Raw genomic sequence first — 56,140 nt, 5'->3', positions numbered from 1 at the left:
TGCGCGACCAGCCAGCCGGCATGATGGTTGAGCACCGTCCACAGCAGCGTGCCGCCGTGCTCGACGCTCAGCCCGTCGCGCAGCGGGCCGAGGGCGGCGACGGACTCGACGAGCCGGCGCAGGTCGGTGAGGCGCTGCTCCTCCAGCTCCTCCCACGACTCGTTGATCACCGCATCGGCCCCGGCGGCCTGCACGAAGGCCCGGCTGATCGGGGTCAGTGTCCGCGCCCGGTCGGCGATGGTGCGGGCGAACTCGCGGATCAGCTCCCGCTGGTCGTCGACGGCGAGCGCGGCGCGCACCTCGTCCCGGTCGTACAGGGCGATCGGCCGGTCGTCGCCGACCACCGCCTCCTCGTGGGCGCGGCGCAGCAGCTGCGCCTTGGAGCCGGCCTTGTAGACCGACTCGACGGCGACGCCGGCCTCGTCGGCGATCGCCTGCATCGTGGTGCCGGCGTAGCCGCGCTCGGCGAACAGCCGCCCGGCGGCGCGCACGATCGCGGCCCGGGTCGCCTCGGCCTGCGCCTGGCGCCGCGGTGAGCGGTACGCCCGGCTCTGTGTCGTGTCCACGATATTGACTCCATGCCTGCTGGCTCGAATACAGTGTGGCTGTACTGAATATAGCCGAGGAGTGAACACGATGACAGACCAGTCCGGATACCTGTTGATGCACGCCGCGATCCGGGTCGAGCTCGACCGGCTCGCCTCCTTCGCGCAGGACTTCGCCGCCGGCCGGCGACGGCCCGGCCCTCGCCAGCTCACCGCGCTGCGCGACCACATCGGCGACGTGATCGACATGATCCACCACCACCACGTCGGCGAGGACCGGTTCCTGTGGCCGATGCTGCACGACGCGGTGGGGCCGTCCGCGGAGCTGGACGCGCTCAGCGACGACCACGGCGACCTGGACCCCCTGATGGACACCATCCGCGCCGCCCTGCAGGAGGGCCCGGGCGGTGCCGCCGACCTCGCCGACGCCGCGGTGCGGCTGCGCGACCTGATGACCGCGCACCTCGCCGAGGAGGAGGCGGTCGTGGTGCCGATCGTCGCCGAGCACATCAGCCCGAAGCGGCACGCGGCGATGGAGAAGGCCATGCGCAAGGCGCTGCCGATCAAGATGGGCTTCGCCGTGCCGTGGGTGATGAGCGCGGACGCCGAGCTGGCCCGGACCGCGCTGCGCAGCGCCCCGCTGCGGCTGATCCTGCGGCTCACCCGCGGCCGGTACGACCGCCGCCTCCAGGACGCGTACGGCGACCTCGCCCCGGCGCACCCCGACATCGCGCTGTCGGCCCGCGCGGAGGTCGTCATCCCGGCCCGCCCCGAGGACGTGTACGCCGCGATCTCCGACGTCACGCGGATGGGCCGCTGGAGCCCGGAGTGCTACCGCAGCGAGTGGGACGACGCCGCGACCGGCCCCGCACTCGGCGCCCGCTTCCGCGGCTCCAGCCGCCACGGCATCGCCCGCTGGACCCGCGAGTGCGTGGTGACCACCGCGAAGCCCGGCGAGGAGTTCGCGTTCCGCACCCTGTGGCGCGCCCCCTTCTCCGACAGCACCACCTGGCGCTTCCAGCTCTCCCCCGTGCCCGGCGGCACGCGGCTCGTGCAGACGATGGCGCTCAGCGCCGGCCGCGGCATGCTCCTCTACGAGCGGGTCACCGGCCGGGACCGCTCGATGCCGAAGGCCATGGCCACGACGCTGGACCGCATCCGCGCCGACCTGTCCACGCACTCCCCTGCCGGCGTGTGACGCCCGCACCGCGCACCGGCGGCCAGGAGCCGAGAAACCGAAACATTCTCGCTTCCTGTTGACAGTGACGGCCGCCTATCGGACGCTGGTCTGACTTCACACCGGCCGCCGGAGCGCGCGCTCCGGCACGCATGAAGGGGCACCGCCGATATGTCCCTGTCGCTGCGCCACCCGACCGCCTTCCTCACCACGCTGCTCGTCTCCGTCGCGGCCGCCTCGATCGCGGCCGCACCGGCGGCCTCCGCCGCCGCGATCACCGTCAACGCCGACGCGCTCGACGGCGCCTGCGCCACGCTGCGGGTCTACAACGGCTCCAGCGCGACCGGCTATGTCGTGCGCAGCGGGGCCGGGTACGGCTTCACGTCCTCCGCCTCCGGTGCCACGCCGTTCCGGCTGGAGGCCACCCAGCTCGGCCGGTACGAGCTGTTCGGCTCCGACGGCAAGCCCGCGTACCAGAGCGTCGTCGGCTTCATCATGGCCGGCGACTCCTACGGCGACCGCGCCGACTTCACCGTGACCAAGGCCGGCGACCGGTACCGGTTCACCGCCACGGCCACCGGCCAGACCATGGGCTCGTTCCTGTGGAGTCTCGGCGCGGCCGGCACCTCGTACACCGTGGCCCTCGCCTCCGCGACGGGCTGCTTCACCCCGCCCGACATCGACCCGGGCGTCACCGGCACCGCCGCGCCGGGCGTCGACGGCAGCGGCAGGCTCGTCGGCACGATCGACGCGCACGCCCACGTCACGGCCGCCGCGGCGTTCGGCGGGCAGATGCACTGCGGCGAGGCGTGGGCGTCCGGCGGCGTGCAGGTCGCGCTCGCCGGCTGCGACACGCACCGCAGCCTCAACGTCGGCGCGCTCTTCGAGGCCATCGTCGGCGGTACTGACGCCGCGAACTCACCAGAGGACGGCTGGCCGACGTTCGGCGACTGGCCGCAGCACAACTCCCTGCTGCACGAGCAGTCGTACTACCGGGGCATCGAACGCTCCTGGCGGGCCGGCCAGCGGGTGCTCAACGCGCTGCTGGTCGCGAACCGGTCGATCTGCGAGCTGTTCCCGTTCCGCGACACCCCGTGCGACGAGATGGACCAGATCCGGGTCCAGTCCCGCTACCTGTACTCGATGCAGGACTACATCGACGCGCAGAACGGCGGCGCCGGCAAGGGCTGGTTCCGCATCGCGACCACGCCGGCCCAGGTCCGCGGCATCGCCGCGCAGGGCAAGCTGGCCGTGACGATCGGCGTGGAGAACTCCGAGATCTTCGGCTGCCGCGAGAGCAACGACGTCCCGCAGTGCACCACCGCCCAGATCGACGCCGGGCTCGACGAGCTGCAGTCGATCGGCGTCTCCGGCCTGTACCCGATCCACAAGTTCGACAATGCCTTCGGCGGCACCCGCTTCGACGCGGGCCTCACCGGGGCGTTCGTCAACGTCGGCAACCTGCTGTCCACCGGCCACTGGTGGACGGCCACCAGCTGCACCGGCCCGTCCGACAACGAGCAGCCCCTCGTGCAGGACGACCTCGTCCGGCTGCTGAGCTTCGGGGTCCTGAGCCTGCCGCCCGGCACCGTCCTGCCCGTGTACCCCAGCGGCAAGATCTGCAACACCCGCGGCCTGACCAGCCTCGGCCGCTACCTCATCCAGCGGATGATGGAGCGCGGCATGATCATCCACGTCGACCACATGGGCGTGAAGACCGCCCAGGCCGTGCTGGACATGGCCGCCGCGGCCCACTACCCGGGCGTCACCTCGGTGCACAGCTGGTCCGACCCGACGATGATCGACCGGATCCTCGCCCTCGGCGGGTTCGTGGCCAGCTACGCCAACTCGGTGCCGGAGTTCCTCAGCGAGTGGCGCGCCAACCGCGCCGCCCCGCACGGCAACGCCATCACCGGCTACGGCTACGGCACCGACGTCAACGGCCTCGGCGACCAGGCGAACCCCCGCCCCAACGCCGCCGCCAACCCGCTGGTCTACCCGTTCACCGCCCCCAACGGCACCACGGTGCAGAAGCAGGTCTTCGGCTCGCGCACCTTCGACGTCAACACCGACGGCGCCGCGCAGTACGGCCTCTTCGCCGACTGGACCACCGACCTCATCCAGCAGGCCGGCGCCGACAGCACCCTGCTGCGCCAGCAGCTCCTGGCCGGCGCCGAGTCCTACGTCCGCATGTGGGAGCAGGCGATCGCCTGGTAACCACCCCACCCCGGCCGATGGATGGACGGCCACCGAGGCCGTCCATCCATCATGGTCACTTCCGGTACCGCTGCGCCACCGCCGCGAAGGCTGCCTTGGGTTCCCATTCCATGTCAGGGTAGGTCTGCCCCCGACGCCCTTCGAGGAGCTTGACGATGCCCAGGCCGGCCCGGTCCAGGTCGTCCCTGGGGTCGCCGTCCGGGCGGTGCGGGTAGCCAGGCAAGGCGAACAAGAACACGAACGCGCTGTCCACGCCCTCGGTCTCGAAGATCTCCAGCAGTTCGCTCAGATATGCGGCCTGGCCGGCCTCGTCGCGCTCGTAGACGCCGTTCAGTCGCACAGGGGCCTTGGTCTGCGGGTCGTGCTCGACCACTTCCAGCACCCGCCCACCGCGGTCTCCCGCGCCGCGGTAGGCCGCGGTGCCGAACCCGGTGATGGCGAGTGGTTTCGGGTTTTGGGCCAGGGTGCGCACCGCGCCCCGGAACCGGTCGGCGACCTCGGCGGAGCGGATCAGCTCGAACGTCACAATGTCGAAGGGAGTCCAGTCGACCTGCTCGAACTGGATGGACGCGTACGTGAGCCTGCCCTGGAAGCGCTCGCGGACCGTGGCCGCGGCGTCGCGGAGGAACGCGTTGATGCGCACGCCGAGTTCGCGCACCGCTTCGGCCCGCCGCTCGGCTTGGCCCATCAGCTGCTCGACCCGTTCCTCAGGCGTTTCTCCGGGCAGGAACCCGCGGTTCATCACGCTCAGCTCGACCCCCGCGACGAAGACGACCGTGGCCCCCTGCTGCCGGAGCCGTTCCGCTCGCACGGCGCAGTCACGGAAGAGCGAGAGGATCTGCTCCGGATCAAGCTCCAGCGGATAGGGCGAGAACCAGACCTCCAGGCCGAGCTCGGCGGCGGCACCGGCGGCCAGCTCCAGCCGGTCCGGGTCGCCGCCGATGATCTGGACCGCGTTGCAGTGCAGGTCGTCGCGAATGATGGCGAGCTCGCGCCGGACCACCGCGGGGTCGAGGCGTTCGCGGGACAGCTGGCCGTGCACAACGAATCCCGTGTCGTAGGTCATTCCTCTTGCTCGCACGGTGCGTCCTCTCTGCCGGTCTCGGGCAGGTCGAGACTGACAGGAAAAGTGCGTGCACGCAAGTTTGCGTGCACGCAGACTTGCGTGGGACACTGACACCGTGACGACACCACCACCGGGGCTGCGGGAGCGGAAGAAGCAGGCCACACGCGAAGCGTTACGCGAGGCGGCCCTGCGCCTGGCCGTGCAGCGCGGACCGGACCAGGTGCGGGTCGAGGACATCGCCGAGGCCGCCGGGGTATCGCCGCGCACCTACAACAACTACTTCGCCAGCCGCGAACAGGCGATCGTCTCCGCCGTCACGGCGGACCGGGAGGCGCGGATCGCGGCGGCGGTCGCGGCCCGGCCCGCAGAAGTGCGCCTGGCCGACGCCGTCACCGAAGCAGTGGTCGAGCAGTACACGAACACCGGCGAGCACGAACACAAGGCGCTGCTGCTGATCACCACCCGGACCTCACTGCGCGACGCCTTCCTCGACACCACCGCCGACATCGAGCCCCCTCTCACGGCGGTGATCGCCGAACGCCTGAATGACACCGGAGCGCACACTGCCCGCGTGCTCGCGGCAAGCGTCGCCGCGGCGGTTCGCATCGCGCTGGAAGGCTGGCTCCAGCCAACCGGGCACACAGGGGCCGCCGGGAGCTTCGGCGCCGGAGGACTGGTCGTGCCCTCCGGCTCACTGCCCGACCAGCTCCGCGCGGCGCTGAGCCCGCTCGCGCCCGCATTCGACGCCGCCGAGCGACGTACCCAGCCGTGAAGACGACCCAACCGATCCGGAGCATGCCCGAGCGGTGAGATCGTGGCGGACTCGCGGCGGTGGCTGGAGTGGAGAAAGTTTCACGGGGCGTCAGTGGCCGGCGTTGCCGCTGAGGCCCGGGCGGACGGGGCGGCGAAAAGGTTTCGAGAGTTGTAGAGAACCTTAAATCTCCGCACATCTTGTCACATGGATTGACGCGGGGCGATGAGCACTGCGAGGGTGCCGAAAAGGATTTCGTCGATGCGCATCGGCTCCGCACCCACCCCTTGTGACAGGGAGTCCGAATCATGCCCCGAAAACGAACCATCCGCCTGGTCGTCGCGGCCGTCGCGGCGGTCGGCCTCGCGGTGACCGGTGCCTTCATGGGCACCGCGTCCGCGGGTGAGAACAGGGCCGGCGTGCCCAAGAACGACGTCGCCAAAGGGCTTGTCTACGACGGCCTGCAGCGCCGGGCCGCGGGGCCCTGCGGCGCCGGCCTGCTCGAGGTCAAGGGCACCAGCCCGGTCATGTGCACGCACGGCCCGGACGCCGCCCCGGCCGGGCTGTCGGTGAAGACGAGCGTGCCCGCCCTCGCCGGAAGCGCCACCACCGCCGCGGCCGTGCAGTCGCTCGCGGTCTGCGAGGGCGACGGCACCAGCGGCCGCCGGGTCGAGGTGCTGTACATCCACGGCTCGACCAGCCGGTACGCGCAGTACCTCGAGACGTTCCGCACCCTCGCCGAGGGCGTCGACACGATCTTCAACGAGAGCGCCAAGGAGACCGGCGGCGAGCGGCACGTCCGGTACGTCACCGAGACCGTCAACGGCGCGTGCCGGCCGGTCGTGCGTGACGTGAAGATCGCCGACTCGGCGCTGAACGCGAACGACTGGGCGCCGCTGCTCAACGCGGTCAAGGCGGCCGGCTACAACCGGACGGACCGCAAGTACCTGCAGTTCGTCGACGCCAACGTGTACTGCGGCATCGGCGGGCTGGCCGGCGACACGCGCAAGAGCGACGCGAACCGGTCCAACACCGGGCCCGAGTACGCGCGGGCGGACAACGGCTGCTGGTCGGCCGGCGTCGCCGCGCACGAGCTCGGTCACACGCTCGGCGCCGTCAACAACAACGCGCCGAACGCGTCCGGCTACGGGCACTGCACCGACGAGTGGGACGTCATGTGCTACAAGGACGGCGACGACGTCGTCGTCCGCACGGTGTGCACGAACCGGTCGCACGACGACCGGCTCGACTGCAACCACGACGACTACTACCACACCAACCCGCCGGCCGGTTCGTACCTGGCGCAGTACTACAACGTCGCCGACAACCTGTTCCTCATCAAGGGCGGCGGCAGCAACCCGCCCCCGCCGGACAGCAATCTGGCCCGGTCGGCGACGGCGTCCGCGTCGTACACCTCGGCGTGGGAGTCGGTCGCGGCGATCAACGACGGCATCGATCCGCCGTCGTCCAACGACACCGTGAACCCGCGCTGGGGCACGTGGCCCAACAGCGGGCAGCAGTGGGCGGAGCTCACCTGGGGCTCGAACCAGACGCTGAAGCGGGCGCAGGTCTACCTGTTCGACGACAACCAGGGCATCGACGTGCCGTCGAGCTGGAAGCTGCAGTACTGGACCGGCAGCGCGTACGCCGACGTGCCCGGCGCCAGCGGCTACCCGGTGACGGCCAACGCGTACATCACGGTGACGTTCACGCAGGTCAGCACCGCCCGGTTGCGGGTCGTGCTGCAGTCCAACGGCACCAGCTCGGTCGGCCTGCTCGAGGTCAAGGCGTTCGCGAGCTGACCACCGGCGTGGGCCCGTGCGCCGCGGCTGACGCGCGGGCCCACGCGACGACCGGCGGGACCAGGCTGCCGACGACCGCGAACGCCGCGCCCAGCAGCAGCCAGCCCGGCGCGCCCCAGCCGACGGCGAGCGTCGTCACGACGAAGGGCGCCAGCATCTGGCCCAGCTGCATGCCCATCGCGTAGGCGCCCTGGTACTGGCCGTGCGCGTCCGGCGGCGCGAGCCCGAACGAGATGCCCCACCCGGCGGCCGAGTGCCACAGCTCCGCGGCGACGTGCACCATCGACCCGAGGACCAGCAGCGCCACGGTCACCGGCATGCTCGCGCCGCCGCTCAGCGCGAACAGCCCGCACGCGGCGAACAGCGCCAGCCCCGCCCTGCGCGAGGCCCGGGCCGCGCCGGGTAGCTCCTCGGTGCCGCGGGCGGCCCGGACCTGGAAGAGGACGACGGCGGTCGTGTTGATGCCGAACAGCACCGCGATCAGCCAGCGCGGCGCGTCGGTGCGGTGCGCGATCCACAGCGGCAGCGCGACCTCGAACAGCCCGAAGTGCGTGGCCATCAGCCCGTCCAGCACCACGAACGCCAGGAACGGCCGGTCCCGCAGCGCGACCAGCCGCGGGCCCTCCTGCCGCTTCGGCGCGGCCGGCACCGGGGCGAGGCGGCGCAGCACGAGCGCGGCACCGGCGTACGTGACCGCGTCGATGGCGATCAGGGTGAGGTACGCCTGGCGGGTGTCCACGGCGAGCCCGACGCCGGCCACCGCGGCGCCGGCCGCGATGCCCGCGTTGGTGACGGAGCGCAGGTAGGCGCGCGTGTGCACGCGCCGGTCGGCGGGCACCGCGCCGGCGATGACCGCACCCTTGGCGGCCCGCTGCGCCGCGTCACCGATCGCCATCGGTACCCCGACCAGCAGGTACGTCCAGAAGTTCTGCACGGTCACCAGCGCCACCGACCCCGCGCACAGCACGAGGAGACCGGCGAGCAGGACGCCACGCGGTCCGCGGCGGTCGGCGACGTACCCCATCGGCGCGCTCGACACGAGGCACACCAGGGCGGTCACGGTCAGGGCGAGGCCGGTCTCCCGCACGCTCAGCCCGACGGAACGGGTCAGGAACAGCGCCACCGACGCCATCGACACGCCGTTGCCGAACGTGTTGATGAGGGTGGCGCCGGCGAGCAGGCGCACGGGTCCGGGTTCGGGAAGCACGCCCTCATTAAACAAGACGTACGTACGGTTTGCTACCCCTGGTCGAGGCGGCGCCGGGCCAGCTCGGCGAGCAGGACGGCGCCGTCGTACAGGACGCTGTCATCGAAGACCGCGCGCGGCGCGGGCGAGTGGTTGTTGGGCTTGACAGTCCTCCCCGCCCTAAAGGGCGGGGATTCCCTGGGTCACCCCAGGAGGTTCCTGCTTCACCGGCGACTGCCCCGTCCGAGAGGACTCTCGTTGAGGTCTTACACCGCCTCCACAGGCGATCACGGAGAGCCCCTCCGCGAGGATGTTGCGGGCCGCGTTGACGTCGCGGTCGTGGACGGTGCCGCACCGGCAGGTCCACGACCGCACGTGCAGCGGCATCCGCTCAGCGAGCGCACCACAGACGCTGCACAGTTTGGACGACGGGAACCAGCGGTCCACGGCGACCAGGGTGCGGCCGTGCCAGTCGGCCTTGTATTCGAGCATGGTGCGGAACTGTCGCCAGGCCGCGTCGGAGATGGCGCGGGCGAGGCGGTGGTTTCGGAGCATGTTGCGCACCGTCAAGTCCTCGATCACGATCGTTTGGTTTTCACGAACGAGTCGAGTGCTCAGCTTGTGCAGGTGGTCACGCCTGCGGTCGGTGATGCGGGCGTGGACGCGGGCGACCTTCAGCCGTGCCTTCGCCCGGTTCGCGGAGCCCTTCTCCTTGCGGGCCAGGTTGCGTTGGGCTCGGGCGAGCGCGGCCCGGTCCCGGCGCTCATGCCTGGGGTTGGTGATCTTCTCACCGGTGGACAGGCAGAGCAGGCTGTCCAGTCCGGCGTCGACACCGACCGCACCCGTTGCCGGGACCGGCTCGACCCGGTCGTCGCAGAGCAGGGACACGAACCAGCGGCCCGCGCTGTCCTGGGACACGGTCACCGTGGACGGCGATGCACTCTCAGGCAGCGGCCGGGACCACACGATGTCCAGGGGTTCGGTCATCTTCGCCAGGGTGAGCCGGCCGTCGCGGTATCGGAACGCGCTGGTGGTGTACTCCGCCGAGCGGCGCGACTTCTTCTTGCTCTTGAACGTCGGATACCTGGCACGCTTGGCCCAGAAGTTCGTGAACGCCACCTGCAGGTGGCGCAGCGTCTGCTGCAACGGCACGCAGGAGACCTCGTTGAGAAACGCCAGCTCCTCGGTCTTCTTCCACCCGGTCAGGAGCGCGCTGGTGGCGTTGTAGTTTACCCGTTCCCGGCGCAGTGTCCACGCCTCGGTCCGGGCCTGCAACGCCATGTTGTACACCAGTCGAACACACCCGAACGTCCGAGCAAGCTCGGCGGCCTGCCCTGGGGTCGGGTAGAAGCGGTACTTGAACGCCCGCTTCACAACCCTTGACACGGCCCACACGATAACAGCCAGCCTGGATGGTGAACGTCGCGGTGACCCACGGGCAAACGCCCATCCGCCTTGGCGGCGGATCGGCTTTCCCTGGCACCCGGCACGGCCGAGGCGAACGGCACGTCCGCGAGCTCCGTGACCGGCAGGGCGTCCATGTCGCCGCGCAGCAGCACCGCGGGGCCGCGCTCACCGCCGGGCCGGCCGCCGCCGCGCAGCACCGCCGTGACCGACGACAGCCCGGTGCCGATCGTCACCTCCAGCGGCAGCCCCTCGAAGGCGGCGAGCACCTTCCGCTGGGTCCGCGGCAGGTCGAGGCCGATCTCCGGGTGCCGGTGCAGATCCCGGCGCAGGTCGATGAGGTCGTCACGCAGTCCCATCCGCAGACGCTATCGCGTTCACCGATCCCCCGCCGCGGTGATCGGGCCGGGTGCGAGTGTCAGGGGCGCGGCTTGCCGGCGGCGTCGTAGGAGGCCCGCGCCGCGTCGACGGCCGGCAGGTGCCCGCCCGCCCAGTCGGCGAGCGCGTGGAACAGCGGGCCGAGGCTGCGCCCGAGGTCGCTGATCTCGTACTCGACCCGCGGCGGGATCTCCGGCGTGTACGTGCGGACGACGAGGCCGTCCCGCTCCAGCTGCCGCAGCCGCTGGGTGAGCACTTTCGCCGTGACGGTGCCGATGCGGCGCTCCAGCTCGCTGAACCGCTGCCGCCCGTGCTCGTGCAGCGTCCACAGGATCGGTGTCGTCCACCGGCTGAACACGATGTCGACCACGGGCGCGATCGGGCAGGCGAGCTCCGGGAGGGTTTCCTTCTGCATGGCCACTTTCCTCTAGGTACCTACTATCTCCACGATGTTAGCTTCGCCGGCATGAAGATCGTCGTGACGGGTGCGACCGGCAACGTCGGCCGCCCCCTCGTACAGACCCTGACCGCGGCCGGCGCCACCGTCGCCGCCGTCTCCCGCAACGCCGGCCCGTCGCCCGCCTCCTTCGCCGCGGATCTTGGGGACCCCGCGAGCCTCCGCCCGGCCCTGCCCGGCGCCGACGCGCTGTTCCTGCTGGTGCCCGGCGCGCCGATCGACCACCGGGCGCTCGTCGCCACGGTCCGCGAATCGGGCGTGCCACGCATCGTCCTGCTGTCCTCCCAGGCCGCCGGCACCCGCCCCGACGCGCCGTCGCACGCCCCGCTGCGCGACCTGGAGGCGGCGGTCCAGGACTCCGGCGCGCGCTGGACGATCCTGCGCCCGGGCGGCTTCGCGAGCAACACGTTCGCCTGGGCCCCTTCCATCCGTGCGCGGCGGGTGGCGTACGCGCCGTACGTGGACGTCGCCCTTCCACTGGTCGACCCGGACGACATCGCGGCGGTCGCGGCGACGGTCCTGCTCGCCGGCGCCGGTCACGACGACGCCACGTACGTGCTCACCGGACCGGAGGCGACCACACCCCGTGACCGCGCCGCGGCCATCGCCGCCGCCACTGGCGCGCCGGTGGACCTCGTCGAGCAGACCCCGCAGGAGGCCCGCGCCCAGCTGCTCACCTTCATGCCGCCGCCGATCGCGGACGGCACCCTGGCCATCCTCGGCCGCCCCCGGCCCGACGAGCAGGCGGTGAGCCCCGACGTGGAGCGGGTGCTGGGCCGCCCGCCGGCCCCGTTCCAGACCTGGGCGACCCGCAACGCCGCGGCGTTCACCTCCTGAGGCCGCCCCACCCGGCCGGCGGTTTCATCGTGGAGATCTCGGTGAGGGCAGGTTCGTCGCTGGCCTGCTCCACTGCTCACCACACCCGTCGATCGACCGTTCCGGGTCTGGCAGCTGATGGCCGGCTTGTTGTGGGACGCGTCGGGACAGTTGCTGCAGCTCGACGTTCCGCAGCCGGATCTGGTCACCGAACCCGACAACGAGCGGGCTTTCGAGGACCTGTGCAGCGAGGGTTTCGTCGTCCCCAGGTCGCTCGACGGGGGCAGGGTTGGCTTCCTGCAACAGATCGTCGCCGAGTACAGCATCGCGATCTACCTGCGTGACCGTTCCGGGGCGGAGCTCGACACCCCGCTGGACCGGTTGCGACGCGACCCGGAGGGGCAACTGCGGGCATGGCAGATCGTGAGCCACGTAATCGCGATCGCGGACCGCGACGGCGCGCAACGGCTCCTGCAACGGCCGGACCAGGCGCAGTTGCCGGCGTACCGTACGGCGGTCCTCGGCGCCGCGGCCGAGTGGCGGCCGGGGCTGCTGCAGGTTCGTGCCAGAGAAGCAAGGCGGTCACCACGGCCGCCAACATGCTGTACAACTGCTACCTCGGCGACCTCGACACCTGCTTCAAACTCATGCCCGTCGAGCGCTCATGACACGCACCGTACCGTTGCGTTTCGCCCCAGGGCGCGGCGTGCGGGCCTCTGGGACGCCCCGGCGCGCGGCGCGGCCAGGCCACCCGGCAACAGCCCGACCCCTACGGGAAGCCCCGCCGCGCGTGCGCATCCGACGCAGCCGGCCGTTGCCCGCTTGCAGTGCGATCATCGCCGCCGGGTGCGGGACGACGTCGAGGTTGGCGAGGCACTGCGGAGGCTCCGCCGTTGTTGCTCACGCGAGCTGGGCCACCGCATGCGCCAGCACCCCGGCGAGCTCCTGCCGCAGCACGATCGTGCGGCCCTGCTGGGGCTCGGCGAGGTACCAGGGCCGCGTCACCGGCAGCGCCACCGCCGCCAGTTCGATGTGCTCGTCGCTGCCGTCCGCCTCAGCGAACTTGTGCACCACCAGTCCCGTCGCCGGGTCGCTGGTCTGCACCAGCAGCGGTTCGGAACGGTGCCACCGCTCGAAGCTGTCGTCAGTGTCGCCCTCGACGCCGTACGCGGTGCACGCCGTCCGTGCACACCAGTCGGGGTGGTTCTGCGTGTCCATGAGATTCGGGTCCTCCGCATCCTGTGATCGGGGTTGGGGTGGATGCTGGGTGGCCGCAGCTTCTGGGAGGCGTCCGCTGCGGCCACCCTGCGTGGACGGCGGCCGCCGTCGGCGGTTGCGGTGTGCCGCCGCCCGTCCGGGGTGTTGTGACGGCCGCCGCTGGGCTTGTGACAGCGGCGCCGGGGCCGACGCCCGCTCGAGGTCGCTGCCGGGCCGGGTGGTGCTCAGTGGTAGACGGACACGGCTGCCTCGGCGACGAGCTCGTCGGTGGCGTCGATGATGTCCCGCACCGCCGGGTACTGCTGCCCGACGCGGTGGACCATGCCGTTGAGCAGTGCCGGGATGTCGTGTCCGGATTCGTCGAGGTAGAGCTCGGAGGCGAGGTCCAGGGCACGGGCCATGCCGCCGAGCGCGTCGGTCTGCCAGTCGGGTTCGGTGTAGCCGGTCAGGACGCTGCGCAGCCGGCCGCGGACCTTCGGGATGATCCGGTCGTCGGTCGGCGGGTAGGTGCGGACCTTGGGGCCGACGATCCGCCGGCGGACCACTTCGCGGACGAGGTCACCGGCGATGAGCCCGGCCAGGGTGCGGTCGTGGGCGGCGACGGCGAGTTCGCGCAGCGCGTCGCGCAGCCGCAGCGGTGGACGGTCGGCGTCGTGCGCGAACGGCGGGGTGCGGTGCGCCTGCAGGACCCGCAGCGCCCAGTCCGCGACCGGGTCGCCGGTCAACTGCCAGGTGCGGACCAGGACCTGCCCGTGGATGATCTGTAGGTGCGGCACGGGTGCCGCCAGGTCTGCCAGGACCGCACCGGCCAGCGCGACCGACAGCGGGCGCTGGTGCGCGAGGGGTTCGCCGGCGTCGTTGTGGGCGAGCAGGTGCAGCTCGACCCGCAGCGGCTGCCGGATCGTCGGGACGGGCTCGCCGAATGCTCGGGTCATCGTCGCTCACCGCAGTGTCCCGGCCGCGGCGCCGCACAGGTCGGTGCGGAGTCTGCCGGCGAGGTCGCGGAGCCGCTGGTGGGTGCCGTGGTAGCCGGTCGCGCCGTGCAGGGCGGTGGTGTCGATCGCGGCGTGCATCGTGTAGTTCGGGTCGCACACGTTGCCGGGTGCGGCGCGGCCGGCCTGCGATACGAGCTGGTAGGCGTCGACCAGGTCGAGGCCGGTCAGCTGGGCGGTCCAGGTGATCAGGTCGCGTTGGCTGATCCGGTACGCGTCCTCGAGCGGCCGGGCCGCGCCGATCGCGATGAGCTGGTGGTCGGTTTCGATCCGCGGGCATGGGGTGGGGACGCCTTTGATGACGTCGACGGCGACGGTGACGTGCATGGCGGTCTCCACCGCGACGCCGCACACTTCGCCGTGGCCTTGCCGGGCGTGGCCGTCGCCGAGGCTGAACATCGCGCCGGGCACGTGCACCGGCAGGTACAGGGTGGTCCCAGCCCGCAGTTCGGGGGTGTCGAGGTTCCCGCCGTGTGTGTCGGGGACGATGCTGGCGCGGACCTCGCCGCCGGCCGGGGCGACCCCGACGGTGCCGAGCATCGGGTCGAGCGGCAGCTCCACTGTGTACGTCGAGCGGCGGGCCTGAAAACGGACGACCCCGGCGGTGGTGTCGATGTCGTACCGCCAGACGATCTCCGGCAGGGGCGGGTGCAGCATCGCCGTGGTGTGGGTGGCGGTGAGGGCGCCGAAGTGCGGGAACGTCGCGGACATGCCCCAGTCGCGGGCGGGGCGGATCTCGACGAAGTGCAGGGCGAGGGTGTCGCCGGGTTCCGCGCCGGGAACCAGGAACGGGCCGGTGACCGGGTTGAACTGCTGGCACACTTCCGACGGCAGGTCGTCGACGGTCCGGACCGCGCCGCTGAAGCAGTCTTCGGTGCTGGTGCGCAGCACCTGGCCGGGTCGCACCTCGGCGATCGGGTAGCGGCCGCCGAACTGGTACGTCAGGTCCGGCTCGGTCATCACATGCTCCACGACCTGCGGCGGGCCGCTCAGGTCCGTGCTCATGTCGCTGTTCGTGCTGTTGTTCATGCCGAATACTTGGAGGTCGGTGCCGGCGCGGACAGGCTGGGCATCCCGGACAGCGTCGGGCGGCGACCCGCCGCGTACAGGCCGGCCAGGACGAGGACACCGGCGCCGAGCCAGATCAGCGCGAGGCGCTGCGCGGCGACGTTGGCGTTGATCACCACGTACATGAGGACGGCGAACCCGGCGGAGGGCAGCAGCAGGTGCGACCACAGGTTCCGCGACTTGTTGCGCACCACGTAGTGCCACACCACGGCGACGTGCAGAACCAGGAACGCGCACAGCGCACCGAAATTGATCAGACTGGACAGCAGGGCGATGCCGTCCGCCCGCCACGCCATGTACAGGCCGATCACCACCGACAGCAGCGCGGTAAGCATGATCGCGTTCGCTGGTACACCGTGCTTGACCGACACCTTGCGCAGGAACTTCGGCAGTTGCCGGTCCCGGGCCATCGCGAACAGCAACCTCAAGGTCGCGACCTGCGCCACCATCGAGTTCGCCACACCCCACGCGATCGCCGTGGCCACCGCGGTCAGCGTCGCCAGCCACGCACCGCCCGCCACCCTGGCCGCGTCGTAGAACGCCACCCCGTTCGGATCCCCGTCCGCCAGCAGCCCGTCCGGATCGGGCACGAGCAGCGAGGCCGCCCAAGTCTGCGCGATGAACAGTAGCCCGGCGAGCGCGAGCGCAGCGTACATCGCCCGGCCGATCTGCGCTGCGCCGCCGTCGTTCTCCTCCGCGAGCATGCTGATGCCGTCGAAGCCGAGGTACGACAGCACCGCCACCGAGACCGCCCCGAACACCACCGTCGAGGTGAACGTCGCCGGGTTGAACACCGGCGACCACACCGACCCGTGCCCCTTGCCCTCCAACAGAGCGATGGCGGCGGCGACGAGGAAGATGACCAGCACGACCGCCTCGGCGGCGAGCATGACCATCGTGATCCGGGCGGTCATCTTGATCCCGCGGACGTTGACGATCGAGTTGAACAGCACGAACGCGATCAGCCACGCCCAGACCGGGACCGCCGGGACGGTGGCGTGCATCGCCACCGACGCGACCAGGTATAGCAGGCTCGGCACCAGCAGGTAGTCCAGCAGGATCGCCCACCCGGCCAGAAACCCGACCGGCGCCGCGATCCCCCGGTGGAGTCGGACCGAGGCGCGATACCAGCCTTTCAACTGGCCCGTTTCCTCAGCCCGCTCCCCGAACTGGACGTGCCCGTTACCGAGCATCCAGCTCTCCACAAGTCCCGCGTGGGACACGGTGGCGCTCATCCCGCGACCGGCCACGGCGTTGGAATCTTCGTGCCCCGGTAGCGGTAGCGCTTCGTGCGTACCGTCGCCGGGTCGAACAACCGTTGTGCCTCCGTGGTCGGCCACCCTCCCGGTTCGCCGTATCGGCGCAGGAGGGTCTTCCAGGCTGTCTTGGGGTGTTTCTTGCGGACCCAGCGCCATACCCGGTGCCACGTGTAGTGGTGCAGGTAGCTGAACGTCGCGCTGGATACCCCCCACCTGAAATGCAGGCTCCATCCCCGCAACGCCGGCGTCAGCCGGTCGAGCAGGGCATCGAGCGGCTGGTTCGTGCCTGTCTCCCGGCAGATCGTCTTGACCCTGGCCATGATGGCGCGCAGCGCCTTCTTTGCCGGATAGGTATAGACGTAGTACCGGTTCGTGCCCGGCTTGCGGTGCCGCTGGATGCGCCACCCCAGAAAGTCCAGGCCCTGGTCGATGTGGGTAATCAGCGTCTTCTCCGGGGACAGGCGCAGACCCATCCCGGCAAGCACTGCCGCCGTCTGGTCCCGCAACGCCTCCGCGTCGGACCTCGTGCCGGCCACGGCCAAGCACCAGTCGTCAGCGAAGCGCACCAGGCGGCAGTTGGGCAAGCCCTGACGCCGCCTCCGGATGCGTTGCGGACCCGTGCTGTTCGGGCCTCCCGGATGCCGGGCGATGTACTCGTCCAACACCGACAGTGCCACGTTACTCAGCAGCGGCGACAAGATCGACCCCTGCGGGGTTCCCATCCGGTTGGCCCTCAACCGGCGGTCCTCACCGAGGATGTCCGCCTTAAGGAACGCCTTCACCAAGTCCAGGACCCGTTTGTCCCCGATCCGTTTGCGTACCCGGTCCATGAGCGCCGAGTGCGAAATCTCGTCGAAGCAGGCTTTGATGTCGCCTTCTACGACCCACTCGTACGAGCGGGACGTCAGGTAGCGCACCTCGGCCACCGCGTCGTGGGTCCGGTGCTCCAGGCGGAATCCATAGCTGCACGGAAGGAAGTCCACCTCGAAGATCGGCTCCAACACCAGTTTCAAGGATGCCTGGACCACCCGGTCGGTGATGGTCGCGATCCCAAGCCGGCGCAACTTCCCACCCGACTTAGGAATCATCCGCTCCCGCACCGGCAACGGGCGGAACGTGCGGTCTTTCAACGATGTCCGCACCTCGCCGAGGTATTTCTCGGCCCCCCGCACCGCCTCCACCATGGCCGCGGTCACCCCGTCGACCCCGGCGGTGCGCGCACCCCGGTTACCCCGCACCCGATCCCACGCCACCAACAGGAATGCGGGATCGGACACCAGATTGAACAGGTCATCGAACTTACGATGAGGCTCCTGCCGAGCCCACCGGTGCAGCTTGGTCTGGATCTCCAGTACCCGTTGCTCAGCTCGTAACAGCTCAAGCTCTGGATCGTCGGTATTCACCGGCGCAACCTCCTGATCTTCCAGCAACCTCGCCACTGACTTGCTGGACCCCTTCGCCATGTACGCACCTCTCGCGCGCCCGGACTACTACGGGTCCTCCGCCCCGCCCACGGCCCACAGCCGGCAACGGACCTGCCCACCACTGGGCCGGATGCCCAGCGGGAGGGCGACCGTGGACGGATCCCACGTTCACCAGCATTCGATCGGTCAGGGCGGTGTCCAGCTCTACCCCGGCAGCCTCGCCACGCCTACGCCGCAGTCCTTCGGCGTGGCCTCCCCACCGGCACTGGTAGCCAGCTTCGGAGTTGACCCGATCGGCACATCCGATCTGATCACGCACTGCGTTCCGGCCCATATCCACCAGGTTTGAGCCGTCACAACTCTTACGGGACTTCAGCCACTGGTTCACTCGCGTTACACCTTCTGACCTCGCTAGACGGACCCGCATCGTCTGGTAGTACCGACCCGTCCCGCCGTTGTCGGGGCTGCTTCCCACCCATCCCGGCGTTCCCCGGGGCAGGCTGCCCCCAGCTTCACCAAGCCGCTGCGACGGCTCGGCGGTAAGGGTCTTTCACCCCCACTCGAAACACTGGCGCCTCGTGGCGCACGCCGGCGTAGTTGTAGACGCTGCCGGCCAGCGGGAACGCCTTCACCATCTGCGCGTACGACGCCGCCGTGAACAGCATCGCGACCATGCCGACCGCGTACGCCAGGGCGACCATGCCGCCGGAGGCGGCGTAGACGGAGCCGAAGATGCCCATCGGGGCGATCGGCACCATGAACACCAACCCGTAGACGATCAGGTCCTTGAACCCGAGGGTCCGCCGCAGCTCCGGCCGGTAACCGCCGCCCTGCGCCGGAACTCCGCCTGCCGGCACCGGCAGCCGCTGTGTCGTACTCACGTCGCTCGTCCTCCCAATCAATTTCGTGAACCACCGACCAACCGCCGGCGGACATGACTCATCCGCGCGTCACCGCCTGACGCGCCGATGCCGTGCCATGTGCCTGAACCGTGAAATCTGGCCGCCACCATCAGCCAGCGCAGTGACGGCGGCCAGATGCCTGCTAGATCCGCCAGACGAACATCAGGTCTTCGGTGCTGTGACCGATGCGCACCGCGGCAAAGATGCCTTGGAAGACCGCGGGAAGCGCTTCGACGGCTACATCGGCCACCAGCAGCACCGACTCGGCCTCGACCCGCTGGTAAACCAGTCGTTCCACCACGTCGGCGTTGATTCCTCCGCGTCGGCAGCCGCAGAGGAATATGTACTGCCGCTCACCACTCAGGTCCCAGGAAGGCCGCAACAGTTGATCGCAGTTGTCACAGGTGAGCAGCCGGCCCAGCGAGAACCGATCGCCCGGCCCCGGCCCACGTCGGTGTCCTGCTTCAGTTCCCTCAGGTAGTACGGCAACGCCTGCCGGCGCGGCACCACCCATGACCGACTCCTCGCCTCGCGGCCAGCCTGCGTTGGCCTTCCGTAGATCCACACGTCACGTTCCGTGCGGCGCGGAAGTAGCTTGGCCCATCGACGGACCCCTGCGGATTACCAGACCTGGCGAGAATTTCCCCCACCACCACAACCCGCTGACCTGGCTACTTATAGATCAACACGGCACTAAGTACCCACCGCCCGACGAGCCGCCTACCAGCGCATGTATCGGTGGCGCCGCCGACGGCGATACCGTCCAAACAGCGACGGTGAGGAAGTGCGAACGATGCCTCGGAGGACGGGAACGAAGGTTGAACGCGACGAGATCCGCCGCAAGCTGGCCCGGCTCGGCGCCGCCCCGGACGCGGTGGCCGCGGAGCTGCAGCGCCGTTTCGGTCTCCGGCCCCGTGAGGCCTACCGGCAGGCACACGGGTTGACGCAGGACGCGGTAGCAGCCCAGCTCAACGCCTCCAGTACCACATCCGCCGCCTACACGGGGGCGCGCATCAGCGACTACGAGCGCTGGCCAGTCGGAGGCCGCCGACCGACTTTGCACGCACTGATCGCCCTCGCAACGGTGTACGGCACCACGCCGACGGCACTCGTCGACCTCGACGACCTTGCGGCGATGCCGGAAACCGAGCGTTCGCTCCTCCTGAAAACTGCGGCACCCAACCCTGCGGCCGTGGAGCCTTGGACCGCTGCGCCTTTCAACGTCTCGGGTGAACAAGGTCGGGCCGTGCGGTGGAATGTTGGAGACCTACTCGACGAAACGGAGCTGATCATCGCCGTGACGGAACGGACGTCCGAGTTCGGAGCCTGGGCCGAGTCGTCGAACGTCGGACCTCTGACACTGGACGACCTCGCGGCCTCGACCCGAAGGATCGCCTCCGACTACCTGACGCGGCCTCCGGTGCCTATCTACGCCCGGGCCGGACTGCTGGCCGACCGCGTCTTCCGCCTCCTGCAGACCGGTCACCAGCACCCCGACCAGACTCGCGAGCTGTACACCTGGGCGGGCTATCTGTGCACGCTGCTGGCCTGGATGGCGGGCGACCTGGGTCACCATGCGGCGGCGGAGAGTCAGGCGCGCACGAGTTGGGTGTGCGCGGAGATGGCTCACGACGACACGTTGCGCGCGTGGGTCCTGTCGACAATGAGCAAGGTTCACCTTTGGGACCAGCGGTTCGAGGACGCCGCAGCCATGGCGGCACAAGGGCTCGCCCATGCACCGAACGGCACCGCGAGCGTCATGCTCGCCTGCCAGGAGGCCGATGCATGGGCCGAGATCGGCGCAGCCGATCCGGCGCAGAAGGCACTCGATCGGGCCGAAGACGCCCGGCAGCGAGTTGGCACCGATACGGTTGGCGGCTTGCTCGCCTGCGGTGAGATTCGGCATCACAACTACGCCGGCGCCGTCCTACTGCGCATCGGCCAGCCGGTCGCCGCGATCCGGCACGCCGAACTGGCCCTGAGCGCAGCTGCCGGAGACTCGACCGTCGCGTACGGCACCCTCTCGCAGATTCGCATCTGGGCTGCGTCCGCACACATCGCGGCGGACACCGTGGACGGTGCTGTCGAGGTGCTGAGCCCGGTCCTCAAACTGCCGACCGAGCAACGCCTCGACACGGTCGCCCGACGACTTCGCGAAGTGGACCGGCTCATCAGCTCCAAACCGACGCTTCGCACCAGCCCTGAGGCCCGCGGACTGCAGGCGGCCATCCGAGACTTCTGCGCTGGCAGCGTCAGCCGCCAGCTGCCTGCATAGAACTGGAGAGATCGAAATGGCCATCGCACACGCAGCTGAGGTTCGCGACCACTGGTACTGGCGTCCGGGATGGGGTGTCGGATCCCGCTTCTACACCTGGCACATCACCTTCAGCGACCAACCTTCAGCCGCTGCGCTTGCCGACCAGTACCGGGACGTGCTCTCCCCACAGCCCTCCCTCGACATCATCCCCATCGAGTGGCTGCACCTCACCATGCAAGGCATCGGATTCGTCGACCAGGTCCCGCCGGCCGACGTGGACGCGATCGTCGAGGCAGCACGCGTTCGATGTGCGAAGCTCAGCCCGCTGCAGCTCACCATCGGTACGCCGCACGTCGACTCGGAGTCCATCCAGATCGCCGTCCAGCCGGCAGAACCCGTCCGCCAGCTACGGTCAGCAATCCGCGCCTCGATTGCCGACGTCTGGGGCGACGACCGAGTACCCGAGGCCGCAGAGCCGTACAACCCGCACATGAGTCTCGCGTATGTCAATGCACCCGGGCCCGGGGCACCGCTCGTACAGATGCTCGACAACGCACCCCAGATCAAGGCCGACGCGCTCATCCGCTCATGCCAGCTCATCGTCTTGAACAGGGACGAAGGCATGTACGTCTGGGAGCCGTACGCCACGGTTGCGCTCGGGAGCTGACGCTCGCAACGAGAGTCGGCCCCTCCCTGCCTCACATCAGCGTGACAGGGAGGGGTCGACGCCTTGTCCACCTCGATGTCGATGCCGACCTCGGCGAGCTGCAGAACCGCAGCATGGCGCGGACGGATGACAGCACCACGTGCTGGGCTCGTCCAGCGCCGTCACATCAAGCCTTGTACCTGCCGAAAAATGCGTCCGTGCTGGTCAGAGGGCAGTCCACCATACGAATGCGTTCTTGATCGTCGGGTCCCCGTGTCCTGCTTGCCGTCGCCGTCGGTGACTACGCGATGATGCCGTCTCATGCTGCTGCGACTGGCGTACCTGGGCGTCACCAACGCGCTGACGCTGCTGCGCCTACTGCCAGGCAGCGACCGTGACAAGGACGCGGAGATCCTTGCCCTACGGCACCAGCTCGCCGTGCTGCACCGCCAACTCGGCGGGCAGCGGGTCCAGTTCGAGCCAGCCGACCGGGCATGGCTGGCCGCGCTGCTCAGCACACTGCCCAGACCCAGTCTGTACAGCCTGCGGCTGTTGGTACGGCCCGACACGATTCTGCGCTGACATCGTGACCTGCATGCTCGCCGCCACGCGGCGGCGTCGCGTCCCCGCCGACGAGGACGGCCGCGCACCATCGGCTCGGTGCGCGCGCTGGTGCTGCGCCTGGTCCGGGAGAACCCGCCCTGGGGGTACCGGCGGGTGCACGGGGAACTGCTCACCCTCGGAGTCAAGGTCGCCGCGTCCACAGTCTGGGAGATCCTGCGCGAGGCCGGGATCGATCCAGCCCCGGACCGGACCGCCACGACCTGGGCGCAATTCCTGCATTCCCAGGCCGAGGCGCTGCTGGCCGCGGACTTCCTCGAGACGATCACGCTGACCGGAACCAGGATGTACGTCCTCGCGGTCGTCGAGCACACCAGCCGCCGGATCCGGATCCTCGGCGCGACCGCACATCCCACCGCGGCGTGGGTGACCCAGGCCGCCCGCAACCTGGTGATGGACCCGCAGGACGCGGGATGCCAGGTGAGGTACCTGATCCGCGACCGGGACGGCAAGGACCCGGCGCTGTTCGACGCTGTCCTCGCCGAAGCAGGAATCGCGGTCCTGCTCAGCGGCGTCCGGATGCCCCGGATGAACGCGGTCACGGAACGCTGGATACGGACCTGCCGGCACGAACTGCTCGACCGGACACTGATCCTCAACCAACGACACCTGCTGCACGCACTACGCGAGTACGAGACCTTCTACAACGAACACAGACCCCACCAGGGCATCGCCAACGCCCGGCCACTGGCCCCACTACCCGAACCGATCACCGATCCAGACCGGCTCGCCCACCTGAACATCCATCGACATGACCGCCTCGGCGGCGTCCTCCGCCAGTACGATCATGCCGCCTGAACTGCCCGGATGGCATATTCGGCAGGCACAGCGTCAGCTCGCCGAGATGTCCGGGTGCGAACACCCCCGCAGCTACCGTCACCGTCCGGGTTATGGCAATCTGATCAGCCAGCGGAGCTCCAGGTTCAAGGGCGTCTTAGAGTGACCACCCTCTATGCCGGAGCTCCGCTGCCTCATGTCGCAGACACGCCCTTGACGACCCACCGAACCGCGTAGCTGAACGGCGTTGCGACTAGACGTGAGCTAGACGTTGCTGTTCGTGGCGGTGAGCGGGAGTTCTATGCGCAGGCTGGTTCCCGCCCCGCGGGGGCTGTGGAGCGAGATTCGGCCGCCGAGTGCCTCTACTCGGTCTTTGAGGCCGAGCAGGCCCGTGCCGCGGGTGAAGTCGGCGCCGCCGACGCCGTCGTCGCGGACCGCGACGTGCAGGACGGCGTCGGCGGGGTCCGTTTCGACGGTGACCGTGACGGTCGAGGCGCGCGCGTGTTTGGCCGCGTTGGTGAGTGCCTCGGCGACGACGTAGTAGGCGCTGACCTCGACATGCTCGGACACCCGCCCTTCGGCGCGCAGGTCGAGATGGACCGGGATCGGGGAACGGCGGGCGAGCGCACGCAGCGCAGGGCGGAGGCCGCCATGGGTGAGGATCGCTGGATGGATGCCGCGGGCGATCTCGCGTAGCTCATCCAGCGCGTCGGCTGCTGTGGCGACGGCGTGGTTGAGCTGGGCGTCGAGCTCGTCGAGTTCGGGTGGCAGCGCCGCCTGCACCGCGCGCAGCTGCAGCCCCAGGTAGACCAGTCGCTGCTGGGCGCCGTCGTGCAGATCGCGCTCGATGCGTCGGCGGGTTTGGTCGGCGGTGGCGACGATCCGCGCGCGGGAGGTGGTGAGTTCGGTGTACAGCCGGGTGTTGTCGAGGGAGACGGCGAGTTGGCCGGCGATGAGTTTGACCGCGTCGAGTCGTTCGGTGGTGAAGGCGCCTCGGATGAGCCGGTTTTCCAGCAGCAGTACCGCCCGTAGCCTCCCGCGGCTGAGGACGGGCACGGCCAGGAGTGAGCAGCAGGTGAGGTCGGTGAAGTAGGGGTCGCGGGCGAAACGGTCGTCGCGGGTGGCGTCGGCCACGACCAGTGGCTCACCGATGCGCTGGACGTATCGCAGCACCGACATCGGCACCGCGTGTCCCATGCCGCCGTCTGGAGTGGGCAGCAGCCAGTCGTGCCGCTCGTCGCTCCACAGCGGCAGGTGCACGTCGGTGGCGCCGGTCATGGCGCTGAGCACCTGAACCACGCGGGCGTGCAGCCGTTCGATGCTGGTCTCGGAACTCAGGGTCTGCGAGGCGGACAAGATGCCGAGCAGGTCGAGCGCTCCGGTGGTGACGGCGGCCCGTTGGTGCGGGACATCCCCGTCCCGGTTACCGCTCTGGTCAGCGCGCTGCGGCCCGTTGGTGCCGGGTTGTGGACGCAAGGTCGGGTAGGCCCAGTCGAGTTGGTCGACTTTCGCGGTGGCGCCCCATGCGAGGTACTCCTGGCGCGCTTCGATGAGCAGGTCGTAGCCAGCGTGTTCGAGGCCGTGGGCGAGGTGGAACCGGGCCGCGCGTTCGGTGATCAGGGCCCGGTGCCATGGCCGCTGACGTTGGGTGGCCTCGCGCAGGGCGGCGTCGAAGGCGAGGGCGGCGGCGCGGAAGTCGCCGACGGCCCAGGCCCGTTCGGCCTCCAGCAGCCGCAGCAAATGCTGGAAGTTCTCCGGTGCGTCCGCGGCGCGGGCGGCCAGCCAGCGTGTCACCTCGTCCAGTTCGCACAGCGCAGCGCCGCGCTCGTCAGCGTGGCTGTCCCGGGCCTGCCCGGCAAGGGCCAGCCCGCGCAGCAGGTGGGCCAGGGCGGTCGGGTAGAGGCCCGGGGCGGTCGGCAGCAGCGGCATCGCCGCCGCGGTGTGCCGCGCCAGGGCGACCGGATCGTCGAAGATGGCGGCGGCGACCGCATGGTTGACATGCGCGTGGAACAGCGCGAACGCATCGTCGACGTGCCTGTCGGGCGCCGCCTCACCGGCTGCGGCTGCGGTTTCGCCGCGCAGCACATCGGCCAGCCACCGGTAGCAGTCGAGCCACTGGGCGGTTTGCTCGTCGCCGGTACGCCGCACGAAGGCCAGCCCCGCCTTCACCTCGGCGACGCAGACTTCCAGCGATGGCGCGCCGTCCAGCAGACCCATCACGGTCGGGTAATAGGTGTAGCCGGCGCGGGTCAACTCGCCCGCCGCGATCAGCCCCTCCCGGGCCTGCCGAGCTGCTTGGACACTGTTTTCGATCGGCTCGAACCAGCAGCAGACAAGAGCGAACAGGAAGCGCGCCTGGGAGGTGTCGGGCTCGCAGCCGCGTGCCTCGCCCAGCGCCAGGATCCGGCGCAGCGCCCGGTGCCCGGCAGCAGCGTAGTCACCGCGCAGCACCACAATGTAGAAGGCGGCATGGCTGGCGGGGCCGACCAGGGTAGGACCCAGCCCGTGCTCGAGCCAGATCCGCAGCGCTTCCAGGCTCAGCCAGCTGAACGTGGCGTAGTCAGCGGCGAAGTAGGCCGCCGGCAGGACCGCAGTGATCTGACGGGCCGTGGCGAGCAGCGTCGGGTCGGTGATCTCCGGATGTGCCAGATCATCCGCGGCCTCGGTGTGGTCCAGCCACTCGGTCAGAAGACGGTACAGAAGATCGAACTGGTGGTCGACTTCGGCGGGGAGCCGGTCCGCCGCCGGTACGGTGATGCCAAGCCCGCGCAGCGACTCGACACCCAACCCGATCGCCTCCGCAAGACGATTCCGGTGGGCCAGGCTGAACACCTGCACGCACGTCGCGGCCGCCCGGTCCACGGCATTGGTACACAGCCCCTCGATCGTGTGGTACTCCTCGTCCGCCTCGTCCAGGCGCCCAAGGCCGTACAACGCGGCGTGGCGGCCGACGTGCACCTCGACAAGTGTGGCGGTCTCACCCGGGTCGATCAGCCGCAGCGCGGCCGCCAGCAACGCGTCAACCAGCGCGTAGTCCCCGATCAACGCCGCCTGGCCGACGGCGCGCCGCAACAGCCCCACCACCCGACGCCGCTCCGCGGGTTCGTCGACCGCGTCGACCACCGCCAGGTACTGCTCCGCCGCGGCCGCGAACAACTCCGGCACCCCGGCCAGCCGCCGCGCCATCGCCAGCTGCAGGGTGCACCGCCGCTGGGGACCCACACCACGCAGAATCACCTCGCGCATCCGATCGTGGCGAAACCGTACCGCCTGGTGTATCCCGGACTCTGCCACCAGCAGGCCCTCGTCCAGGGCAGGCGCCAGCCGCCGTTCCACCACGCCCGCCCGCGCGCCGATGGCGGTCTGCAGCACGCTCAACTCGGCTTGCCCGCCAAGACACGCCATCGCCTCCACCACCCGCCGCGACCGCGTCGGCAAGGCATCGACCCGCGCCCCAAGCAACCCGGCCACGTCGGACCGGCCAAGGTGAGCACGCACCTCCGCCGCGTCCCACCGCCACCCGGCCGCCGCCGTCAACACACCGTCGCGGCGCAGCGCGTTGAGCAGTTCCACTGTCTCGTACGGGTTGCCGGACGTGTGCGGGTTGATCACCTCGCCCAGGCCCGCCGCCTCGGCCTCGTCCACGTGCAGCATCTCCGCAACCATGGTGACGAGACCCGGGACGGGCAGGTTGGCCAGCCGCACGTGTCGCACGGGCTGGTCACGCCACCGGGACAGCGGCGCCGCCAACGGATGCGCCGCGCTCACGTCCTCGCGGTACGCACCCACCAGCAACAGGCCGCGAATTGGCTCCTTGCTCAGCACCAAGTCGACGAAACCCAGCGGCGTCCGGCCCGCCCACTGCAGGTCATCGATGAACACCACCAGAGGCCGCTCCGGCGAAGCGACCGCCCGTAGCACCTCCACCAGCACGCGTTGCGCCCGCGCCTGCGCGGTCAACGGATCCCCGGGATCGGGCGGCACCCCCAGCAACGCCGCGAACTCCGGCACCACTGCCGTCAGCAGACCCGCGTTCGGCCCAACCCCCTCCAAGATCCGCCCACGGACCTGGGCCAGCTCATCCTCCGGCTCGGCCAGCAACAACCGCCCCAACCCGCGAAACGCCAGATACACCGCGTTGAACTCCAGATCCCGCCGGTACTGGTCGAACTTGCCGGCGACGAACCAGCCATCCCTGCCCGTCACCACCGGCCGCAGCTCATCCACCAACGCCGTCTTACCGACCCCCGGCGCCCCGCTGACCAGCACCCCACGGCACCGGCCCGCCAGCGCATCTGCAAACGCCGCCTCCAGCGCCGCCACTTCCGCATCGCGTCCCACCAGCCGCGACGGCGGCAGCAGCCGCAGCGGCACATCGCGCTCGCCGACCCGCAGCCCAACCGCCGCACGTGTTTGCGGGTCCCGCAACCGCTCCAGGTCGTAGACCACGCCTTCGGCCGTCTGATACCGGTTGTCCGGTTCCTTCTCCAGCAGATGCATGATGATCTCGGACAGCGGCGCGGGCACGGCCGGGTTCACCTGCGCCGGCGGCACCGGCACCCGAGCCAAATGGTCATGCGTGAGCCGCAACGGATCGCCGGAGCCGAACGGCGGCGCACCCGTGGCCAGCTCGTACAGCGTCGCACCCAATGCGTACAGGTCGGCCCGCTGATCCACCGACCGGCCGGTCCGTCCGGTCTGCTCCGGCGCCAAATACGCCAACGTCCCCACGATTTCGGCGTGATGCGTGAACTCGGGACGAAGCTCGGCCAGCGGCGTCGCCAACGCGAAATCCACCAGACCCGGCGCGCCGTCACGGGAGATCACCACGTTCGCCGGCGTGATGTCCCGGTGCAGCACACCCCGCCGGTGCATCCCCGCCACCGCCCGGGCCAGCCCCACCGCCAGCCCGACCAGGTCGCCGACGGCCAGCGGCTTCGGCAACCCGGCCAGGCTCGCCTCACCGGCGTCCGCCAGCACGATCGACCCCTGGCGCCGCGGCGCCTCCACCAACTGCGCGACCCCTTCGACGCCGCGCAGCCTCTCGAGCATCGCCAACTCGTGTCGCACCCGCCGCTGGGCATCAGGTCCCAGCGGCTCCTTGCGGACGGCCGTGTGCCCATCGACACACAGCCGAGTGACGCGTGTGTGTTCACTCTCGTGTACCACGTCGCCCCGAACGAGCGAATTTCGCCGAGCCATTCTCCCAGCCGCCCCATTCGACAGCCCCGCACACCTGGTCGGAACAACCTTATGCCCTGCTTTTACCCCTATTTGAGGGTAACGGCGAGGGGCGCCGCTTACCGCGGCCGACACCGGCTCAGGCCGGCGACGGTCTACGAGTCCCACGCTCCAGCCCTGGCAGCAGGTTCGCCAGGATGTGGGCGCCAATGACACCGACCAGGTCGATGGTGGTGTCGGCGATGACGCCGGCGGCGTGGACGACCTGGTCGCGGGCGGTGTTCAGGGCGGTGGTGAAGCTGGCTCGGTCGGGGTCGAGACCGGGCTGGCTGTCGGTGGCGTCGAGCATCGCGGTGCGGATGAGCTGGTAGGTGATGAGCAGGGCGTAGATCTCCTGCTGGATGCCGTCTGGGGTCCGGGCGCGTAGGACACGTCCGCCGAGGGTCGAGTTCACCGGTGCTGACCGGGCCGGACACGGCGTCCAGGACGGAGCGGGTGCCGCACGCCAGCAACCCGCTCAGCCGCAGTTGTGGGTAGCCGGAACCGCCGTGGTTGCCGCGCTGCTTGGCGTAGCGGCGGGTGTTGGCCGGCGAGTCCGCAACCGTGAGGACCGTTCCGTCGAACACGGTGAGCAGCAGACCGCGCCACCGCACCTGGGTGGCGGTGGTGACGGGCGGGCCGCGCAGCAGATCGAACAGCGCCCGCATCGGTCGCGGACCGAGACGGGCCCGGGCCTGCCGCAACGCGCTGCCGCTGGGCGAGGCAACCGGCAGGCCCTGCAGGCTGCTGGTCAGTTTGGCCCACACCTGCCGGTATCCCAACTCGGCGAACAGGCACCCCGCCAGCAGCAGGTAGACGACGACCCGGGCCGGCAGCAGCCGCACCCGTATCTCGGCACGCCTGGTCATGTCCAGGACGTCATCGACCATCTCGAACGGCACCAGACGTGTCAGCTCGCCGAGATGTTCAGGCGCGAACACCCCCGCAGCTACCGTCACCGTTCGGATTATGGCAATCTGATCAGCCAGCGGAGCTCCAGGTTCAACGGCGTCTTAGAGTGACCACCCTCTATACCTGAGCTCCGCTGCCTCATGTCGCAGACACGCCCTTGACGACCCTGCGCCTGCCGAGAATGTCATCCGGGCAGTTCAGGCGGCATGTTCGTATTCGTGGAGGATGCCGCCGAGGTGATCGCGTCTTTGTATGTTAAGACGGGCGATCTGTTCCGGGTCGGCGATCGGTGCGGGCAAGGGGTGCAGCGGGCGGGCGTTCACGATGCCCTGGTGGGGTCTGTGTTCGTTGCAGAAGCGCTCGTACTCGTGCAGGGCGTGCAGCAGGTGCCGCTGATTCCAGATCAGCGTCCGGTCCAGCAACTCACGACGGCAGGTCTGCACCCACCGTTCCATGATCGCATTCATGCGCGGCATCCGGATCCGGCTGAGCACGACCTCGACACCCGCATCCTTGAGAATGGCGTCGAACAACGCAGGAAACTTGCCGTCCCGGTCTCGGATCATGAACTTGGCCCGGCAACCGACGTCTTCGAGGTCTATGACGAGGTTCTTCGCCGCTTGCGTCACCCACGTGGCGGTCGGGTGCGCGGTCGTGCCCAGGGCCCAGACCCGGCGGTTGGCGTGCTCGATCACCGCGAGCACGTACAACCGCGCCCCGGTCAGGGTGACGGTCTCGAAGAAATCGCACGCCAGCAGGGCATCGGCCTGCGAGCGCAGGAAGTCGGCCCACGTGCTGCGGGCGCGCTCGGGCGCCGGATCGATCCCGGCCTCACGCAAGATCTCCCACACGGTGGACGCGGCCACCTTGATGCCCAGCACGAGCAGTTCGCCGTGCAGGCGACGATATCCCCAGCCGGGATTCTCCCGCGCCAGGCGCAGCACCAGGGCGCGAATCGAGTGCACGGTCCGCGGCCGGCTCGGCCGCTTGGGCCGAGACCGGGCCGCGTGGCGGCGTGCGAGCAGGTCCCGGTGCCACCGCAGAACGGTGTCGGGGCGCACCAGCAGCCGCAACCGACGCAGCACGTTGAGCGGGAGCCGATGCAGCAGCGCCGCCAGAAAACGCTCGATCGCTCGGGTCGAACCGGGGCCTGTCGTTGCCGAGTTGCCGCTCCAACACGGTGATCTGATGGCGCAATGCCAGGATTTCCACGTCCTTGTCCCGGTCGCTCATCGGCAGCAGGCGCAGTAGGGCGAATGCGTTCGTCACGGCCAGGTAGGCCAGTCGCAGCAGCACGATCGATCATCATGTCGCGGCGATTGCCTGCCGCACCAGAGGCCGACTCAGCGAACCGCTGTCAACATCCAGGTCCTCCCATGCGCCAGCTCCTACCAGGGCGGATGGGGTTTTCGGCGAGGGCAGGGTTGGTGTCGCCAGAGGCGAGGCCGATCGGGTCTTTGCTGACGAATCGGCTGCTGTCGGTGGAGTAGTACCGCAACCGGGCGTAGTAGAGGCCGTTTCCATCGTCCTCACGGCCGGTGAAGCGGGTCGGGTTGCCCAGGTCGTCACCCGAGACAGTGGTCGCGCCGAAGGGCTGATAGCTGTACTCGGCGCCGACACTCGTGCCGTCCGCCAGCCCGACCGTGTTGCCCAACCCGTCGGTCAGCAACGACCGGCTGCCCGCGCTGGTGGTGCGGCTGAACGGTCGAACGCGGACGGGTCATGACCGCCGTGGCGGTCATGACCCGGAATCGTTGCGAGGCGGTGGACCGGCCGGGGCTCAGGCGCCTGCGGCCGGTTGCAGGGACAGCAGGGTGCGGCGCGGCCGGTCCGGCAGGTCCGGCAGGACGAAGTAGGCGTCCAGCGGCACGCCCTCCTCGACGAGCGGCGCCACCAGTTCGGCCAGGACCCGCTTCCAGCCGGCGTCATCGAACAAGGCGAAGTCGACGTTGCCGCCCTTGTCGCCAAGGCCACCACCGGTCGTGCGGCCCCGGTCGCCCAGCGTCTCCTCGATCACGTCCTCGAGCGCGTCCAGCGCGACGCCGGCGTCGGATGGGAAGTACAGAAGACGTCCACGAGCTACCCTAGCTTCTCATCGATGATCTGGTAGGTACCCGACGGCATCGTCTGGGTCGCGACCCGTCCGTTGGTGTCGTAGTCGTTGGTCAGGTAGACGGTGTTCCGCGGATCCTTGATGGTCTTGAGCCGACCGGCCGTGTCGTAGGTGTACGTGGTGACACCGAGGTTGGCGTCGGTGACGGTCGACAGGCGCCCGGTGGTGTCATAGGTGTAGGCCACCGCACGGCCGAGGACGTCCTCGGCGCGGGTGATCCGGTTGCCCGCGTCGTAGCTGAACCTGATCCACTTGCCGTCAGGCTGCCGTCCACGTTCTTTGGCAAGCGACTCGCGGCGGGGGATGAGGATGTCGGTGCGCGAAACGGCCTGGACGGCGCTACGCGAGTTCGTAGGTGAAGCGGTCGATCCGACCCGAGGCGGCGTCGCGGTCGGCCGACGCGCGAAGGACGTCTTCGATTCGATTGAACGCGGTCCTTCCCATGGCCGAGCGACTCGCTCGTGCCGCGGTCCAGATGAAGTGAACGGGACGCGGAACATCGGTGGTCAGTCGGTCCCACAACGCGTTCAAGTTGTGCCCGTAGTGGGGGCCGAAGTCCAGAAGTGCTGCCACGTGCCGGTGGAAGTCGGCTTCGGAGCGGATCTGGTTGCCGTCAAGCTGCACGCGCACCACTGGGACGATAGCGACCGTCGTCGCACCACGCCCACCCACCGAGACGGGCGCCGGGACGACCTGGCCGGCATTACACGTCGACAGCCGTCTGCTGGCCGGCGCGCGCGGACGGCGGCATGAGCGGATGTCGCGAGCCCGGTCTCTATAACGCCTCGACGACCGTTCTCCAGTCGAGTGACGGGTTGGCGGCGGCATCTGCGGCAAGTTCCGCGTCGTTGAGCAGGGCGGTGATCCGGTCGGAGGGTAGGCGTGGACAGCGGGCCATCGCCTTGCGGACGCTCTGGTGCGGGTCGGTGGTCAGGTGTGCGATCACCGCCGGATCAGCGTCGGGGTCGCGGGCAACCAGAAGCCGCACAACCGGATCAGCGTGATCGGCGAGGCGGGACAGGCCGGACTCCGGGAATTGCGGTAGGGAGAGCAACTTGGTCCGGTCCCGATTCTCGAGGAAGCAGCTCAGCAACAGTTCACCGGGAGCGCCAGGGTGATACAGGGCCAGATTCGCCCGTACCGCCGCATCGGGGTCGGCGGCGAGCAGGGCGACCGTGTCGGAAGGCAGCTCCGGGCGTTGTGCCGCACGGCGGCGCAGCCGCGGATTCTCCGAACGCGCCCACCGCACAGCCTCTTGCGGGTCCAGGTCGGCCTCTCCGGCGAGGATCGCCCGTTCCCCTTCGGAGACGTACGCGTGTGTAGCGATCGCCGTGCGGACAGCGTCGTCGGGGTCGGCGGCGAGGGCGTCGATCTGCTCCCCGGTCAGTCCGGTGCGGGTGGCGACCACGGCACGGACGGCCGGGTCCGGATCGGCGGCGAGGGCCGCGACCCGCTCTGCGATGAGGTCCGCGCGGCCGGCGACCCTGGCCCGGACCCCGGCTTCCGGGTGGTGCGAGAGCATCTCGACGATGTCGGGCGGCAGCGTCGGGTTGTTGATGATGTACTGGATGGCCTCGACGTCATCGGAGGCGGCCACCTGTTCGGCGAGGGCCTGGGACAGCGGTCGCTGCAGCACCCACCAGAACGCGTGGCAGTGCTGTCCGGGCAGGTCCGCCGGTTCCATGAGCCGATCCTGCTCGGCGATCGACGCGGCCGCGGCCGCGGCCACCTGCGGGTCCGGATCGGTCAACAGGAACCGCAGGTCGTCCCGCCAGGCGTGGGACGCCGCGAATCGGCGCACCCGCGGGTCAGGGTGCCGGACAGCGACGAGCACTCGGGACCAGTCCGCGAAGAACAGCTCCTCGAAGAGTTCGTAGTTTGCGAATGGCACGTCATCCGGCGGGTCGAGCAGATCCGTCATCAGCCGGATCAGCGCCTCGTCGGGCAGCGGCGGCTGCTGCTTGCGCCTGGCGAAAACCCACGCCACGAAGGTGCTGGCCCGTCAAGACCCACATCGCGTCGATCTGCCGCAAGCTCGCGGTACACGCCCGGCGCGACGCGTGGCACGTCGCGCTCGCCCTCGGCATCATCCCCACGGACGACCTTCCACCGGCCCGGTTGCGAGAGCTCCGCTCGTAACCCCCGCCCGCCGGCGGCCGCGGTTGCCGGACGCAGCGGTGCGGCCGGTCGCGCCGCGTAGCGGGGGCAAACGCCCATACACACGAGCGGCGCTGTCGTCAAGGCGCAGCCGGGAGTAGCGTTCTCGGTGCGGTGCCTCACCGGGCGTCCGGCTGCCCGGCCCCTGCAACGCCTGTCTCGGAAGCCTGCAATGCCTGTCTCGGAAGGATGCGGCGATGATCGAGCACCGAGACCGACCCGACGAGCAGGGCCCGGCACCGACAGGCAACCGCATGCCGCCCATGGTCCCGGTCGCCAACACGGTCAACGTCGGCGCGCGAGACGCTCTTCGTGTTCCGCGGCGGCGGCCCCGAGGCCGACAGGGTGGCTGACGTTCTGCAGCAGGTTTGCGCCGACGCCATGCGAGCGCTGTCCGCCTCCGGGGTGGGCATGAGCGTGATGGCCGGCAATGGTGTGCGCGGGATGGGCGCATCCTCGGACCCGGCCACGGCGGGGATCGAGGAACTGCAGTTCACCTTCGGGGAGGGCCCGTGCATCGAGGCGTACACGACGGGCCGGCCGGTCCTCGTCTCGGATCTGGCCGACGGGGCGACCAGCCGATGGCCTGTGTACGCCCCGGCGGTCCAGGATGTGGGGGTGCGGGCGGTGTTCGCATTCCCGTTGCAGATCGGTGCGGCCCGCCTCGGGGTACTGGATGTGTTCCGTGCCCGTCCCGGGCCGCTGTCCAGGGACGAGCTGGGCCAGGCGTTCACCTTCGCCGACCTGATGGTAATGACGCTGCTGGACGACCAGGCGCGCACCGCCGACATCGACCGGGCGGCATGGGGCGCCGACTGGGGCGAGGCGTTCGAGAGCCGGGCCGAGCTGTTCCAGGCCCAGGGCATGGTCATGGTCCAGCTGGGAATCCCGCTTGCGGATGCCCTGATTCGGATCCGGGCCTATGCCTACGCCAGGAACCGTTCGCTGAGTGACGTGGCCGCGGACATCGTCGCCCGTCGCCTCCGGCTCGACACCGACCGCACATGACCGCTGATGGAAGGGCCGGGACACTGTCATGACCACCGTATCCGAGCAACGCCTGGCGAGGATCTTTGTCGAGGTCGCCGACACTCTGGTCGATGAGTTCGACGTGATCGAGTTCCTGCAGATGCTCGCTGACCGCACGGCCGGCCTCGTCGAGGCCGCCACGGTGGGCCTACTCCTGGCCGACGAACAGGACCGGCTGCGGTTCATGGCCGCCTCGGACGAGACGACCAAGCTGCTGGAACTGTTCCAGCTGCAGTGGCATGACGGCCCGTGCCTGGACGCATTCCGTTCCGGCGAGCCCGTCATCAACGCCGACCTGAGCGCGGCGAGCGCCCGCTGGCCGCGGTTCGCGCCCTACGCCGCCACCGCCGGATTCCGCTCGGTACACGCGTTCCCGCTGCGGCTGCGCAGCGACGTGATCGGCGCCATGGGCGTCTTCGGCATCCGCGACACGGCCCTCGACGAGGCCGATGTGCAGATCGTCCAGGCACTGGCCGACGTCGCCGCGATCGGCATGCTCCAGGAACGAACCATCCACCGCGGCGAGGTCCTCACCGAACAGCTCCAGGGCGCCCTGAACACCCGCATCGTCATCGAGCAGGCCAAGGGGGCCGTCGCACAGGCACACCATGTCTCGATCGACGCCGCGTTCGACCTGCTCCGAGCCTACGCCCGACGCAACAACAGCCGCCTCAGCGATGTCGCTAGCCTCGTGATCACCGACCTGAGCGCCCTGCACAACCTCACCGCCGACTGACCGGACGCACGGCCGGACTCACGCAAGCCGGACGGTGCTTCGTGGTGGCCGCTCCGGCTGCCGAGGTTACAGTAGCGCCGGTACAGAGGGGTAGAAGCGACGCGTGCACCGGTCGTCGTTCTACGCCTCTGCCAGTCGCCGCAGCGACCACAGCCTCCGGTCGACGGTACGTCGGGGCGTGCTGGACGCGGCGTCCTGGCTGAGCACGCCGCTGCTGCCCGATGACTATCTCGGGCTGGTCAATCCGCTGTGGTCGCTGCGGCGACTGCGTGGCCGGGTCGAGCAGGTGCGGCCGGAGACCACCTCCGCGGCGTGCCTGGTGATCCGCCCGGGGATCGGCTGGACAGGTCACCGCGCCGGTCAGTACGTGCGGGTCGGGGTCGACATCGACGGTGTCCGGCACTGGCGGCCCTTCTCGCTGTCCTCGCCACCGCACGGCCCCGACGGACGCCTCACGATCACCGTCGAGGCCGCCCCGGACGGGCTGGTGGCGCCATACGTGGTGCGCCGCGTGACGCCCGGCACGATCGTGCACCTCACCCCGGCCGAGGGTGACTTCGTGCTACCCGACCCGGCGCCCCAACGGCTGTTGTTCCTGACCGCGGGTAGCGGGGTCACGCCGGTGGCGGCGATGCTGCACAGCCTGGCCGCCCAGGATCGTATGCCGGACGTAGTACTGGTGCTGTCCGCGCCAACGTCCGAGGAGGTCATCCTCGGCCCGGACCTGCGGGCCCTCGCCGCAGGTTGGAAGAGCTTGCGGTTGTACGAGCGGCACACCCGCACCGGCGGCCGATCACGATGGCGCAGGTTCGTGACATCTGCCCCGACTGGCGTGAACGCCACACGTGGGCGTGCGGCCCGGCCGGGATGCTCGACGACGCGCAACGGCACTGGCGGCGGGCGGGAGCCGGCGACCGCCTGCGGATCGAGCGCTTCCGGACCGCCCGGATGCCCCGGGGGTGCCGGCGGCCGGGTCAGCTTCGTCACGAGCGGACGTCTGGCCGACGCCGACGGCGGCACACCACTGCTGGCGGTCGGCGAGCACGCCGGTGTGCTCATACCCAGCGGGTGTCGCATGGGCATCTGCCACAGCTGCGTGGTGCGGCTGCGGGCCGGCCGGGTCCGCGACCTGCGCACCGGACGCGAGCACGGCGACGAGGGTGAACTCATCCAGACCTGCGTCAGCGCGGCGGCCGGTCCCGTCGAGATCGATGTGTAGGAGATCCACCTGTGCCTGTGCCCGAACATCTCACCGAGGTCGACATCAAGGAGATCGGCCGCGAACTCGACCGGATCCGTGACGAGGTGGCCGCCAGCCTGGGCGACCACGACGCCCGCTACATCCGCCGGGTCATCGCCGTCCAGCGGGTCCTGGAGGCGGGCGGCCGCACCCTGCTGGCGATCTCGATCCTGCCGCCGGCCTGGCTGGCCGGCACCGCGGCACTGGCCGTCGCCAAGATCTTGGAGAACATGGAGATCGGCCACAACGTCCTGCACGGTCAGTGGGACTGGATGCGCGACCCAGACATCCACTCCACCACCTGGGAATGGGACCACGCCGCGCCGGCCGACATGTGGAAACACTCGCACATCGTTGTGCACCACACCTACACCAACGTGCTGGGCAAGGACCGCGACATCGGATACAGCGCGATGCGGGTCAGCCCCGAGCAGCCCTGGCACCTCATCTACCTCGCCCAGCCGCTCTACAACGCCGCACTGGCCGTCGTCTTCGAGTGGGGCATCGCCATCTACGACGTCGAGCTGGAGCGTGCCTGGCGCGGCGAGAAACGCTGGGGTGAGGCACTGACCCAGCTGCGCGGGGTGCTGCGCAAGGCCCGCCGCCAGGTCATCAAGGACTACGTGGCGTTCCCGCTGCTGACCGGACCGTCGTTCGTGCCGGCCCTGCTCGGCAACCTCCTCGCGAACGTGGCCCGCAACGTGTGGTCACACACCATCATCTTCTGCGGCCACGTCCCCGAGGGCTCCGAGGTGTTCACCGAGGACCAGCTCGACGGCGAGACCCGCGGCGAATGGTACGTGCGGCAACTGCTGGGCTCGTCCGACATCGACGGCGGCCCGCTGTTCCACCTCCTGTCCGGCAACCTCAGCCATCAGATCGAGCACCACCTCTTCCCCGACCTGCCCAGCAATCGCTACGCGGAGATCGCCCCGATGGTCCGCGACCTCTGCGAACGGTTCGGGCTGCGGTACAACACCGGCTCCCTCGCCCACCAGACCGCCAGCGTCTGGAAAACCATCGTCCGCCTCGCCCTGCCCGGCCGAGGCCCAGCCGGCCAGTGAGGGCTTTATGGGATGCCAGCACCATCGGGGCCCCGGAACGTAGCGCTCCTGACAACGCCGGCCTCGGGCGGTTCGATAGAAGCATGCAATCACCATGACACCGGCGATCACGTCGACGCCGTCAACGGACGACGCCCGGCAGCGACTTCGCCGTGCTGGCCCGCAGGATCGGCGCCGAGGGGCTGCGGCAGCGCCGGCCCGCCTACTACCTCGCCCGGCTGAGCCTCGTCACGCTCATGTTCCTCGGCGGCTGGAAGGCGTTCTTCCTCATCCGGATCGTCCTGGTGGCAGCTGGTGACGGCCGCCTTCCTCGCCGTCACGTTCGGCCAGGCCGCGCTCGTGATCCATGCAGTCCTCAAAGCGGGGCCGGACTTCACCGGCCGCGTCGCCATCGTTGTCCAGCCGAACGCGTGAGGGTAGCCTTACCAGGAGTGATGCTGGTCCGGCGTCCGGTCGAAAGCGGCTGTCCTCAGAAACCCCAGCCGCCGCCCACGTTGCCGCGCCGAGTTGCGGCCGCGCGACGTTGTTCTGTCGCCGTGACCGGCGTGGGTCACGATCGAGCGGCGGCCGTACCGGTCGGGCTCGTCACCGGACATCTCTACAGTGGGCGGCACAGTGGAGCTGATGGAACGGGTCTGCGTCGACGCTGCGCAGGCCTTGTCGGCCTCCGGGGTCGGGGTGAGCCTGATGGCCTCCGACGGCACTCACGGCATGGCAGCGGCGTCCGACCCGGACACCGCGCGGATCGAGGAGCTGCAGTTCACCTTCGGGGAAGGCCCGTGCATCGACGCGGCCGCAGCCGGCCGCCCGGTGCTGGTGCCGGACCTGACCGATGGGGCGATGCGCCGATGGCCGATGTACGCCGCTGCGGTCCTGGACGAGGGGATCCGGGCGGTGTTCGCGTTTCCCCTGCAGGTCGGGGCGGCTCGCCTCGGCGTCCTCGACGTGTTCCGGGCCCGCTCCGGGGCGATGTCCAGACCGGAGCTGGGCCGGGCGCTGACGCTCGCCGACCAGGTCGTGACGACCTTGTTGGACGGTCAGGAACGAACCACCGGCACGGACGAGCTCGACGAGGCATTCGAGCACCGTGCCGCACTGTTCCAGGCCCAGGGCATGGTGATGGTTCAGTTGCGCACCTCCCTCGCGGAGGCGCTGGCGCGAATCCGGGCCTACGCCTACGCCACCGACCGGCCGTTGAGCGAGGTGGCCGCGGACATCCTCGCCCACCGGCTCCGCCTCGACACCGACCATCCATGAACAGTGGCACGAACACCGCACGAAAGGCCGGGAAGCCGTCATGACCACCGTATCCGAACAACGTCTGGCGACGATCTTCGTCGAGGTGGCCGACACCCTGGTCGGCGGGTTCGACCTGATCGAGTTCATGCAGATGCTCGCCGACCGCGTCGCCGGGCTGGTCACCGACACCACCGTCGGCCTGCTGCTTGCCGACGAGCAGGACCGGTTGCACTTCATGGCCGCCTCGGACGAGACGACCACACTGCTGGAGCTGCTGCAGCTGCAATGGCGGGACGGGCCATGCCTGGACGCATTCCGCGGCGCGGCGCCGGTCGTCAACGCCGATCTGTCCACCGCAAGCCCCCGCTGGCCACAGTTCGCGCGCTACGCCACCTCCGCCGGGTTCCGCTCGGTGCACGCGTTCCCGCTACGATTGCGCGACGACGTCATCGGCGCGATGGGCGTCTTCGGCACCGGCCGCAACGACCTCGACGACGCCGACGTGCAGATCGTGCAGGCACTGGCCGACGTCGCCGCGATCGGCCTGCTGCAGGAACGGGCGATCCACCACGGCGAGGTGCTCACCGAGCAGCTGCAGGGCGCGTTGAACAACCGAATCATCATCGAACAGGCCAAAGGGGCCGTCGCGCAGGCGCACCACGTTTCCGTCGACGCGGCCTTCGAGCTGATCCGGGCCCACGCCCGGCGCACCCACCGCCGCCTCAGCGACGTCGCCCTTCGCGTGCTCACCGACGTGACCAGCCTGCCCGACCTCACCGCTGATTGACCCGGTGCGCAGGCGCGACGACCTGCCCGCCGGACTGTGGAATGCCGCCGCGAGTACGTGCCCACGTGTAGGTGCCCCGCCGTGACACTCTCGAGGCTCAGCCGAGGGCGATCAGACCCTCGCCGACACCGTCGCGGATGTCAACGCCCAGCACGCCACCACCGTCGATGTCGTCACCCGGGTGGTGCAGGGCCACCCGGCGAAGGTCCTACTGGACGCCGCGAACGGCGCCGAACTCCTCGTGGTGGGCAGCCGCGGGCACGGCACGTTCACCGGGATCCTGCTCGGCTCGGTCAGCCAACACTGCGTGCAACACGCACCCTGCCCGGTCGTCGTCGTCCCGTCGCGCGTTCATGCCGAGAAGGCAGCATCATGAACCCGCGGCCTGGGGCGGCAGCGACCTACGGATGGTCGAACAGATCACCGGCCGGCTGACCCGGCCCCGGGCAATGCTACCGGCGGCACCTGAGGACGTGGCCGTTCTCGCCGCGGCCGGTGACGTAACCCCGGAAGACGGTAGGGCCGCTGATCCCCAGCAAGCCACTCTCCCCCCCAGCGGGCACGTCCTCCCAGCTTCCGTCGGCGCCGGCACGCACCACCCTCATCTGCTGGTAGGGCGGGCACTGCCCGACCGAATGCGGCCGCGGCGCTTCCGGGAAGCTGCGCGCGCTCGCGCAGGACGCCTCGCTCAGCCCGTAGCCCTCGGCCAGGATCGCCGTGCGCCCTCAACGGCGGGCAGCGGCTGGGGGCGCGCCTGCTGCCTCGGTGGGCCGCAGGACGAGGACGGCGTCGAGCAGGCCGTCGCGGGCGACCGCTTGGTGCGTAGGTCGATTCGGGCAGGCCCCGCGCCCTGAGCGGTACGGCTTCGATCGTGGCCAGGTCATCGGGCGCGGCGTAGTACGGCCACAGCAGGTCCCCGGTCATCGGGCGTACCTCACGACCGTGCGCTGCCGGCCGAGGTCGATCGCGCCGTCGTTGGTGGCGACGGCGGTCTCGACGACTTGGCCTCGTAGAGCTGGGTCTGCGGAAGCTGGACGTCACGCGCCGCGATGTCGTTGGTAACCACCATGCCCGCGACGTAGTCGGCGAGGTTGTCCGCGGTGACCGTCGTGCCGACCGGCATCTGGCGGCCGAAGACCAGTCCGATCTCCACCTCGTAGTCCAGCAGCCGCACGTGGCCGGGGCGGACCACGTCGTCGAACGGGCCGCTGATCGAGCCCGACGTCTTGCGGAAGAACGTCAACGGGACCGTCTCGGGCTTGCCGCCCGTGTCCTTGACGTGCGAGATGAAGTTCGTCGACGTGCGGGATGAAGTTCGTCATCTGGGCGACGACGCGGCAGGGCGCGTTGCGCGGGATCGCACGCGGCATCCACCCCGGCGATCCTCACTGGCAGTAGTCTTGATCCCGATCACGCAACATGCGTCACGCCACATCGCCATGGCCGTTGACATCATCAAAGACGGCGCGAAAGACGGCGCGCCGAGTGGTCGGTGCAGATGAATAACCTGCGAGGCAATTTTCCTGCGCCGGCATTGTCCGGATCAGGTGAATGGGGATCGCCGTCCAACCTCTCCGATCTTTCGGCCTCTCAGCTCCGCTGGGCTAATAGCTTCGCTCTCCCGCTTGTCCCGCAGGCACTCACATACGCTACGCCGGAAACCGGCAGGTGCAGGGTGAGAGCTCGGGTGAAGCTGATCCGAAAATGCAGGGTGAGGGGGCAGGCGGCAGCATCCCGGCGCAGCTGGGATGCTGCTTACTACGGGCCGGTCGGGCGGCTGGGGCGAGAGTGACGGTGTAGCCGAGGGCTTCGAACTGGCGGATGTGGTTGCGTTTGCGGCGTTCGGGATTGACGCGGGTGTCGTAGAAGCCTGGGCCGAGGTCGGTAAACCAGGCGCGGCTCGTCGGCCACCCCGGCCAGAGCGCTGGCGTCGCGGGCCCGCCGCCACTCGACGATGCGCGAGGAGTACAGCGCCCCTTCACTGAGCAGCAGGAGGCGAAACGTTGCTTCTGCCGCTACGCCATGGCGCTGCAGGCCAAGTCGCACAGGGCCACGAGCCGGACCGTCACACCGTCGGCGTCGACCCAGCCGGCCAGATCGTGCTGCGGCGGCTGCCATCCGCGGTCGATCGCCCCGTCCAGTAGTCCGTCGGCGTAGCTGGCCAGCGCTGCGAGCGTCGGCCGACGGCCGCGGATGCCGAGCAGGTCCCGCACCTCGGCTGCGTGCTGGTCGACCTGCGCCGACAGGCCGGGAATCGCAGCTGCTGCCGCGAGGCCGGCGGCGCCGATCCGCCGGTGGAGGCGGTCGAGCAGCATCTGCACGGTCGCGTGGTCGGCGCCCAGGTTCGAGGCGGGGATGCTCATGAAGTACGACCATAGAGAGGCCGTACCGGGACGAAAAGGCCGCAACCGCTCCTTTACCGGCATCATGACCGTTCGGCTACCGACCGACTGGCCGACCGGGCGAGTCGGGGACGATCCGCCGGACCCGGCAACCCGGTATGCCGGGACTGCCGGGTTGCTGCTCACCAGGGACGGCGGTGGCACGGCCCGGGAGGGTCGCAATCACCGCCGCAGTCGAGCACCCGCGCTACCGGGTCGCCGGCGGCCGTTGACCGGTCTGCGGAGGCACGGCCCGCGTGTCGTCGTCCGCCGCGGACGGTGCCGACGGCGGGCGGGCACGCTGGCCGACGGACTGGTCGCGGTACGCCGAAGACGCTTGCTGGCCGGCGGCGACCGGCGCGGCGGCGGGCCGCTGCTTTTCTGCCATCAGCCGCTCGGCGTCGCTCTGGCCGGCCGCGTACGCCTTCGGGAGTTCGGAGCGGCGGGCCGACTCTGTCTCCGCCCGGTCCAGCCATCGGTCCCAGCGCGCCTGCATCGGCTTCACCAGCCCGCCGCCGACGCCGACGATCAAGATGCCGGCTACGGTGGCGAGAACCGCGATCAGGACCGGGGTCGTGACAGTGGTCGCCACCCCGATCTGGTTGAGCGCGGCGATGACGCCGATACCGAGGATGAACACGAAGGCGATGTTCGCCACCGCGCGACCGTAGGAGAGTCCCCCCAATGCTGTGGACACGATGTCTTTCACCGCGGAGGCGATCGCCGCGGCGACCACGACGATCAGGATTGCGACAAAGAGCCGCGGCAGCCAGGCGATCACAGCCGTGATGAGCGTGGAAACCGCGTTCGGGCCCCAGATGTCGAACGCTATCCGCAGGGTGATCAGCAGCACCGCGTAGAAGACGAGCTGCGCGACGATGCCGGAGGCGTCGTAGCGGGACCGGGCAAGCGCCGTCTTGAGACCGCCGCGCTCCACGAGCCGGTCGAATCCCACACGCTCCAGCAACTTGTCGACCGCCGCGCGCAGCAGGCGAGCCACCAGATACCCGACGATCAGGACGACAATGAACGCGATCGCTCGGGGGAGGAAGGCAGCCGCGGACCGAAGCATGTTGCTGAGCGGGCTGCCGATGTCCACGCTCCGCACGGCGAGGTATCCGGACATCATGACTCCTCGGTTGTGGCCAGTAACTGGGCTAACGCATATACCCGATCAATCACCCGAAAACCACAAATCACCACACCAGCCCGTCACCCGGAGCACCCGGAACCGCAGCACACATGATGTGTCGTGGTGATCACCGAGGGTCGGCGACGTTGTTCGCGGGGCCGCGTCGCCTTCGGCGGAGTGCCACCTGGCGCTGCACGAACCGTTGGACTCCACCAGCTGGCTGGCCTGCCTGGCCGGTCATCCCGGCCGACTGTCTGCACGTGGTGCAGCGCCCTCGGTGCGAATCCACCAGGCTGGTCGCCACGTGCGCCGGGCCTCGGCTGAGGCAGAACGCGTGCAAACCACCGATTGAGCGTGGAGAGCACGCTGCCGGGGCCTGGAGCAACCGTTGCCGGCCCAATACTCAAGGCCAAATACCTTGCCCGAATGAAGTGCCTATATAGCCATAAAATTGGGCGTTTATCGCAGATCATAAAAGATCTCAGCAATATGGACCGAATTGGGCTGGCGCCCACTCCGGATGTGGGGCATCGTGGGGCTTGTGGCACAGACACCGCACAAGACCGACCAGGAACTGAAGACCGCCGTAATCGAGGAACTGCAATACACCCCGAGCGTCGACGCATCCGGCGTCGAAGTGCAGGTCAGCGACGGAACGGTGACGTTGTCCGGCGAGGTCGCCAGCCTGCCGGAACGGCTCGCGGCGAAGCACGCCGCCATCCGGGTCGGCGGCGTCAAGAATGTCACGAACAAGACCAACGTCCGCGCCCCCACGGCCCAGGGCATGAACGACCAGGACATCGCCCAAGCCGCCCGGCAGGTCCTTGCATGGGCAGTCGACGTCCCGCCCAACGCGGTCACCGCCCATGTTTGCGACCGCAAGGTCACCCTCTCGGGTGAGGTGACATGGGAGTACCAGCGCAACGCCGCAGTGCGGGCGGTCATGTACCTCAAGGGCGTGACGCAGATCAGCAACGAGATCTCGCTCGAGTCGCAGCCGCCGACCGCCGACACCAAGGCAGCGGCCGAGGCCGCGATGCGACGCAACGCCATGCTGAACCCGCGGTGGATCACGATCGACCTCGACGGATCCGAACTGACGCTGCACGGCAGCGTCGGGTCGTGGTCGGAGCTGCGCGAGGCGGAGCGATCCGCCTGGAGTGCCGCCGGCGTGACCAGCGTTCGGAACGAACTGCACATCGCGTCCTGACCCGGCTGTGATCAACGGCTGCGAGCGCATCCGCGCCCGCGGCCGTTCGCTGTCTCTACGCGCCGACGCTGGTCTCAGCGGCGCGCTGTGGTCCTCTCGGTTCCCGTCCCGTCTCCGGACCGGTCTGCGGCGTGGACGGCACGGTGGCGCGATCGGGTGATCTCCGTATCGGCCTCGGCGCGGTCGGCCCAGACGCCGTGCTCGGCGTCGATGGTCTTGCCCGGTTCGAGATCCTGGTAAATCTCGAAGAAGTGTTGGATCTCCAGCTTGTGGAACGTTTCCAGGTCGGGCAGGTCCACCAGGTAGGCCAGGCGCGGGTCGGCGGTCGGGACGCAGAGCACCTTCGGGTCCGGGCCTTTCGGGTCGAGCATGCGGAACATGCCGAATGCCCGGCAGCGGATCTGGCAGCCCGGAAAGGTCGGTTCCCGGACCAGCACGAGCGCATCGAGGGGTTCGGCGTCCTCGCCGAGCGTGTGCTCGATGAAGCCGTAGTCCTCCGGGTACTGGGTGGCGGTGAATAGGGTGCGGTCCAACCGGATCCGGCCGGTGCGGCGGTCCACCTCGTACTTGTTGCGCGTTCCCTTGGGACTCTCGACCGTCACGTCGAACTCCATACGCTCCGCCCTCGCATGCCTCTCCGCCACCGCCTCAACCGGGGAATCGTGCGGCGCTGCGGCCGGATCCGTTGACCGTCGCTCGCCGCGACGGCGCTTCCGACGGTACAGCGGCCGGCACCTCCACTCCCCCGGCAAACCCGTGACGCTGAGATCGCAGGAGTCGTCAGGAACGTCGACGAGGCATCCCGTCGTTCTCGTGCTGCAGGCGTAGAGTTGGCTCTGGGCACTCGAGACCCCGGTGACCGAAATGTGCACCGCCGACGGACCACGGTCGGCGCAGCGCGGACCGAGTCACGCCGACGCAAAGCGGCAGGTTTCCCATACCGGTCACCTCCCGGAGGCAGCCGCAGGTCGGGAGAGGGGCCAGTCATGTTCACCGCCGCCCAACGCGTCACCGTCGTTGCGCCAGGACCACCGACCCAGCCGCGGCTGTCGCTCACCGCCGTGCGGGCCACACGAGCCGTCCTCGACGGCGGGTGGTGGCCCCGCTCCAGGGACCCGGTGGCGGAACTGCCGGGGTTGATCCTGGCCCTGAACGAACGGTACGGACCGATCCGTCAACTGATGCTCAACAGCCACAGCTGGGATAGCCACTTCCGGCGCCTCGCGGTCGGCACCCGCGTGGTGCGGGCCGGGTGGTTCAGCACCGTCGACCCCGGCATGCTCATCGCCACCACCGAGCGCGGCGACCAGATCGACCTGCTCGTCGTGCCCCCCGAGGCCAACGCCGCCGCCGCAGCCATCGCCATGGCCACGGCCGCCGACCCGGCCAACCAACTGCACGCTCCGGCCATCCTCGCCGCGTCCCGCACCGCACCAGCCGCCGAACGCAATGAAGGCGTCGACCCCAGCACCGTTTGGGACAACGAAGGCGGCCACAGCGCCCGGGAGCCCTCGCGACGGCATGTCCCAGCCCAGTCGGCGAACGCCTCATGACCTGCGTTCGGAACCGCCGGTTCGGCCTGATCGAGGTTCCGCGGATGCTCGTCCCCAAGGAAGCTCGCCCCCGGCAAGATCGTCGTCACGGCCTGACGAGGGTCAGGTTGCGCTTGTGGCGCGTAGTGGTCGGCCGGCGTGGTGGAGGTGGTGCAGGGCCTGGGCGTAGGAGCGCAGCAGGGTGGTTCGCAGTACGACACGTCGTGCTGCTCGCAGGACGACCGCACGAGCGGCTGGGCCCCGCGCAGGTTCGGCCGGGGCATGCCCGGGAACAGGTGGTGCTCGATCTGGTAGTTCAAGCCGCCGAGGGCGAGGTCGACGAGCCATCCGCCGGGTTCGCCAGCGGGGCCGTGGAGCATGACGAACGTTGCCGCTGTGTCGTGCTCGGCGCTGCCGGTCAGGTCCCCGTGGTGGCCGGGGACGGTGGTCTGTGTGGCGCGGGCTGGGATCGTGGGGTCGGGGATGCCGGTCGCCGCCAGTCCAGTAGGACAGGTCGGCGCGCGAGGCGGGTTCGCCGGTTTCGGCGCGTCGGGCGTGGTCGGCTGCGGTGGCGAGTTCGGGGACCTGGTCTGCGGACACGGTGTGCAGCCGTGTGTCCTCCGCCGTGACGGCCGCGGTGATGCTCCAGATCTGGCGGGCCGACCGGTGTGCTCGTTGTTCTCGGTCATGCCGTCGGCTCGACCGAAGTGAGGAGGCCGACCCGGAGTCGGTTGAGGGACCCCCTCAACAGCCGGGAGACATGCATCTGCGAGATGCCGAGCTCGGCGGCGATGGCGGCCTGGGTCATCTCGTCGGAGAACCGCATGGCGAGGATGCGTCGCTCGCGCAGCGGCAGCGCCGCGACGAGCCGGCCGAGCTCCCCATGTGACAGCCGCTCATCGATGCGGGCAAAGCGTGGGTCGATACGGCCGATCAGATCGACAGGTTCGGTGCCGTCGTTGCCGGTGCAGGGCCCGTTGAGCGACTGCAGGCGGTACACCTGCGAGGCGATGATCGCGTCCGAGAGTACATCGACATCGACGCGCAGGTGTGCGGCGAGCTCGATGGCCGTCGGGGTGCGACCACGCAGTTGCTCGAGGTCGCCGGTCGCCTCTCGCACGCCGAGCACCAGTTCCTGCGTGGTGCGCGGGACACGCATGCCCCACGCGGTGTCCCGGAAATGCCGTTTGAGCGCGCCGACGATCGTCGGGACGGCGTAGCTGGCGAACGGTGCGAGCCGGTCCGGGTCGTAGCCGTCGACCGCTTTGACCAGTGCCAGCGCGGCGACCTGCGCGAGGTCGTCGGGGCGCTCGCCTCGGCCGGCGTAGCGCTGCGCCAGCCGGTTGGCCAGCGGCAGGTTCGCTTCGATCGCCCGTGCACGCAGCGGTTCCCGATCAGGATGACCGGCCGGTAGATTCCTGAGGGCACGGAGCAGCTGTTCCGTGGTCACCTCCCGGTCGGCCCGAAGACCTCTTTCTGCGGGAGCAGCAATGTGGACGGTCGGTGCCATGAGAAGAGCCATAGAAATCAACGCCCCCTTCGGGGTCAGGTCGCAGCGAGCGTTTGGGACGCTTCATCGCCGCGATGAGTGCGGTGAGGGTGACAGTGGCGAAGCCGACGCGGATGTTGCTGGCTCCGTAGGGGCAGTCACAGGACACCGTCGTGGACGGGACCGCTGCAGGATCGACCAAGGCGTGCGTACGGCGGCGGACCAGCACGGCGTGCTCGCCGGGCATGAAGAGCTTGATGATGACCGGTCGCGGATCTGGGGTCACGCCCAAGATCATGCCGCGACACCAAGACCGAGTCGCTCACGGCCGGGACCGTACGGGCTACGGTTCAGAGCCGCGGGTGGCTGCCGGTGTGGCGATGAGCCGGCCCGCGAGCACCTCGTACTGTGCAGCGCCCGCAGGCGAGCGCACGACTGGCCCACGAGGCCGGGACAGGCGAGCGGCCGTGGCGGGATCGATGAGGATCCGACGGATGGCGGTCGCCAAGGCGGCCGGGTTCCGATGCGGCACAAGCACTCCGCGCCCGTCACTGAGCGGTTCGACGGCGTGCGGGAAAGTGGTGGCGAGGACCAGGATGCTGCCGACGACCGTCTCGGTGAGCACGCCGGGGCCGAGAAACCCGTACCGGACAGCCATCTCGCACCTTCCGATCAGTGGACCGCCGACGGCGAAACGTCGGCTCACGCGGTCATGGCTCTCACTCGCCGGCGTGTGCGGCGGGCCGGTTGGGTCTCTTGGAAGGTCGAGGTTCGAACACGGACGGGCGACTACGCCCTGGCCGACGGGACCGGCTTTCCATTCGGTACCGCGGGCAGCTCCAATGGGTCCGAGCCGGCCGACGCAGACGGCGCGGCAGCGGTGGCCTCCCGCGCCAGGATGACAATTCATGCACATCGCACAAGAGGCGACCTCGATCAGTGGAACGCGTCCATCAACGACGGACTGTCGGCCACCAGGTTCCGGAGCAGCGCCTTCACCCTACGCCTGTTCACCCGATCGCACACGACCCGGAGACGAGCGAGCACCTCCCCCACGCCGCCGTCCTGATCGCCTCGCGCTACTGGGCGCCGGCGACACGCTAGGTCTCGTCGTGCAACGAGTGCGCAACGCATGATGCAGGCGCATGTCCTCGGCTGTCACCTGGTGGCGGCCGATGCGTGTCAGCCTGGCGAGCAGGTCCGGATCGGCTGGATCGTCGATCCGTTCGACGGTGGCGGCGGCCCCGAGGGCGGCGAGCACGACGGTGGCATGGTGCAGGACCGCACCGCAGCTGACGATCATCAACCGACCCTCCGGGTCGGTGGCGGTCAACTGGCTGGAGCGAACCGCGTGCAGTTCGAGGGTGTTGCCGCGGATGCGCCAGCGCCACGGCTGGGAGTTCTCGATCGACGGGGCCAGACACGCCACGCGGGCCGCCTCGTACAACACATCCCCGGCCGACAACGACGCCTGCCGCTGCATCTCACTCATGGTTGTGTCTCCAGGCCCTCGCGTTGCGGGGTGTTGAGAACTTCCGGCATGGGCAGCACCATCCGATCTCCTCGACGCCTTTACGGTCAGCGGAGGCGTATTGACCAACTGGTCGTTCGGGGGCCTCGTCAATTCGGCTACCGGCGCCCGCAGGTCCACGAGCCCCGTTGTCCCGGTCGCCGTCGACGGTGGTGATCGCGACCGGGGCGTGGCTCCGTCCCGGTTCAGGGTCGGGTCGCCCGGAGGAGTCTCACCTCCGGGCTCCCACGGAACGGAGCGTGACAGTCTCCTGTCACTCCGCTCGTGCCACCCTTGCCGTCATCGGAGGATTACGGGACCAGGCCCAGTGCGCGAAGTAGCGTGGGTGTTGCGTGATGAGGCGTTCCCACACGATTCGCGCCTTGCGGCGTGGTCGTAGCCGTCGGTACTTCTTGCGGGTCCAGCGCACCAGGTAGGAGTTGATACGCGCCAGGAGCGTGTAGAGCTCGGAGCGGTAGAACCGCCCGTAGTAGTTCATCCACCCGCGTACGACGGGGTTGATCATCTCGGCGAGTTCGGCCCAGTTCAAGTCCAACCGGCGGTGGATCTGCCATCGCCGGACGGTGCGGCTGAGTCGTTTGAGAGCGTCCTTGCTGATCGCCGGGAGGAACGCGGTGAACACGTCCCCTCGGCGGTCCTTGGCCCCGCGAGGACGGAACGTGTACCCGAGGAACGTGAACGAGGTGTCCGGGTGGACCCGTCGTCGGTTGGTGTCCTTGCAGTACACGATCCGGGTCTTGTCCGGGTGCAGCCGCAGCCCGACCTCAACCATCCTGTCCTCGATCGCCTGGCGCACGAAGCGCGCCTGGCGTTCGCTGGCGCAATGCACCACGGCGTCGTCGGCATAGCGTTCGAACGGCACGGACGGGAACGTCCGGGCCATCCACGTGTCGAACGCGTAGTGCAGGAACAGGTTCGCCAGCACGGGTGAGACCGCAGAACCTTGTGGGGTTCCGCGGTCTCGGGGTTGCAGGCTGCCGTCGGGCTGCTGCATGGGGGCGGTAAGCCACCGCTTGACATACAGCAGCACCCAGGGCAGGTCGGTGTTCGCCTCTACCGCCTTGATCATGAGGTCGTGGTCGACGCTGTCGAAGAACGCTTGGACGTCGAGGTCGACGACCCAGTCGTAGCGCCAGCACCGTTGTCGGCATGCCGTTACCGCGTCCAACGCCGACCGTCGCGGCCGGTATCCGTAGGAATCCGGGTGGAAGATCGGTTCGACCTTCTCCTCGATCCTGCGGGCCACCACCGTCTGCGCCACTCGATCACCCACGGTAGGCACTCCGAGCGTCCTGACCCCTCCATGCGATTTCGGTATCTGCACCGCTTTCACCGGGGGCGGGCAGTAGCTTCCTGAGGACATTCGATTCCAGATCTTGTACAGATTGCTTTTCAGGTCTTTCTCGAACTCCCCCAGGCTGATCTCGTCAACCCCCGGCGCTCCCTTGTTCGCTTTGACTCTTTCGTACGCCTCCCAGACTTCCCACTTCAAAATTTCGTACGGTTTCTCTGATAACGTCAGCTCGCTCCTCGCAGCTCCTCCCGGGAACGCTTCCCTCCCGGTTGACCAGACGAACCAACTGCGGATGGCCCGGCCCCTTCGCTCCACCCCGATTACCGGGGCTTCTCCCCTACTACGAGCCGGTCCGCCAGCGCGTCTCGCGACGGTACTCACACCTCACGGGCACATCCCGCTCGGCTACTCCCTCTCGCCCGATTGCCGGGACGCTGTCGAGACCCGCCTTCCCACGTTCCATGCAAGAGCCGCAGATCAGGCTCATGCCGCCTCCATGCCGGGCACCGTCTGGCCAGTCATCGGGCATCCGCCAGACTCATCCCGCAGCCAATAACCAGGACCACGGTTTTGATGCCACTTCAAACGTAACGACACGTCAACAGCGGTTCGGGTTCACTCATCTTCCTGATCCCCACCTGACACCTCTTTCGGCGCCTTTTCCACATCGCTCACCACGACGGTCTTCAGCCAACGCAGCATGTGGTGGTTTGAAGCCTCCCCCCGAAGGGCGGCTCCGAAGGGCCAACCTTCATCTCTTGCACAGCATCGATTCCTGAAAATCGCTCCCACCTACATTGCGATCACCATTCCTCGTTCGTGGCACACGTCATTGCGTTCTCGGGTAACCGCTGGTCACGGCGGTAATCAGGTCGTGTGAGCGGCGATTGGCCTGGCGGATGGCGCGGGCGATGTTGGTCGCGCCGGTGGTGCGGTGCCAGCCGATCGCGGTGTTACGCAGGGTGGCCATGACGGCTGGTCCGTTGCTGGTTCGGGCTTGGTGCAGGTCTTCACGGAACGTCACGTCACGGACGTGGTGGATCATGTTCTCGATGTGCCAGTGCCTGCGGATCCAGGTCTGCAGGTCGCGGGGCAGGGCTTGACCGGTGGGTAGTGACACGGTCAGGTAGGCGGTTTCGCGGCTGGTCTTGCCAGCGACGATACGGGTGCGGGTGATCCGGACGGCCTGCTGCGCGTATGGGAACGCGATGCCGCCGGGCGTGCGAACGGTGACGGCTTTTGACGGTGCGGGTCTCGCGGCGGCCGTGACCGCGGTCGCGGGTGCGGTCCCCGACGGGAATCTGCGCCCAGGGCAGTCGTTTGAGCTGGTTGAACAGGGTTGGCTGGTTGGCTTTCACCTGGACCATGAGGTGTGCTTGGCGGGCGGTGACCTCGTCGGCGTGACGGGTCTGGGTGTGCAGGGCGGCGGCGATGAACAGCACTCCGGCGAGGGTGCCGAGCACCGTCTCGACGGCGTCCAGCAGCGGCGCGAACGCGGGGATCTCGTTCGACTTCGCGTCCACGGCAACCTGGGCGAGCACGACGCCGGTGCCGGCGTCCAGCGCGGACAGCAGATGGACGTGACGGCCGTCCTCTCGGCGGGCGCCGTCGGGTAGCCCCGGCGCATTACTGCGCCGGGGCCCCCTCAGAACCGGACGTGCGAGTTGTCCCCGCATCCGGCTCAAGCAAGTCCCGTAGGGCGTCGCAGGGTGTAGGGCGCAGGGCTTGGTGCTGTGGGTGTATCCGGTGGCAGTCGGCGTCGTCGTCGCTGTCGCCAGTAGTAGGTCAAGGTCGGGTCGTCCGGGGACGCCTCGGCGTTGACCATCTGGTGGCGGCGGATGGGTGTCCAGGACAAGCGGGTCAGGCAGGCGCCGGTCTCCCGGTCGCCGAAGAGCCATCGGTCTTGCCTGGTCGGGTGGAACCGTCCGAAGTAGCGGCTCACGATCCATCGGTAGGACTTCGTCTCGTGCCGGTGTTTGGCCCACTTGAGCATCGTCCGCACCAGCGCGGAGTCGATGTCGTTGAAGACCTTCTTGGACACGACCGTGCGGTAGTACGCGGCCCAGCCCCGCAGGCTCGGGTTGAGTCTGCGGATCACCGCCAGTGGGTTCGCGCCGTAGAGGCTGCGGACTTCGGACCGCAGCCGGGCACGGAACCGTTTGACGGCCGCCTTCGACGGGGTGATCAGCAGCTTCCCCGGACTGCGGTAGTGGCGGACGGTGAAGCCGAGCAAGTCGAACCCTTCGGACAGGTGCACGATGCGTGTCTTGTCCTCGTTGAACGTCAGTCCTCGCGGTGCCAGCCACTGGGTGAGGCGTTCCTGGACCTGGATGGCCTGCTCCCGGGTGGAGCAGAGCGCGACCAGGTCGTCGGCGTATCTGACCACGACCGGGGTTCCGGGAACCGACCATCCCCGTCGGGACGGAGCGGTCTGCTGCCGGGCCCCGGCTGCTGTTTCGATCCCGTGCAGGGCGATGTTCATCAGCAACGGACTGATCACCCCGCCCTGGGGAGTGCCTTCCTCGGTCGGGGCGTATCGCCGGTTCTCGACCACGCCTGCCCTCAGCCACCGGGCGACCGATTCCCTGGCGGGGAACCCGTGCAGGTGACCCAAGAGCCGGTCGTGGTCGATCCGGTCGAACGCCGCCGTCAGGTCCGCGTCGAGGATCCAGGCCCGTTCGGGTTCTTGCCCTTGCAGACGGCGAAGATCGCTTCGATCGCGTCATGACAGCCCTGGCCGGGCCGGAAGCCGTAGCTCCTGGACTCGAACCGTGCCTCCCATTCAGGCTCCAGCGCATTGAGCACCACGGCTTGCGCCGCGCGATCGGCGATCACGGGGATGCCGAGCGGGCGCTGCTTGCCGTTGGCCTTCGGGATGTAGATCCGGCGGACGGGCAGAGCCAGCGGCCGACATCCGCGCCGTTGGACCCACCGGGCCAGTTCCACCCGCACGGATCTGATCAACGCGGTCCGGCCGTCAATTCCGGCCGTCCCCCGCCCCTGGTTGATCTGCGCCACCCGGCGCGTGCTGAGCAACGCGTTCGCCCGGGACCGCAGCATCAACCGTTGCAGGCTACGCACCTTGCGGTGCTCACCCGCCTTCGACGCCGTGAAGATCCGCTGCCGCAGCCGCCGTACTTCCTCCTCGACCCGGGTCCAGTCCACCTGGTTCCAGTCCTCGGGAAAGTCCCGCGGTCCGTTCACCGCCGAGGCGGCGTCCAACGTCCCCGCAGGTGCTGACGTCACATGCATCATCATCTCCACAGACTCACCTGACCCGCGTGGGCTCCCTCTCGGGCCGAGCACGACGCTCGTATCCGGCCGGTTCAACACCACACGGCCAGGAGGTGACCGTGTCCGTGGTGCCTTTCCCGTCGCCTTTCGACGCACCGGCATTCGCTTCTCGGGTCATCCTGTCCCCGGCCGGGCTTCTGCCTTCCTCACGGTCGGCATACCGGCCAGCAGGGCCGGACCCGGACGGGATTCCCACGTTCCGCATGCATGAGACACGGACGGATTGGGCGCCCTCTGTACCCCGGGGACGATGGTGCTCACCCGGCGACGCTGCGTTCCATCGCCGGCATCCGCCGCTTCTCAACGGCAAGTCCCTGACCTCGGCCCGGTGGCGCGTCCCTCCTACCCGGACCTTCAAGATGACGAGGCATCAACCAAGGGTTCACTCACGTTCGCCCGCCCGTCCTTCTCCTCGCCCGTAGCCCTCGGGAGGAACGAGGACCCTTCGGCTTGAACCCTGGGCTCCGCACCCCGCAGTTACCCGCGACGCACGCCAGGGAGGAGACCGGCCACCGAGCACGGACCGGAGATCACGTCACCACAACGGGCACCTCCTGCACCGTGATCCACTCACACACATGCGACCTCGTGTCGCACTCGCAGGGTCTTGCCGTCCACCGCGATGACGGTGCGGTACCGGCGAACAGACGGCGGGTTCGGCGGGCCGGTCCGGGCGTGCAGCCAGCCGGCCAGGACCCTCGACAGGATCTCGGCATCGAGCCGGATCAACAGCCGCCACACCGTCGTGCCGGCGGGCACGCCGCCGACGAAACCGAGGCGGGTACGGGCGTGTTCGTCGAGGTCATGGAGTTAGTCGATGATCGCCGCGAACGTTGAGGCCCCTGCCATGACCGCGCACACCGCGACGGTGAGCACCGCGGACAGCGGGTACCGGATCCCGCGTGGGTCGCGCGGATCCGGGACCTTCGACAGCACGGTCAGCAGGCCGTTGCGCTCACCATCAGTGATCGGAGCGGGCGGAACGGCGGCGCGGGGTGTCGTGACGGTCAGTGCGGCAATGAGCGATGATGCCATCGGCGGGTGAGGTCCTCGGGGCTTCGTGTGGCGTAGAGAACTTCATGATCACCGACGTGATCTCACCCGCCCCCCTTCGTCTCCAAAGAGGCCACCCACCCCGGCGAAACCCCAGCTCAAAGGCCCGCCCTCAGACTACGGAATCGCCCTGGTTCACCTCGCACGCCATCGGTTTCCTCGGACCCACCGACACCCCTACCGCGCAACTGCGCCCCGTTTGTGCGGCTCGCGACGATCGGGGCGACCACGCCAGCGCCGATCCAATCCACGAGTCGAACCACGACCACAGAATGAGTCACCGTCCACACGCTTGAAGGAACGACTCTTCGTCGATATGGTCGAACGCATGCATCCCTGCTTCTTGCAGGGATGCTATGGGTGGGGGTTCACATCCCCCCTTTGACACGCAGGAGTCCGCGTAGATCGTGGATTCAGAGCGGTCGCAGCCGAGCCGCACTCGGCGGTCCCGGGTGACAGTTGATCACTGCGGGAGTCATTCAAGCTGCTCACGCACCGCAGACAGCAGTGATGTGACCTTACTCGTTCGGAGCGGCTGGCCGCTGTCGCGTAGCGCGGCCGCGAACGTGTCTCTGGTGATCGGTTTGCCGGCGGCGAGCAGTTATTGGTATGTGTGCGCTGCCGGTTCGAGCAAAGGCTGCAGGTCGATCGGTAGGGACGCTGCAGCGTCTCGTGACATTCCGGTGATGGCGGGCGGTCGGTCCGGTTGAATGGGTCGACAAACCGGTCGCTGACTCACCCGTTTCCCCTGCGCACCGGCTTCAAGCGATCTGACGGTCGACCTCGAGGTGGCCGCGTCTGCACGGTCGTGTCCGGGGATGACCGCCCGTCCGATCGAGGCGTTGGTCGGTTGCAGTGAACCGGGCGGGGTGGCCATCGTCGGTAGCGCATCGGTCTGCTGTTGTGGTGCGGGCGGTGGCGTAGTGGTGATGGCGCGGACCTGGGAGGCGATGTCGAGGAGGCTGAGGGTGAAGACGGCGACGATGCCGTCGACGCTGATCGGGAGCAGGTAGACGACCTGCCAGCTTTCGCCGTAGCGTTCGGCGACGCCGACCATGTGCAGGTAGCTGGTGATGCCGGCGATGATGGCGATGGCGACCGTGGCGACGATGCGGATGCCGCCGAGGAGGCGGTTGCGGATCGGGACTCGGGTCATGACCTCGATCGCGGCGTACAGGGCGAGCGGTGACCAGGCGGCGATGCTGCGGGCGACAGGGTCGGGTGCGGCGTGCAGGACGTTCGCGGCCATGCTGGCGATGAGGGCGACGGCGAGCGCACCGCGCAGCGTCCACTGCATCCGTCGTAGCCGCTGCAGCTGCGCGCCGGGTTCCACAACGGCTTCGATTGCCGCAGCCGCGGGCGTCGTGGTGTCGGTCATGCGGCGTCATCCTCATGGCCCTCGGTGCCGTCAAGGACCGCCTCGATGGCGGCGACGGTGGCGGCCTCGGGCTGTTCGTCGATGTCTGCCAGTGCGGTCCGGAGCTGCTGGTAGCGGTGGTGCGCTTCGTAGGTGGCGCCGAGTGCGGCGAACGCCTCGATGGCGGCTCGGGCGAGGGCGTCGCTGTGCGGGTCGATGTCGGCGGCGGCGTCCAACAATGCGGCCGCCTCGGCCGGTTGGGTGATCGCGACAAGGGCGGCGAGGCGCTGCCGGGCGGTGATTCCCTGCTGACGGCATCGTTCGCGGGGCGCTTCGAGCCACGGCTGCGTCGCGGTGCCGCCGAGGTCGCCGGTGTGCAGGGCGATGGCGGCACGAAGCGACGCCGC

The 56,140-nt window shown here is 69.3% G+C and carries 55 protein-coding genes, 4 pseudogenes and 1 riboswitch (1 of these 60 cut by a window edge); of the genes and pseudogenes, 19 read left to right on the top strand and 40 right to left on the bottom strand.

Annotation, left to right across the window (positions count from 1 at the left end; all coding sequences use genetic code 11):
- Positions 1-566 carry the 5' portion of a TetR/AcrR family transcriptional regulator gene (locus ACFY3L_RS44740; RefSeq protein ID WP_389339246.1) on the bottom strand. Its footprint begins 79 nt before the window's first position, so only the first 566 of its 645 coding nucleotides appear in the window; the start codon lies at positions 564-566; its stop codon lies off the left edge, out of view.
- Between the two features lie 70 nt (positions 567-636).
- Between ACFY3L_RS44740 and ACFY3L_RS44735 the strand changes: the two genes are divergently transcribed.
- Positions 637-1,743, top strand: coding sequence for an SRPBCC family protein (locus tag ACFY3L_RS44735; RefSeq protein ID WP_389339244.1), 1,107 nt, complete (start codon positions 637-639; stop codon positions 1,741-1,743).
- A gap of 150 nt (positions 1,744-1,893) precedes the next feature.
- Positions 1,894-3,939 (top strand): hypothetical protein, encoded by a 2,046-nt coding sequence (locus tag ACFY3L_RS44730; protein WP_389339242.1) that lies wholly within the window; start codon positions 1,894-1,896, stop codon positions 3,937-3,939.
- Positions 3,940-3,994: 55 nt separating this feature from the next.
- On the opposite strand, the gene ACFY3L_RS44725 is transcribed toward ACFY3L_RS44730, so the two are convergent.
- The gene (locus tag ACFY3L_RS44725) at positions 3,995-5,167 is read right to left on the bottom strand and encodes a hypothetical protein (protein ID WP_389339240.1); all 1,173 of its coding nucleotides are present in this window, start codon (positions 5,165-5,167) and stop codon (positions 3,995-3,997) included.
- Between ACFY3L_RS44725 and ACFY3L_RS44720 the strand changes: the two genes are divergently transcribed.
- Positions 5,121-5,777 carry a TetR/AcrR family transcriptional regulator gene (locus ACFY3L_RS44720; RefSeq protein ID WP_389339238.1) on the top strand — a complete coding sequence of 219 codons (657 nt, stop codon included), beginning with the start codon at positions 5,121-5,123 and terminating at the stop codon, positions 5,775-5,777. The genes ACFY3L_RS44725 and ACFY3L_RS44720 overlap by 47 nt on opposite strands.
- Positions 5,778-6,064: 287 nt before the next feature.
- Positions 6,065-7,558 (top strand): hypothetical protein, encoded by a 1,494-nt coding sequence (locus ACFY3L_RS44715; protein ID WP_389339236.1) that lies wholly within the window; start codon positions 6,065-6,067, stop codon positions 7,556-7,558.
- On the opposite strand, the gene ACFY3L_RS44710 is transcribed toward ACFY3L_RS44715, so the two are convergent.
- From ACFY3L_RS44710 to ACFY3L_RS44695, 4 genes are all read right to left on the bottom strand, one after another.
- On the bottom strand, positions 7,539-8,765 hold the full coding sequence (locus ACFY3L_RS44710; protein ID WP_389339234.1) for an MFS transporter: 1,227 nt from the start codon (positions 8,763-8,765) through the stop codon (positions 7,539-7,541). The two genes, ACFY3L_RS44715 and ACFY3L_RS44710, sit on opposite strands and share 20 nt — an antisense overlap.
- A 159-nt stretch (positions 8,766-8,924) precedes the next feature.
- Positions 8,925-10,130 (bottom strand): RNA-guided endonuclease InsQ/TnpB family protein, encoded by a 1,206-nt coding sequence (locus ACFY3L_RS44705; RefSeq protein WP_389339232.1) that lies wholly within the window; start codon positions 10,128-10,130, stop codon positions 8,925-8,927.
- On the bottom strand, positions 10,115-10,507 hold the full coding sequence (locus ACFY3L_RS44700; RefSeq protein WP_389339230.1) for a hypothetical protein: 393 nt from the start codon (positions 10,505-10,507) through the stop codon (positions 10,115-10,117). Before ACFY3L_RS44700 ends, ACFY3L_RS44705 begins: the two co-directional genes overlap by 16 nt.
- 59 nt (positions 10,508-10,566) lie before the next feature.
- Positions 10,567-10,941 (bottom strand): winged helix-turn-helix transcriptional regulator, encoded by a 375-nt coding sequence (locus tag ACFY3L_RS44695; protein ID WP_389339228.1) that lies wholly within the window; start codon positions 10,939-10,941, stop codon positions 10,567-10,569.
- Between the two features lie 51 nt (positions 10,942-10,992).
- Here ACFY3L_RS44695 and ACFY3L_RS44690 point away from each other — a divergent pair, with 51 nt between their 5' ends.
- The gene (locus tag ACFY3L_RS44690) at positions 10,993-11,820 is read left to right on the top strand and encodes an SDR family oxidoreductase (RefSeq protein ID WP_389339226.1); all 828 of its coding nucleotides are present in this window, start codon (positions 10,993-10,995) and stop codon (positions 11,818-11,820) included.
- Between the two features lie 879 nt (positions 11,821-12,699).
- On the opposite strand, the gene ACFY3L_RS44685 is transcribed toward ACFY3L_RS44690, so the two are convergent.
- The 7 genes and pseudogenes from ACFY3L_RS44685 to ACFY3L_RS44655 all read right to left on the bottom strand — a co-directional run bounded on the left by ACFY3L_RS44685 (position 12,700) and on the right by ACFY3L_RS44655 (position 19,176).
- Entirely contained in the window at positions 12,700-13,017 is a 318-nt protein-coding gene (locus ACFY3L_RS44685) for a hypothetical protein (protein ID WP_389339224.1), read from the bottom strand.
- Between the two features lie 224 nt (positions 13,018-13,241).
- The gene (locus ACFY3L_RS44680) at positions 13,242-13,952 is read right to left on the bottom strand and encodes a GPP34 family phosphoprotein (RefSeq protein ID WP_389339222.1); all 711 of its coding nucleotides are present in this window, start codon (positions 13,950-13,952) and stop codon (positions 13,242-13,244) included.
- 6 nt (positions 13,953-13,958) lie between these two features.
- A complete protein-coding gene (locus tag ACFY3L_RS44675) occupies positions 13,959-14,969 on the bottom strand; it encodes an acetamidase/formamidase family protein (protein ID WP_389339422.1) in 1,011 nt (336 codons plus the stop codon).
- Positions 14,970-15,034: 65 nt separating this feature from the next.
- Positions 15,035-16,270, bottom strand: a complete 1,236-nt coding sequence (locus tag ACFY3L_RS44670) for an APC family permease (protein ID WP_389339220.1) — start codon at positions 16,268-16,270, stop codon at positions 15,035-15,037.
- A gap of 38 nt (positions 16,271-16,308) precedes the next feature.
- On the bottom strand, positions 16,309-17,799 hold the full coding sequence (gene ltrA, locus ACFY3L_RS44665; RefSeq protein ID WP_389339218.1) for a group II intron reverse transcriptase/maturase: 1,491 nt from the start codon (positions 17,797-17,799) through the stop codon (positions 16,309-16,311).
- Between the two features lie 527 nt (positions 17,800-18,326).
- Positions 18,327-18,617, bottom strand: a pseudogene (locus tag ACFY3L_RS44660) (hypothetical protein); the annotation flags it as partial.
- Positions 18,618-18,804: 187 nt separating this feature from the next.
- Complete coding sequence (locus ACFY3L_RS44655; protein ID WP_389339216.1) at positions 18,805-19,176, bottom strand: hypothetical protein; 372 nt, start codon at positions 19,174-19,176, stop codon at positions 18,805-18,807.
- Between the two features lie 279 nt (positions 19,177-19,455).
- Between ACFY3L_RS44655 and ACFY3L_RS44650 the strand changes: the two genes are divergently transcribed.
- From ACFY3L_RS44650 to ACFY3L_RS44635, 4 genes are all read left to right on the top strand, one after another.
- Positions 19,456-20,937 carry a helix-turn-helix domain-containing protein gene (locus tag ACFY3L_RS44650; protein ID WP_389339420.1) on the top strand — a complete coding sequence of 494 codons (1,482 nt, stop codon included), beginning with the start codon at positions 19,456-19,458 and terminating at the stop codon, positions 20,935-20,937.
- Between the two features lie 16 nt (positions 20,938-20,953).
- A complete protein-coding gene (locus ACFY3L_RS44645; protein WP_389339214.1) occupies positions 20,954-21,586 on the top strand; it encodes a 2'-5' RNA ligase family protein in 633 nt (210 codons plus the stop codon).
- A gap of 300 nt (positions 21,587-21,886) precedes the next feature.
- A complete protein-coding gene (locus ACFY3L_RS44640; protein WP_389339212.1) occupies positions 21,887-22,147 on the top strand; it encodes a hypothetical protein in 261 nt (86 codons plus the stop codon).
- Between the two features lie 78 nt (positions 22,148-22,225).
- Complete coding sequence (locus ACFY3L_RS44635) at positions 22,226-22,984, top strand: integrase core domain-containing protein (protein WP_389339210.1); 759 nt, start codon at positions 22,226-22,228, stop codon at positions 22,982-22,984.
- A 243-nt stretch (positions 22,985-23,227) separates the two neighbouring features.
- Here ACFY3L_RS44635 and ACFY3L_RS44630 read toward each other — a convergent pair whose 3' ends face one another.
- The 9 genes and pseudogenes from ACFY3L_RS44630 to ACFY3L_RS44590 all read right to left on the bottom strand — a co-directional run bounded on the left by ACFY3L_RS44630 (position 23,228) and on the right by ACFY3L_RS44590 (position 33,195).
- Entirely contained in the window at positions 23,228-28,165 is a 4,938-nt protein-coding gene (locus ACFY3L_RS44630) for an AAA family ATPase (RefSeq protein ID WP_389339208.1), read from the bottom strand.
- Between the two features lie 118 nt (positions 28,166-28,283).
- Positions 28,284-28,598: a hypothetical protein gene (locus ACFY3L_RS44625; RefSeq protein ID WP_389339431.1), complete on the bottom strand. Its 315-nt coding sequence runs from the start codon at positions 28,596-28,598 to the stop codon at positions 28,284-28,286.
- Positions 28,599-28,893: 295 nt separating this feature from the next.
- Positions 28,894-29,073: pseudogene (locus tag ACFY3L_RS44620) on the bottom strand (transposase domain-containing protein); the annotation flags it as partial.
- Positions 29,074-29,292: 219 nt separating this feature from the next.
- Positions 29,293-30,168, bottom strand: a complete 876-nt coding sequence (locus tag ACFY3L_RS44615; RefSeq protein ID WP_389339206.1) for an integrase core domain-containing protein — start codon at positions 30,166-30,168, stop codon at positions 29,293-29,295.
- A 284-nt stretch (positions 30,169-30,452) separates the two neighbouring features.
- A complete protein-coding gene (locus ACFY3L_RS44610; protein ID WP_389339204.1) occupies positions 30,453-30,764 on the bottom strand; it encodes an RHS repeat-associated core domain-containing protein in 312 nt (103 codons plus the stop codon).
- A 111-nt stretch (positions 30,765-30,875) separates the two neighbouring features.
- Positions 30,876-31,112, bottom strand: coding sequence for a hypothetical protein (locus tag ACFY3L_RS44605; RefSeq protein WP_389339202.1), 237 nt, complete (start codon positions 31,110-31,112; stop codon positions 30,876-30,878).
- Positions 31,113-31,174: 62 nt separating this feature from the next.
- On the bottom strand, positions 31,175-31,456 hold the full coding sequence (locus tag ACFY3L_RS44600) for an RHS repeat domain-containing protein (RefSeq protein ID WP_389339418.1): 282 nt from the start codon (positions 31,454-31,456) through the stop codon (positions 31,175-31,177).
- Positions 31,457-31,547: 91 nt separating this feature from the next.
- The gene (locus ACFY3L_RS44595; RefSeq protein ID WP_389339200.1) at positions 31,548-31,838 is read right to left on the bottom strand and encodes a barstar family protein; all 291 of its coding nucleotides are present in this window, start codon (positions 31,836-31,838) and stop codon (positions 31,548-31,550) included.
- A gap of 145 nt (positions 31,839-31,983) precedes the next feature.
- Positions 31,984-33,195, bottom strand: coding sequence for a hypothetical protein (locus tag ACFY3L_RS44590; protein WP_389339198.1), 1,212 nt, complete (start codon positions 33,193-33,195; stop codon positions 31,984-31,986).
- A 515-nt stretch (positions 33,196-33,710) separates the two neighbouring features.
- Between ACFY3L_RS44590 and ACFY3L_RS44585 the strand changes: the two genes are divergently transcribed.
- From ACFY3L_RS44585 to ACFY3L_RS44555, 7 genes and pseudogenes are all read left to right on the top strand, one after another.
- Positions 33,711-34,373, top strand: a complete 663-nt coding sequence (locus ACFY3L_RS44585) for a GAF and ANTAR domain-containing protein (RefSeq protein ID WP_389339196.1) — start codon at positions 33,711-33,713, stop codon at positions 34,371-34,373.
- 28 nt (positions 34,374-34,401) lie between these two features.
- Positions 34,402-35,130, top strand: a complete 729-nt coding sequence (locus tag ACFY3L_RS44580; RefSeq protein WP_389339194.1) for a GAF and ANTAR domain-containing protein — start codon at positions 34,402-34,404, stop codon at positions 35,128-35,130.
- Between the two features lie 103 nt (positions 35,131-35,233).
- Positions 35,234-36,349 (top strand): annotated as a pseudogene (locus ACFY3L_RS44575) (ferredoxin reductase).
- 11 nt (positions 36,350-36,360) lie between these two features.
- Complete coding sequence (locus ACFY3L_RS44570) at positions 36,361-37,434, top strand: fatty acid desaturase family protein (RefSeq protein WP_389339192.1); 1,074 nt, start codon at positions 36,361-36,363, stop codon at positions 37,432-37,434.
- Positions 37,435-38,058: 624 nt separating this feature from the next.
- Positions 38,059-38,691 carry a GAF and ANTAR domain-containing protein gene (locus ACFY3L_RS44565; RefSeq protein WP_360559741.1) on the top strand — a complete coding sequence of 211 codons (633 nt, stop codon included), beginning with the start codon at positions 38,059-38,061 and terminating at the stop codon, positions 38,689-38,691.
- Between the two features lie 40 nt (positions 38,692-38,731).
- Complete coding sequence (locus ACFY3L_RS44560) at positions 38,732-39,460, top strand: GAF and ANTAR domain-containing protein (RefSeq protein WP_363412472.1); 729 nt, start codon at positions 38,732-38,734, stop codon at positions 39,458-39,460.
- A 181-nt stretch (positions 39,461-39,641) separates the two neighbouring features.
- On the top strand, positions 39,642-39,836 hold the full coding sequence (locus ACFY3L_RS44555; protein WP_360559739.1) for a universal stress protein: 195 nt from the start codon (positions 39,642-39,644) through the stop codon (positions 39,834-39,836).
- A gap of 76 nt (positions 39,837-39,912) precedes the next feature.
- Here ACFY3L_RS44555 and ACFY3L_RS44550 read toward each other — a convergent pair whose 3' ends face one another.
- Positions 39,913-40,170 carry an AMP-binding protein gene (locus ACFY3L_RS44550; RefSeq protein ID WP_389339416.1) on the bottom strand — a complete coding sequence of 86 codons (258 nt, stop codon included), beginning with the start codon at positions 40,168-40,170 and terminating at the stop codon, positions 39,913-39,915.
- Positions 40,171-40,394: 224 nt separating this feature from the next.
- Positions 40,395-40,703, bottom strand: a complete 309-nt coding sequence (locus ACFY3L_RS44545; protein ID WP_389339189.1) for a fumarylacetoacetate hydrolase family protein — start codon at positions 40,701-40,703, stop codon at positions 40,395-40,397.
- A 43-nt stretch (positions 40,704-40,746) separates the two neighbouring features.
- Here ACFY3L_RS44545 and ACFY3L_RS44540 point away from each other — a divergent pair, with 43 nt between their 5' ends.
- Positions 40,747-40,962 (top strand): hypothetical protein, encoded by a 216-nt coding sequence (locus tag ACFY3L_RS44540; RefSeq protein WP_389339187.1) that lies wholly within the window; start codon positions 40,747-40,749, stop codon positions 40,960-40,962.
- Position 40,963: 1 nt separating this feature from the next.
- Positions 40,964-41,093: riboswitch (TPP riboswitch) on the bottom strand.
- A gap of 382 nt (positions 41,094-41,475) precedes the next feature.
- Here the strand turns inward: ACFY3L_RS44540 and ACFY3L_RS44535 are convergent.
- Together ACFY3L_RS44535 and ACFY3L_RS44530 are read right to left on the bottom strand one after the other, a co-directional pair.
- Entirely contained in the window at positions 41,476-41,823 is a 348-nt protein-coding gene (locus ACFY3L_RS44535) for a DUF6401 family natural product biosynthesis protein (protein ID WP_389339185.1), read from the bottom strand.
- 226 nt (positions 41,824-42,049) lie between these two features.
- Entirely contained in the window at positions 42,050-42,967 is a 918-nt protein-coding gene (locus ACFY3L_RS44530; protein ID WP_389339414.1) for a hypothetical protein, read from the bottom strand.
- Between the two features lie 547 nt (positions 42,968-43,514).
- On the opposite strand from ACFY3L_RS44530, the gene ACFY3L_RS44525 reads away from it, so the two are divergent.
- Positions 43,515-44,183 (top strand): BON domain-containing protein, encoded by a 669-nt coding sequence (locus ACFY3L_RS44525; RefSeq protein ID WP_360559737.1) that lies wholly within the window; start codon positions 43,515-43,517, stop codon positions 44,181-44,183.
- 74 nt (positions 44,184-44,257) lie between these two features.
- Here ACFY3L_RS44525 and ACFY3L_RS44520 read toward each other — a convergent pair whose 3' ends face one another.
- Positions 44,258-44,797, bottom strand: coding sequence for an inorganic diphosphatase (locus tag ACFY3L_RS44520; protein WP_389339183.1), 540 nt, complete (start codon positions 44,795-44,797; stop codon positions 44,258-44,260).
- Between the two features lie 372 nt (positions 44,798-45,169).
- Here ACFY3L_RS44520 and ACFY3L_RS44515 point away from each other — a divergent pair, with 372 nt between their 5' ends.
- Positions 45,170-45,736 (top strand): DUF5994 family protein, encoded by a 567-nt coding sequence (locus tag ACFY3L_RS44515; RefSeq protein WP_389339181.1) that lies wholly within the window; start codon positions 45,170-45,172, stop codon positions 45,734-45,736.
- A 102-nt stretch (positions 45,737-45,838) separates the two neighbouring features.
- Here ACFY3L_RS44515 and ACFY3L_RS44510 read toward each other — a convergent pair.
- The 13 genes and pseudogenes from ACFY3L_RS44510 to ACFY3L_RS44450 form a co-directional block, all read right to left on the bottom strand.
- A pseudogene (locus ACFY3L_RS44510) lies at positions 45,839-46,404 on the bottom strand (fatty acid desaturase).
- Positions 46,401-47,225, bottom strand: a complete 825-nt coding sequence (locus ACFY3L_RS44505; protein WP_389339179.1) for a sigma-70 family RNA polymerase sigma factor — start codon at positions 47,223-47,225, stop codon at positions 46,401-46,403. Before ACFY3L_RS44505 ends, ACFY3L_RS44510 begins: the two are co-directional and overlap by 4 nt.
- Before the next feature lie 322 nt (positions 47,226-47,547).
- Positions 47,548-47,862 (bottom strand): hypothetical protein, encoded by a 315-nt coding sequence (locus ACFY3L_RS44500; RefSeq protein WP_360559734.1) that lies wholly within the window; start codon positions 47,860-47,862, stop codon positions 47,548-47,550.
- Positions 47,863-48,204: 342 nt separating this feature from the next.
- On the bottom strand, positions 48,205-48,696 hold the full coding sequence (locus ACFY3L_RS44495; protein ID WP_389339177.1) for a hypothetical protein: 492 nt from the start codon (positions 48,694-48,696) through the stop codon (positions 48,205-48,207).
- Positions 48,697-48,988: 292 nt separating this feature from the next.
- On the bottom strand, positions 48,989-50,227 hold the full coding sequence (gene ltrA / locus ACFY3L_RS44490) for a group II intron reverse transcriptase/maturase (RefSeq protein WP_389339175.1): 1,239 nt from the start codon (positions 50,225-50,227) through the stop codon (positions 48,989-48,991).
- A gap of 631 nt (positions 50,228-50,858) precedes the next feature.
- A complete protein-coding gene (locus ACFY3L_RS44485) occupies positions 50,859-51,074 on the bottom strand; it encodes a hypothetical protein (RefSeq protein WP_389339173.1) in 216 nt (71 codons plus the stop codon).
- Positions 51,055-51,705, bottom strand: a complete 651-nt coding sequence (locus tag ACFY3L_RS44480) for an ISAs1 family transposase (RefSeq protein ID WP_389339171.1) — start codon at positions 51,703-51,705, stop codon at positions 51,055-51,057. The genes ACFY3L_RS44485 and ACFY3L_RS44480 overlap by 20 nt, the downstream gene beginning before the upstream one ends.
- A 5-nt stretch (positions 51,706-51,710) precedes the next feature.
- Complete coding sequence (locus ACFY3L_RS44475; RefSeq protein WP_389339412.1) at positions 51,711-52,661, bottom strand: group II intron maturase-specific domain-containing protein; 951 nt, start codon at positions 52,659-52,661, stop codon at positions 51,711-51,713.
- Positions 52,662-52,678: 17 nt separating this feature from the next.
- On the bottom strand, positions 52,679-53,287 hold the full coding sequence (locus ACFY3L_RS44470) for a reverse transcriptase N-terminal domain-containing protein (RefSeq protein ID WP_389339410.1): 609 nt from the start codon (positions 53,285-53,287) through the stop codon (positions 52,679-52,681).
- 606 nt (positions 53,288-53,893) lie between these two features.
- Positions 53,894-54,082: a hypothetical protein gene (locus ACFY3L_RS44465; protein WP_389339169.1), complete on the bottom strand. Its 189-nt coding sequence runs from the start codon at positions 54,080-54,082 to the stop codon at positions 53,894-53,896.
- A 51-nt stretch (positions 54,083-54,133) separates the two neighbouring features.
- Positions 54,134-54,358 carry a transposase family protein gene (locus ACFY3L_RS44460; protein ID WP_389339167.1) on the bottom strand — a complete coding sequence of 75 codons (225 nt, stop codon included), beginning with the start codon at positions 54,356-54,358 and terminating at the stop codon, positions 54,134-54,136.
- A gap of 619 nt (positions 54,359-54,977) precedes the next feature.
- Positions 54,978-55,754, bottom strand: coding sequence for a DUF2637 domain-containing protein (locus ACFY3L_RS44455; RefSeq protein ID WP_389339165.1), 777 nt, complete (start codon positions 55,752-55,754; stop codon positions 54,978-54,980).
- Positions 55,751-56,140 (bottom strand): BTAD domain-containing putative transcriptional regulator (locus tag ACFY3L_RS44450; protein WP_389339163.1); only part of this gene is annotated, 390 nt, incomplete at its 5' end. The genes ACFY3L_RS44455 and ACFY3L_RS44450, both read right to left, overlap by 4 nt.

Source organism: Dactylosporangium sp. NPDC000521, from assembly GCF_042898305.1.
Lineage (GTDB): Bacteria > Actinomycetota > Actinomycetes > Mycobacteriales > Micromonosporaceae > Dactylosporangium.
Note: the sequence above shows the minus strand (reverse complement) of the source record. Positions and strands in the feature narration are given on the sequence as shown.

Bases quoted from the DNA above. Each gene is read 5' to 3' on its own strand.
- ACFY3L_RS44735 (WP_389339244.1), top strand. From the start codon at position 637: ATGACAGACCAGTCCGGATACCTGTTGATGCACGCCGCGATCCGGGTC.
- ACFY3L_RS44730 (WP_389339242.1), top strand. From the start codon at position 1,894: ATGTCCCTGTCGCTGCGCCACCCGACCGCCTTCCTCACCACGCTGCTC.
- ACFY3L_RS44715 (WP_389339236.1), top strand. From the start codon at position 6,065: ATGCCCCGAAAACGAACCATCCGCCTGGTCGTCGCGGCCGTCGCGGCG.
- ACFY3L_RS44700 (WP_389339230.1), bottom strand. From the start codon at position 10,507: ATGGGACTGCGTGACGACCTCATCGACCTGCGCCGGGATCTGCACCGG.
- ACFY3L_RS44695 (WP_389339228.1), bottom strand. From the start codon at position 10,941: ATGCAGAAGGAAACCCTCCCGGAGCTCGCCTGCCCGATCGCGCCCGTG.
- ACFY3L_RS44690 (WP_389339226.1), top strand. From the start codon at position 10,993: ATGAAGATCGTCGTGACGGGTGCGACCGGCAACGTCGGCCGCCCCCTC.
- ACFY3L_RS44685 (WP_389339224.1), bottom strand. From the start codon at position 13,017: ATGGACACGCAGAACCACCCCGACTGGTGTGCACGGACGGCGTGCACC.
- ACFY3L_RS44680 (WP_389339222.1), bottom strand. From the start codon at position 13,952: ATGACCCGAGCATTCGGCGAGCCCGTCCCGACGATCCGGCAGCCGCTG.
- ACFY3L_RS44675 (WP_389339422.1), bottom strand. From the start codon at position 14,969: ATGACCGAGCCGGACCTGACGTACCAGTTCGGCGGCCGCTACCCGATC.
- ACFY3L_RS44670 (WP_389339220.1), bottom strand. From the start codon at position 16,270: ATGCTCGGTAACGGGCACGTCCAGTTCGGGGAGCGGGCTGAGGAAACG.
- ltrA (WP_389339218.1), bottom strand. From the start codon at position 17,799: ATGGCGAAGGGGTCCAGCAAGTCAGTGGCGAGGTTGCTGGAAGATCAG.
- ACFY3L_RS44655 (WP_389339216.1), bottom strand. From the start codon at position 19,176: ATGGGTGGTGCCGCGCCGGCAGGCGTTGCCGTACTACCTGAGGGAACT.
- ACFY3L_RS44650 (WP_389339420.1), top strand. From the start codon at position 19,456: ATGCCTCGGAGGACGGGAACGAAGGTTGAACGCGACGAGATCCGCCGC.
- ACFY3L_RS44645 (WP_389339214.1), top strand. From the start codon at position 20,954: ATGGCCATCGCACACGCAGCTGAGGTTCGCGACCACTGGTACTGGCGT.
- ACFY3L_RS44640 (WP_389339212.1), top strand. From the start codon at position 21,887: ATGCTGCTGCGACTGGCGTACCTGGGCGTCACCAACGCGCTGACGCTG.
- ACFY3L_RS44630 (WP_389339208.1), bottom strand. From the start codon at position 28,165: ATGGCTCGGCGAAATTCGCTCGTTCGGGGCGACGTGGTACACGAGAGT.
- ACFY3L_RS44580 (WP_389339194.1), top strand. From the start codon at position 34,402: ATGACCACCGTATCCGAGCAACGCCTGGCGAGGATCTTTGTCGAGGTC.
- ACFY3L_RS44565 (WP_360559741.1), top strand. From the start codon at position 38,059: ATGGAACGGGTCTGCGTCGACGCTGCGCAGGCCTTGTCGGCCTCCGGG.
- ACFY3L_RS44560 (WP_363412472.1), top strand. From the start codon at position 38,732: ATGACCACCGTATCCGAACAACGTCTGGCGACGATCTTCGTCGAGGTG.
- ACFY3L_RS44540 (WP_389339187.1), top strand. From the start codon at position 40,747: ATGAAGTTCGTCGACGTGCGGGATGAAGTTCGTCATCTGGGCGACGAC.
- ACFY3L_RS44535 (WP_389339185.1), bottom strand. From the start codon at position 41,823: ATGAGCATCCCCGCCTCGAACCTGGGCGCCGACCACGCGACCGTGCAG.
- ACFY3L_RS44530 (WP_389339414.1), bottom strand. From the start codon at position 42,967: ATGTCCGGATACCTCGCCGTGCGGAGCGTGGACATCGGCAGCCCGCTC.
- ACFY3L_RS44520 (WP_389339183.1), bottom strand. From the start codon at position 44,797: ATGGAGTTCGACGTGACGGTCGAGAGTCCCAAGGGAACGCGCAACAAG.
- ACFY3L_RS44515 (WP_389339181.1), top strand. From the start codon at position 45,170: ATGTTCACCGCCGCCCAACGCGTCACCGTCGTTGCGCCAGGACCACCG.
- ACFY3L_RS44505 (WP_389339179.1), bottom strand. From the start codon at position 47,225: ATGGCACCGACCGTCCACATTGCTGCTCCCGCAGAAAGAGGTCTTCGG.
- ACFY3L_RS44500 (WP_360559734.1), bottom strand. From the start codon at position 47,862: ATGGCTGTCCGGTACGGGTTTCTCGGCCCCGGCGTGCTCACCGAGACG.
- ACFY3L_RS44495 (WP_389339177.1), bottom strand. From the start codon at position 48,696: ATGAGTGAGATGCAGCGGCAGGCGTCGTTGTCGGCCGGGGATGTGTTG.
- ACFY3L_RS44485 (WP_389339173.1), bottom strand. From the start codon at position 51,074: ATGATCCACCACGTCCGTGACGTGACGTTCCGTGAAGACCTGCACCAA.
- ACFY3L_RS44480 (WP_389339171.1), bottom strand. From the start codon at position 51,705: ATGCGGGGACAACTCGCACGTCCGGTTCTGAGGGGGCCCCGGCGCAGT.
- ACFY3L_RS44470 (WP_389339410.1), bottom strand. From the start codon at position 53,287: ATGATGATGCATGTGACGTCAGCACCTGCGGGGACGTTGGACGCCGCC.
- ACFY3L_RS44460 (WP_389339167.1), bottom strand. From the start codon at position 54,358: ATGGCATCATCGCTCATTGCCGCACTGACCGTCACGACACCCCGCGCC.
- ACFY3L_RS44455 (WP_389339165.1), bottom strand. From the start codon at position 55,754: ATGACCGACACCACGACGCCCGCGGCTGCGGCAATCGAAGCCGTTGTG.